This is a genomic window from Aeribacillus sp. FSL W8-0870, from assembly GCF_037963755.1.
GTDB classification, from domain to species: domain Bacteria; phylum Bacillota; class Bacilli; order Bacillales; family Aeribacillaceae; genus Aeribacillus; species Aeribacillus composti.
Genome location: NZ_CP150165.1, coordinates 2,676,689 through 2,734,359, shown reverse-complemented (window position 1 = coordinate 2,734,359; position 57,671 = coordinate 2,676,689). Strand labels below are relative to the sequence as shown.

At 39.2% G+C, this 57,671-nt stretch carries 50 protein-coding genes and 1 pseudogene (1 of these 51 cut by a window edge); 40 read left to right on the top strand and 11 right to left on the bottom strand.

Annotation, left to right across the window (positions count from 1 at the left end):
* The first annotated feature begins 15 nt into the window (after positions 1–15).
* From NSU02_RS13265 to NSU02_RS13245, 5 genes are all read left to right on the top strand, one after another.
* Positions 16–1,008, top strand: a complete 993-nt coding sequence (locus NSU02_RS13265; RefSeq protein WP_311066311.1) for a thiamine pyrophosphate-dependent dehydrogenase E1 component subunit alpha — start codon at positions 16–18, stop codon at positions 1,006–1,008.
* A gap of 13 nt (positions 1,009–1,021) precedes the next feature.
* Positions 1,022–2,005, top strand: coding sequence for an alpha-ketoacid dehydrogenase subunit beta (locus NSU02_RS13260; protein ID WP_063388139.1), 984 nt, complete (start codon positions 1,022–1,024; stop codon positions 2,003–2,005).
* Between the two features lie 31 nt (positions 2,006–2,036).
* Positions 2,037–3,272, top strand: a complete 1,236-nt coding sequence (locus tag NSU02_RS13255; RefSeq protein WP_339193035.1) for a dihydrolipoamide acetyltransferase family protein — start codon at positions 2,037–2,039, stop codon at positions 3,270–3,272.
* A gap of 117 nt (positions 3,273–3,389) precedes the next feature.
* Complete coding sequence (locus tag NSU02_RS13250; protein WP_339193034.1) at positions 3,390–3,827, top strand: BrxA/BrxB family bacilliredoxin; 438 nt, start codon at positions 3,390–3,392, stop codon at positions 3,825–3,827.
* Positions 3,828–3,904: 77 nt separating this feature from the next.
* Entirely contained in the window at positions 3,905–4,882 is a 978-nt protein-coding gene (locus NSU02_RS13245) for an aromatic acid exporter family protein (protein ID WP_339193032.1), read from the top strand.
* A gap of 425 nt (positions 4,883–5,307) precedes the next feature.
* Here NSU02_RS13245 and prli42 read toward each other — a convergent pair whose 3' ends face one another.
* Positions 5,308–5,406: a stressosome-associated protein Prli42 gene (prli42, locus tag NSU02_RS13240; RefSeq protein ID WP_232515568.1), complete on the bottom strand. Its 99-nt coding sequence runs from the start codon at positions 5,404–5,406 to the stop codon at positions 5,308–5,310.
* A 147-nt stretch (positions 5,407–5,553) separates the two neighbouring features.
* On the opposite strand from prli42, the gene NSU02_RS13235 reads away from it, so the two are divergent.
* Positions 5,554–6,675 (top strand): tripeptidase T, encoded by a 1,122-nt coding sequence (locus NSU02_RS13235; protein ID WP_063388143.1) that lies wholly within the window; start codon positions 5,554–5,556, stop codon positions 6,673–6,675.
* 190 nt (positions 6,676–6,865) lie between these two features.
* Here the strand turns inward: NSU02_RS13235 and NSU02_RS13230 are convergent, their stop codons facing one another.
* Complete coding sequence (locus tag NSU02_RS13230; RefSeq protein ID WP_063388144.1) at positions 6,866–7,768, bottom strand: LysR family transcriptional regulator; 903 nt, start codon at positions 7,766–7,768, stop codon at positions 6,866–6,868.
* A gap of 128 nt (positions 7,769–7,896) precedes the next feature.
* Here NSU02_RS13230 and gltB point away from each other — a divergent pair, with 128 nt between their 5' ends.
* The 7 genes from gltB (at position 7,897) to NSU02_RS13195 (ending at position 20,406) form a co-directional block, all read left to right on the top strand.
* Positions 7,897–12,456, top strand: coding sequence for a glutamate synthase large subunit (gene gltB, locus NSU02_RS13225; protein WP_339193031.1), 4,560 nt, complete (start codon positions 7,897–7,899; stop codon positions 12,454–12,456).
* A 45-nt stretch (positions 12,457–12,501) separates the two neighbouring features.
* Positions 12,502–13,983: a glutamate synthase subunit beta gene (locus tag NSU02_RS13220; protein WP_339193030.1), complete on the top strand. Its 1,482-nt coding sequence runs from the start codon at positions 12,502–12,504 to the stop codon at positions 13,981–13,983.
* Positions 13,984–14,248: 265 nt separating this feature from the next.
* The gene (locus NSU02_RS13215; RefSeq protein ID WP_261308722.1) at positions 14,249–15,472 is read left to right on the top strand and encodes a DNA polymerase IV; all 1,224 of its coding nucleotides are present in this window, start codon (positions 14,249–14,251) and stop codon (positions 15,470–15,472) included.
* Between the two features lie 110 nt (positions 15,473–15,582).
* A complete protein-coding gene (gene gndA, locus NSU02_RS13210; protein WP_063388147.1) occupies positions 15,583–16,995 on the top strand; it encodes an NADP-dependent phosphogluconate dehydrogenase in 1,413 nt (470 codons plus the stop codon).
* A gap of 226 nt (positions 16,996–17,221) precedes the next feature.
* Positions 17,222–17,773 carry a hypothetical protein gene (locus NSU02_RS13205; protein ID WP_339193029.1) on the top strand — a complete coding sequence of 184 codons (552 nt, stop codon included), beginning with the start codon at positions 17,222–17,224 and terminating at the stop codon, positions 17,771–17,773.
* 161 nt (positions 17,774–17,934) lie between these two features.
* A complete protein-coding gene (locus tag NSU02_RS13200; RefSeq protein ID WP_339193028.1) occupies positions 17,935–19,437 on the top strand; it encodes a hypothetical protein in 1,503 nt (500 codons plus the stop codon).
* Positions 19,438–19,734: 297 nt separating this feature from the next.
* Positions 19,735–20,406: an ABC transporter ATP-binding protein gene (locus NSU02_RS13195; protein ID WP_339193027.1), complete on the top strand. Its 672-nt coding sequence runs from the start codon at positions 19,735–19,737 to the stop codon at positions 20,404–20,406.
* Between the two features lie 194 nt (positions 20,407–20,600).
* On the opposite strand, the gene NSU02_RS13190 is transcribed toward NSU02_RS13195, so the two are convergent.
* Both NSU02_RS13190 and NSU02_RS13185 read right to left on the bottom strand, forming a co-directional pair.
* Positions 20,601–21,068 (bottom strand): CBO0543 family protein, encoded by a 468-nt coding sequence (locus tag NSU02_RS13190; protein WP_339193026.1) that lies wholly within the window; start codon positions 21,066–21,068, stop codon positions 20,601–20,603.
* Positions 20,989–22,140, bottom strand: coding sequence for a DUF2515 family protein (locus NSU02_RS13185; protein ID WP_339193025.1), 1,152 nt, complete (start codon positions 22,138–22,140; stop codon positions 20,989–20,991). The genes NSU02_RS13190 and NSU02_RS13185 overlap by 80 nt, the downstream gene beginning before the upstream one ends.
* 90 nt (positions 22,141–22,230) lie before the next feature.
* Here NSU02_RS13185 and shc point away from each other — a divergent pair, with 90 nt between their 5' ends.
* The 9 genes from shc to NSU02_RS13140 all read left to right on the top strand — a co-directional run bounded on the left by shc (position 22,231) and on the right by NSU02_RS13140 (position 35,234).
* Positions 22,231–24,093 (top strand): squalene--hopene cyclase, encoded by a 1,863-nt coding sequence (shc, locus tag NSU02_RS13180; RefSeq protein ID WP_339193024.1) that lies wholly within the window; start codon positions 22,231–22,233, stop codon positions 24,091–24,093.
* A 215-nt stretch (positions 24,094–24,308) separates the two neighbouring features.
* Positions 24,309–25,424 (top strand): sugar-binding protein, encoded by a 1,116-nt coding sequence (locus NSU02_RS13175; RefSeq protein WP_261308723.1) that lies wholly within the window; start codon positions 24,309–24,311, stop codon positions 25,422–25,424.
* Entirely contained in the window at positions 25,421–26,854 is a 1,434-nt protein-coding gene (locus NSU02_RS13170; RefSeq protein ID WP_144596820.1) for a sensor histidine kinase, read from the top strand. The genes NSU02_RS13175 and NSU02_RS13170 overlap by 4 nt, the downstream gene beginning before the upstream one ends.
* Complete coding sequence (locus NSU02_RS13165; protein ID WP_066247636.1) at positions 26,847–28,121, top strand: response regulator; 1,275 nt, start codon at positions 26,847–26,849, stop codon at positions 28,119–28,121. The genes NSU02_RS13170 and NSU02_RS13165 overlap by 8 nt, the downstream gene beginning before the upstream one ends.
* Positions 28,122–28,342: 221 nt before the next feature.
* On the top strand, positions 28,343–29,431 hold the full coding sequence (gene xylF, locus NSU02_RS13160; RefSeq protein ID WP_063388155.1) for a D-xylose ABC transporter substrate-binding protein: 1,089 nt from the start codon (positions 28,343–28,345) through the stop codon (positions 29,429–29,431).
* Between the two features lie 91 nt (positions 29,432–29,522).
* The gene (locus NSU02_RS13155; RefSeq protein ID WP_066247700.1) at positions 29,523–31,022 is read left to right on the top strand and encodes a xylose ABC transporter ATP-binding protein; all 1,500 of its coding nucleotides are present in this window, start codon (positions 29,523–29,525) and stop codon (positions 31,020–31,022) included.
* A complete protein-coding gene (locus tag NSU02_RS13150; RefSeq protein WP_130157784.1) occupies positions 31,023–32,204 on the top strand; it encodes a sugar ABC transporter permease in 1,182 nt (393 codons plus the stop codon).
* 820 nt (positions 32,205–33,024) lie between these two features.
* A complete protein-coding gene (locus tag NSU02_RS13145) occupies positions 33,025–33,297 on the top strand; it encodes an acylphosphatase (protein WP_094246179.1) in 273 nt (90 codons plus the stop codon).
* 155 nt (positions 33,298–33,452) lie between these two features.
* Positions 33,453–35,234 (top strand): IS1182 family transposase, encoded by a 1,782-nt coding sequence (locus NSU02_RS13140; protein WP_339193022.1) that lies wholly within the window; start codon positions 33,453–33,455, stop codon positions 35,232–35,234.
* 14 nt (positions 35,235–35,248) lie between these two features.
* Here NSU02_RS13140 and zwf read toward each other — a convergent pair whose 3' ends face one another.
* Positions 35,249–36,724: a glucose-6-phosphate dehydrogenase gene (gene zwf / locus NSU02_RS13135; protein ID WP_339193021.1), complete on the bottom strand. Its 1,476-nt coding sequence runs from the start codon at positions 36,722–36,724 to the stop codon at positions 35,249–35,251.
* A 177-nt stretch (positions 36,725–36,901) separates the two neighbouring features.
* On the opposite strand from zwf, the gene rnz reads away from it, so the two are divergent.
* Complete coding sequence (rnz, locus tag NSU02_RS13130) at positions 36,902–37,831, top strand: ribonuclease Z (RefSeq protein WP_130157788.1); 930 nt, start codon at positions 36,902–36,904, stop codon at positions 37,829–37,831.
* Between the two features lie 904 nt (positions 37,832–38,735).
* Here the strand turns inward: rnz and namA are convergent.
* Positions 38,736–39,761 (bottom strand): NADPH dehydrogenase NamA, encoded by a 1,026-nt coding sequence (gene namA, locus NSU02_RS13125; protein WP_130157790.1) that lies wholly within the window; start codon positions 39,759–39,761, stop codon positions 38,736–38,738.
* A gap of 129 nt (positions 39,762–39,890) precedes the next feature.
* Positions 39,891–40,727 (bottom strand): pyrroline-5-carboxylate reductase, encoded by an 837-nt coding sequence (gene proC / locus NSU02_RS13120; RefSeq protein ID WP_094246174.1) that lies wholly within the window; start codon positions 40,725–40,727, stop codon positions 39,891–39,893.
* Between the two features lie 325 nt (positions 40,728–41,052).
* Between proC and NSU02_RS13115 the strand changes: the two genes are divergently transcribed.
* From NSU02_RS13115 to NSU02_RS13100, 4 genes are all read left to right on the top strand, one after another.
* The gene (locus NSU02_RS13115) at positions 41,053–42,021 is read left to right on the top strand and encodes an MBL fold metallo-hydrolase (RefSeq protein WP_339193020.1); all 969 of its coding nucleotides are present in this window, start codon (positions 41,053–41,055) and stop codon (positions 42,019–42,021) included.
* A complete protein-coding gene (locus NSU02_RS13110; RefSeq protein WP_094246172.1) occupies positions 42,022–42,816 on the top strand; it encodes an SDR family oxidoreductase in 795 nt (264 codons plus the stop codon). It begins immediately after the preceding gene.
* 339 nt (positions 42,817–43,155) lie between these two features.
* Positions 43,156–44,412: a UV damage repair protein UvrX gene (locus tag NSU02_RS13105; RefSeq protein WP_063388352.1), complete on the top strand. Its 1,257-nt coding sequence runs from the start codon at positions 43,156–43,158 to the stop codon at positions 44,410–44,412.
* A 38-nt stretch (positions 44,413–44,450) separates the two neighbouring features.
* The gene (locus tag NSU02_RS13100; protein WP_339193019.1) at positions 44,451–44,780 is read left to right on the top strand and encodes a YolD-like family protein; all 330 of its coding nucleotides are present in this window, start codon (positions 44,451–44,453) and stop codon (positions 44,778–44,780) included.
* A gap of 495 nt (positions 44,781–45,275) precedes the next feature.
* Here the strand turns inward: NSU02_RS13100 and NSU02_RS13095 are convergent, their stop codons facing one another.
* Entirely contained in the window at positions 45,276–45,647 is a 372-nt protein-coding gene (locus NSU02_RS13095; RefSeq protein ID WP_130157796.1) for an iron chaperone, read from the bottom strand.
* A gap of 403 nt (positions 45,648–46,050) precedes the next feature.
* Between NSU02_RS13095 and NSU02_RS13090 the strand changes: the two are divergent.
* The 4 genes and pseudogenes from NSU02_RS13090 (at position 46,051) to NSU02_RS13075 (ending at position 47,862) form a co-directional block, all read left to right on the top strand.
* Positions 46,051–46,831, top strand: a pseudogene (locus tag NSU02_RS13090) (class I SAM-dependent methyltransferase).
* Between the two features lie 209 nt (positions 46,832–47,040).
* Positions 47,041–47,364, top strand: a complete 324-nt coding sequence (locus NSU02_RS13085; protein ID WP_066247658.1) for an iron-sulfur cluster biosynthesis family protein — start codon at positions 47,041–47,043, stop codon at positions 47,362–47,364.
* A 10-nt stretch (positions 47,365–47,374) separates the two neighbouring features.
* Positions 47,375–47,617 carry a DUF2552 family protein gene (locus tag NSU02_RS13080; RefSeq protein WP_063388346.1) on the top strand — a complete coding sequence of 81 codons (243 nt, stop codon included), beginning with the start codon at positions 47,375–47,377 and terminating at the stop codon, positions 47,615–47,617.
* 35 nt (positions 47,618–47,652) lie between these two features.
* Positions 47,653–47,862, top strand: a complete 210-nt coding sequence (locus tag NSU02_RS13075; protein WP_130157802.1) for a DUF3886 domain-containing protein — start codon at positions 47,653–47,655, stop codon at positions 47,860–47,862.
* 358 nt (positions 47,863–48,220) lie between these two features.
* Here NSU02_RS13075 and cyoE read toward each other — a convergent pair whose 3' ends face one another.
* Positions 48,221–49,138 carry a heme o synthase gene (gene cyoE / locus NSU02_RS13070; protein WP_063388344.1) on the bottom strand — a complete coding sequence of 306 codons (918 nt, stop codon included), beginning with the start codon at positions 49,136–49,138 and terminating at the stop codon, positions 48,221–48,223.
* A gap of 170 nt (positions 49,139–49,308) precedes the next feature.
* Between cyoE and NSU02_RS13065 the strand changes: the two genes are divergently transcribed.
* Positions 49,309–49,914, top strand: a complete 606-nt coding sequence (locus NSU02_RS13065; RefSeq protein ID WP_066247661.1) for a TetR/AcrR family transcriptional regulator — start codon at positions 49,309–49,311, stop codon at positions 49,912–49,914.
* A 264-nt stretch (positions 49,915–50,178) separates the two neighbouring features.
* On the opposite strand, the gene NSU02_RS13060 is transcribed toward NSU02_RS13065, so the two are convergent.
* Together NSU02_RS13060 and mciZ are read right to left on the bottom strand one after the other, a co-directional pair.
* Positions 50,179–51,099 carry an aldo/keto reductase gene (locus NSU02_RS13060; RefSeq protein ID WP_094246527.1) on the bottom strand — a complete coding sequence of 307 codons (921 nt, stop codon included), beginning with the start codon at positions 51,097–51,099 and terminating at the stop codon, positions 50,179–50,181.
* 5 nt (positions 51,100–51,104) lie between these two features.
* The gene (gene mciZ, locus NSU02_RS13055) at positions 51,105–51,284 is read right to left on the bottom strand and encodes a Z-ring formation inhibitor MciZ (RefSeq protein ID WP_145976098.1); all 180 of its coding nucleotides are present in this window, start codon (positions 51,282–51,284) and stop codon (positions 51,105–51,107) included.
* Between the two features lie 78 nt (positions 51,285–51,362).
* Here mciZ and NSU02_RS13050 point away from each other — a divergent pair, with 78 nt between their 5' ends.
* The 8 genes from NSU02_RS13050 to NSU02_RS13015 form a co-directional block, all read left to right on the top strand.
* A complete protein-coding gene (locus NSU02_RS13050; protein WP_063388341.1) occupies positions 51,363–51,917 on the top strand; it encodes an NUDIX hydrolase in 555 nt (184 codons plus the stop codon).
* Positions 51,914–53,083: a TIGR00375 family protein gene (locus NSU02_RS13045; RefSeq protein ID WP_094246167.1), complete on the top strand. Its 1,170-nt coding sequence runs from the start codon at positions 51,914–51,916 to the stop codon at positions 53,081–53,083. Before NSU02_RS13050 ends, NSU02_RS13045 begins: the two co-directional genes overlap by 4 nt.
* A 96-nt stretch (positions 53,084–53,179) precedes the next feature.
* Positions 53,180–53,818, top strand: coding sequence for a stage II sporulation protein M (gene spoIIM / locus NSU02_RS13040; RefSeq protein ID WP_066247667.1), 639 nt, complete (start codon positions 53,180–53,182; stop codon positions 53,816–53,818).
* A 111-nt stretch (positions 53,819–53,929) separates the two neighbouring features.
* Positions 53,930–54,394 (top strand): Fur family transcriptional regulator, encoded by a 465-nt coding sequence (locus tag NSU02_RS13035; protein ID WP_063388338.1) that lies wholly within the window; start codon positions 53,930–53,932, stop codon positions 54,392–54,394.
* Between the two features lie 107 nt (positions 54,395–54,501).
* On the top strand, positions 54,502–54,729 hold the full coding sequence (locus tag NSU02_RS13030; RefSeq protein WP_063388337.1) for a YqzK family protein: 228 nt from the start codon (positions 54,502–54,504) through the stop codon (positions 54,727–54,729).
* A 6-nt stretch (positions 54,730–54,735) separates the two neighbouring features.
* Positions 54,736–55,629, top strand: a complete 894-nt coding sequence (xerD, locus tag NSU02_RS13025) for a site-specific tyrosine recombinase XerD (protein ID WP_063388336.1) — start codon at positions 54,736–54,738, stop codon at positions 55,627–55,629.
* A gap of 99 nt (positions 55,630–55,728) precedes the next feature.
* On the top strand, positions 55,729–56,919 hold the full coding sequence (gene deoB, locus NSU02_RS13020; protein ID WP_063388335.1) for a phosphopentomutase: 1,191 nt from the start codon (positions 55,729–55,731) through the stop codon (positions 56,917–56,919).
* 3 nt (positions 56,920–56,922) lie between these two features.
* On the top strand, positions 56,923–57,671 hold the 5' portion of the coding sequence (locus tag NSU02_RS13015; protein ID WP_094246165.1) for a purine-nucleoside phosphorylase. 70 nt of this gene lie beyond the right edge of the window; 749 of the gene's 819 nt are visible here — the first part of the coding sequence; its start codon is at positions 56,923–56,925; the stop codon falls past the right edge of the window.

The following is a 57,671-nucleotide window of genomic DNA, read 5'->3' as shown; positions in this document are numbered from 1 at the left end:
TAGGGAGGTCTTGTCATGCCCAAAAATCGTCATCAGTCTTTAGGTTTAACGGATCAGGACGTATTAAACATGTATGAAACGATGCTTCTTGCAAGAAAAGTGGACGAACGGATGTGGCTTTTAAACCGAGCAGGAAAAATCCCATTTGTCATCTCATGTCAAGGGCATGAAGGCGCTCAAGTTGGTGCAGCATTTGCCTTGGACAAAACAAAGGATTATATCTTGCCTTACTACCGTGATGTAGGCGTTGTCCTGCACTTTGGAATGACCGTGAAAGAATTAATGCTATCAGCATTTGCAAAAGCGGAAGACCCGAATTCCGGGGGCAGGCAAATGCCAGGACATTTCGGCCAAAAGAAAAATCGGATTGTAACTGGTTCATCCCCTGTTACAACTCAAGTTCCTCATGCAGCTGGAATCGCCTTAGCAGGAAAAATCGATAAAAAGGATTTTGTCACATTTGTTTCCTTTGGGGAAGGATCTTCGAACCAAGGAGATTTTCATGAAGGGGCGAATTTTGCTGGAGTACATAAATTACCTGTCATTTTGATGTGTGAAAATAACCAATACGCCATCAGCGTTCCGATTCAAAAGCAATTAGCTTGCGAAAAAGTGTCAGACAGAGCAGCAGGGTACGGCATGCACGGGGTGACTGTAGATGGAAACGATCCTCTTGAGGTGTACAAAGTGGTGAAGGAAGCGAGAGAAAGAGCTGTCCGAGGAGAGGGACCGACATTGGTTGAAACGCTTGTGCACCGCCTTACACCCCATTCGAGCGATGATGATGATCGGAGCTACCGGACAAAAGAAGAAATCGAAGAAGCTAAGAAAAAAGATCCGATTTATACGTTTGCATCCTATTTAAAAGAAATTGGATTGTTAACAGAGGAATTGGAACAAAATATGCAGACGAAAATTGCAAGCGTAATCGATGAAGCAACTGATTATGCAGAAAATGCGCCTTATGCGGCTCCGGAACATGCACTGAAACATGTGTATGGAAACTGAAGGAGGAAAAAAGATGCCAATTATGTCATATATCGAAGCAGTTACAGCTGCACTTCGTGAGGAAATGGAGCGAGATGAAAAAGTATTTCTACTAGGAGAAGATGTCGGGAAAAAAGGAGGAGTTTTTAAAGCGACTCAAGGGTTATATGAACAGTTTGGAGAAGAGAGGGTAATCGATGCTCCCCTTGCTGAATCTGCTATCGCTGGCGTTGGAATAGGAGCGGCCATGTACGGAATGCGCCCTGTTTGTGAAATACAATTTGCTGATTTTATTATGCCGGCTGTCAATCAAATTATTTCAGAAGCAGCGAAAATACGGTATCGCTCCAACAATGACTGGAACTGTCCGATTACGATTCGGGCGCCGTTTGGCGGAGGAGTGCACGGTGCTTTATACCATTCTCAGTCTGTTGAAGCGGTATTTGCCAACCAGCCCGGTTTGAAAATTGTCATACCTTCTACGCCGTATGACGTAAAAGGATTATTAAAAGCAGCGATACGCGATGATGATCCTGTCTTATTTTTTGAACATAAGCGGGCATACAGGCTCATTAAAGGGGAAGTTCCGGCAGATGATTATGTTTTGCCGATTGGAAAGGCGGATGTCAAGCTGGAGGGGGATGACATTACCGTTATTACATATGGATTGTGCGTTCATTTTGCTCTGCAGGCAGCTGAACGATTAGAAAAAGATGGAATTTCTGTCCACCTTTTAGATTTAAGAACGGTATATCCGCTTGATCAGGAGGCTATTATTGAGGCCGCTTCAAAAACCGGCAAGGTGCTTCTCGTGACTGAGGATAATAAAGAAGGCAGTGTAATGAGCGAGGTATCCGCCATTATTGCAGAGCATTGTTTGTTTGATCTTGATGCACCAATTAAACGGCTTGCAGGCCCGGATGTACCTGCGATGCCATTTGCACCGACAATGGAAAAATTTTTTATGATGAATGCAGAAAAAATTGAAAAAGCGATGAGAGAATTGGCAGAGTTTTAAAAGTTGACCCTAATCTCAAGGAGGAATCAACGTGCTAATCGAAGAAATGAAAATGCCTCAATTAGGAGAAAGCGTGACAGAAGGAACAATCAGCAAGTGGCTCGTCTCCATCGGCGATAAGGTCAACAAATATGATCCCATTGCAGAAGTTATGACGGATAAAGTGAATGCAGAAGTTCCTTCATCATATACAGGTGTAATTAAAGAGCTTTTAGCTGAGGAGGGAGATACTCTCCAAGTTGGCGAAGTTATTTGCAGAATTGAAGTGGAGGCTGTGGCGGTTGAACAAGAAAAAAACATTCAGCCAAAAGACAGTCTTTATGATAATGACCATCAGCCGGCTGAAAAAGAAGAAACGGAAAAGAAGACTATGAAAAACAGGTATTCTCCGGCAGTGCTCCGGCTAGCTCAAGAACATGATATTGATTTAGAAAAAGTCAACGGAACGGGAGCTTTCGGAAGAATTACCCGAAAAGATGTGTTGAAGCTGATTGAAGCAGGTAATATACCGAAGAAGGGCTCCTTGATCCAAGAAACGAAATCCTATAAATCACCTAAAACAGCCGGTGATACTGAAATTCCTGTTTCTGGGGTGCGCAAAGCCATTGCTCAAAATATGGCGCGAAGCAAAACAGAAATTCCCCATGCTTGGATGATGATTGAGGTCGATGTAACTGGGTTAGTTGAATTAAGAAATTCGATCAAGGAAGAATTTAAAGCAAAAGAAGGTTTTCCTTTAACATTTTTCCCGTTTTTTGTGAAAAGCGTTGCAGAAGCGTTGAAAGAATATCCGCAAATGAATTCGACTTGGGCGGGGGATAAAATTATTCAAAAGAAAGACATTAATATTTCGATCGCTGTTGCAACAGATGATGCGCTTTATGTACCAGTTATTAAACATGCTGATGAAAAATCCATTAAAGGAATTGCTCGAGAAATTAACGAGCTTGCTTTAAAGGTTAGAACGGGAACGATTGAAGCGAAGGAAATGGAAGGCGGTACATTTACCGTTAACAACACAGGTTCATTCGGCTCTATTCAATCAATGGGAATTATTAACTATCCACAAGCGGCTTTGCTGCAAGTAGAAACGATTGTGAAAAGATTAGTTGTCATGAAAAACGGAATGATCGCCGTGCGCGATATGGTGAATCTCTGCCTTTCTCTCGATCATAGAGTATTAGATGGGGTTGTATGCGGAAGATTTTTGCAAAGAGTAAAACAAATATTAGAAGGTATTTCGAAAGAAACGACATCCGTATATTAGTCCTTTGAGTTATTAGAAATAATGCTTAAGCAAAATTGGTTAACATTTGCTTCAAAGATTGCTGTTATTGTAAGATAACAATATAATGGTGAAAAAAAGGGAAAGGGGTGCGAATGAATGAGCATCGATTTTAATTTCTTCATGAACGACATAGTTCGCCAAGCGCGTGAGGAAATCGTTGCCGCTGGCTATACGGAATTGAAAACACCGGAAGAAGTGGATGAAGCTTTAACGAAAAAAGGAACCACTTTAGTAATGATTAATTCTGTTTGCGGCTGTGCAGGAGGAATCGCAAGACCGGCTGCATATCATGCGCTTCATTATGATAAACGTCCTGATCAATTAGTGACTGTATTTGCAGGTCAAGATAAAGAAGCTACGGAACGAGCTAGATCTTATTTTACCGGTTATCCGCCGTCTTCTCCATCTTTTGCGCTGCTCAAGGATGGAAAGCTCGTTACCATGATTGAACGCCATGAAATCGAAGGACATGAGCCGATGTCTGTTGTCCAAAAATTGCAAGAGGCATTCGAGCAATATTGTGACGAAGTATAAAAAGAAAAGGCTGCCATTTTTAGATGTGGCGCCTTTTTTATTTCGAAAAGAGAATAGGCAAATGATGGTGATGAGTAATGAGAAAATTTAAAATCGGTTATCGTACGTTAAAAACAGCGATAGGTGCTCCTCTAGCGATATTTTTAGCACAGCTGATGGATTTAAACCATTTTGTTTCCACCGGCATCATCGCGATTCTTTGTATTCAAGTAACAAAAAAGAAATCATTGAAAAGCGCTTGGTCCAGGTTTTTTGCTTGTATAACGGGAATGATGTTTTCTTTTCTTTTTTTTGAAATTTTTGGTTACCATCCAATTGTCATTGGATTTCTGTTGCTTTTTTTCATACCGACAATGGTGCTTTTTAAAACGACAGAAGGCATTGTAACGAGCGCTGTTATTATTTTGCACTTATATGAAGCAGGTCAAATAACGCTGGATATTGTTCAAAACGAACTTTTGATTATTGTGACAGGGATCGGAGTAGCGCTCTTAATGAATCTGTATATGCCGAGCCTGGAAAATGACCTTAATATTTATCGAAAAGAAGTAGAAAAAAACTTTGCGGTTATTTTTGAAAAAATTGTAGCTTTTTTAAGAGAAGGCGACTATACGTGGGATGGAAAAGAAATTCCTGAGACAGCCGATCTCATTGAAAAAGGGAAAGGATTGGCGCTCCGAAATGTAGAAAATCGTTTGCTAAGACATGAAGACCAATATTATGCATATTTTAAAATGAGAGAAAAACAATTTGAAATCATTGAACGAGTGCTGCCGACGTTCACGATGATCACCGCAAACGTAGAACAAGCGCACCTTATTGCACAGTTTATTGAAGAGTTAAAAGACAACATTCATTCCGGAAATACTGCAAAGAAATTTTTAAAAAAGCTAGATGACATCAAAAAAGAGATGGAAAGGACGCCGCTTCCGAAAACAAGAAAGGAATTTGAAACGAGAGCAAGGCTTTATCATTTTTTATATGAAATGGAGCAATATTTAATTATTAAAAGCCAGTTTAAAGGTCTTGCCGACGCCAAAAAAGGAAAAGGATGAAGCGCTTGTCATTGAGCACAATAAAACGAGAGATCGTGTCAATGCTTTTTTCGTACATATGTTTAGAAGAAACGCCTTTACGAGCTGCACTTTTCAAAATACAAACAGAAGAATGGACCGTGTCTGCTGAAAAAAATCGGCTAAGAATGTTCACCATATCGGTTCGCATGATCTGAAAATATTCGTGAACAGCTATGGAATAAATCAGCGTGATCTGTAAAAAAATTCGCGGCAACGATGCCAAAAGTCCGCATCGGACGAGATTGATTTTGCGAAAATGAATGTGCGGAATTCATGGACTTTATCGGAAAATATGTAACAAAAGGTAGTATGAGGACGAGCAATCGAGAGGAGGAAGCACCGATTTGAAAGAAATTGTTTTTTACCAAACAGCCTATGTGGTGTAAAAAGTGCATGTTGAATTTTTAAAGCCACATAGTGATGCCTGTTAAAATTGAGGTGATCAGCAATGAACCTAACATAATATAAACAACCCACTTTTGCATTTTTTTGCTTGTCATCATGATTCCCTCCACATACATGATTTATAAAACATTGTACAACGATTTTTTAGAGGGGACAACCTTCATAGACAGCTTCTTTTTGATTTCACAAGCGGAATCAAAATCGGTTACACTAAACATGAATACATAATTAGGAGGAAAGACAAAATGGTTCAGGAAAACCGGCTAGTGAATGAATTTTTAGAACTCGTGAAAATTGATTCAGAAACAAAATTTGAACGGGAAATAGCAAATGTATTAAAGCAAAAATTTACCGAGCTTGGACTACAAGTAATAGAAGACGAATCAATTGAAAAAACAGGACATGGAGCAGGAAATTTAATTTGTACGCTAGAGGCGACGAAAGAAGGCGTTGATACGATTTATTTTACCTCTCATATGGATACGGTCGTACCTGGAAAAGGGGTAAAACCTTCTATACAAAACGGATATATTGTGACGGACGGAACAACGATTTTAGGCGCTGATGATAAAGCGGGCCTTGCCGCAATGCTGGAAGCGGTGCGTGTATTAAAAGAAAATAACATTCCTCACGGGAAAATCGAGTTTGTCATTACGGTTGGAGAAGAATCAGGTTTAATTGGGGCAAAAGCGCTTGATTCAAAACTGATTACCGCGCAATACGGGTATGCATTGGACAGTGACGGAAAAGTTGGAGACATTATTGTTTCGGCGCCGACACATGCAAAAATTAAAGCGACGATTCACGGAAAAACCGCTCATGCCGGGGTTGCGCCAGAAAAAGGAATTTCCGCTATTACGGTTGCAGCAAAAGCAGTTGCCAATATGCCTTTAGGCCGAATCGATGAAGAAACAACGGCAAATATCGGCCGTTTTGAAGGGGGAACGCAAACAAATATCGTATGCGACCGCGTTGATATTTTAGCTGAAGCGCGTTCACTTGTACCTGAAAAATTGGAGCAGCAAGTACAAAAAATGAAGGAAGCTTTTGAAACAGCAGCTGCCGAAATGGGAGCAAAAGCAGAAGTGGATATTAACGTAATGTATCCCGGATTTACGTTTACCGATGAAGATAAGGTCGTTCAAATTGCTAAAAAAGCTATCAAAACAATCGGCAGAGAGAGCAGATTGTTAAAAAGCGGGGGCGGAAGCGATGCGAATATTATCGCTGGCTTCGGCATTCCGACTGTTAATCTTGCTGTTGGTTATGAGGAAATTCATACAACAAATGAAAAAATGCCGATTGAGGAGCTTGTCAAAACAGCAGAATTAGTTGTCGCCATTATAAAAGAGGTAGCAAACCAATAGAGCTTTGAAAATTTGAAGCCGGAAGCTCGTCACTCAGCAAACGATCCGATGTGCCAGGCCTTAGGCTTCATAATAAGAATTGACAGCTCCAAAACATCTGCAAGACCTCTGATAGTTTTTACAACCTCCGGCTTCTATAATATTGACAGCCGTTCCGCTCTTCCAGCGTCGTGTTGGAAGAGCATCTTTTTTATTGATATTTTTCTAGTACTGAGAAAAACTCTTTAGCAAATTGATAAAACACTTTAACGGACGGGGCCAGCTCGTAATTTTTCGATATAATAATGCCGACATTTCTGCTTACACGAGGCATTTCAATCGGAATTTTTACCGTAAAACGAGGCATTGTTTCATAAAAAGTGCTTTCAGGCAGCAATGTTACGCCAATTTCTGCCGATACGAGCCCTTTGATGGCATCTAAATCTTCCCCTTCCGATGAAATAATTGGGGAAAATCCAGCCTGTTGACACGCTTCATGCACGATTTTATGCAGAATATAACCTTCTGGAAACGTCACAAACGGTTCATTACGCAATTCAGTCAGCACTAAGCTTTTTTTGTGCGCAAGCGGATGATTGTGCGGCAAAAGGGCTGCAAAGGATTCCGTAAATAAAATATCCCCTTTCACATCGTTGTCATCCGTCGGAATAGGACCGAGAAAAGCTAAATCGATTTCTCTTTTTTTGACGGCTTCAATTAAATATTTATAAGAACCTTGTCGCAAATGAAAGGAAACGTTCGGGTGTTTTGCTTTAAAAGCGGAAATAACAGTCGGCATTGTATGGCTTGCCAAGCTGGTCGGAAAGCCGATTTTAACTGTTCCTCTTTCCGGATCCAAAAATTCTTCAATTTGCTGTTTGGCGTGTTCGATCGCTTTTAAAGCCGTCTCGACATGGGGCAAAAAATGACGTCCAATTGGAGTAAGCTTAACATTCCTTCCTTCCCTTTCAAAAAGCTCCACTCCGAGCTCCGCCTCTAAATTTGCTATTTGCCTGCTGATAGCCGACTGTGCGACATGAAGGGCTTCAGCAGCTTCTGAAACATGCTCCCGCTTTGCAACCTCCCAAAAATATATAAGCTGTCTCAGTTCCATTTGACTCACCCCCAAGCAATTTATATCAAAATGAGATTATTATTATCTAAATTATATATTGTTAATATTATTTTTGAAAACTACAATTATACATACAGACTTATCGGCATGAGAATGGGGGAGAAGAGATGAAACAGATAGGATTACCAAAGGCACAAGGTCTCTATCGTCCTGAATTTGAACATGATGCATGTGGGATCGGTTTATATGCTCATCTGAAGGGGAAACCTTCTCATGATATTGTCAAAAAAGGCCTTCACATGCTTTGTCAATTGGAGCACCGCGGCGGACAAGGAAGCGATCCGAAAACTGGAGACGGTGCAGGCATTATGGTTCAAATTCCGCACAATTATTTTAAAGTTGCTTGCGGACGAATGAACCTTCCAGAAAAAGGACGATATGGAGTCGGAATGGTCTTTTTGCCGAGTCGTGAACATGATCGGATACATTATGAAACAGAAATCAATAAAATCATTGAAAAAGAAGGACAAATATTATTAGGTTGGAGAACTGTGCCGGTAAATTCTGAAAAGATCGGTTGGCTTGCAAAAGAGAGCAAACCTTTCATCAGACAAGTATTTATTGGGGCGAGCGATGATATTCAAGACGAGCTTACTTTTGAGAGAAAGCTGTATGTTATTCGGAAACAAGCAGAACGTCTTGTTCAAAATAATGAATTTTATTTTGCAAGTTTATCAAGCCGGACAATTGTTTATAAAGGTCTCTTGACGCCTGAACAATTAGATGAATTTTATGTAGACTTGCAGGACGAGAGATTTCAATCAGCTTTTGCTCTAGTCCACTCCCGATTCAGCACCAATACGTTCCCAAGCTGGGAAAGAGCGCATCCAAACAGATATTTAATCCATAATGGCGAGATCAACACATTGCGCGGCAATGTGAATTGGATGGCTGCAAGGGAAAAGCTGTTTGTTTCAGACGTTTTCGGGGATGATTTGACAAAAATCACACCTATTTTAGATATGAACGGAAGCGATTCATCCATTTTAGACAACGCTTTTGAATTTTTTGTGCTGGCAGGGAAAAAGCTGGCGCATGCGGCGATGATGCTTATTCCTGAACCGTGGTTTTGGGATGATGAAATGGATGATGATAAGAAAGCATTTTATGAATTTCACAGCTGTTTTATGGAGCCGTGGGACGGTCCAACGGCCATCTCGTTTACAGACGGAAAGCAGATCGGAGCTATTTTGGACCGCAATGGACTTAGACCAGCCCGCTACTATGTGACGAAAGATGATTACATTATTTTCTCATCAGAAGTCGGTGTGATTGATGTTGAACCGGAAAATGTGCTTTATAAAGACCGGCTGAGTCCAGGAAAAATGCTGTTGATTGACTTGGAAGAAGGAAGAATCATTTCTGATCAGGAAATCAAAGAAGAAATCGCCAAAGAAAAACCGTATCGCCAGTGGATCAATGATCAGATGATTTCTATTTTCGACATCAATGTTCCTAAAGATGTTGAAAAGGTTGACGATCTAACCAAACTCCAAAAAGCGTTTGGTTATACGTATGAAGATGTTGAAAAAACAATTGCAGCAATGGTGATCGATGGAAAAGATCCGATCGGCGCAATGGGAAATGATACTCCTCTTGCAGTGCTGTCAGATCGCCCGCAAAGCTTGTTTAATTATTTTAAACAATTGTTTGCCCAAGTAACGAATCCTCCGATTGATGCGATTCGTGAATCGATCGTCACTTCTACGATGACACTGTTAGGAAAAGAAGGAAATATTCTCGATCCTGATCCATCAGCAGCACGACGCATTCGCTTAGAATCTCCAATTCTTTCGAATGAAGAACTCGCTGCTTTGAAAAATAATCCGTATCCTGAATTTAAATGCGTCACTTTGCCGGCTTTGTTTAAAGATGATTTGAAAAATGCATTGGATCAGCTCTTTCAAGCTGCAGATGAAGCGGTGGAAAACGGCGCTACACTTCTAGTTTTATCAGATCGCGGAGTAAACGAAGAATATGCAGCAATTCCAACACTGCTTGCCGGAAGCGCTCTGCATCAATATATGGTGAAAAAAGGAACCCGCACGAAAGCAAGCATTATTGTTGAATGCGGAGAAGTGAGAGAAGTGCACCATTTTGCGGCTCTAATAGGATATGGTGTAGATGCGGTCAATCCTTATTTAGCTTTAGAAACAGTGCGAAATGCTGTTCAAAAGGGAACGATTCCATATTCATATAAAGAAGCAGTAAAAAGATTTAAAAAAGCGGTGACAGACGGGGTCGTCAAAGTCATGTCAAAAATGGGAATTTCTACGATTCAAAGCTACCGCGGAGCCCAAATTTTTGAAGCGGTCGGCATTGGAGAAGAAGTTATCGAGGAATACTTCACTGGAACAGCCTCGCAAATTGGAGGAATCGGATTAAAAGAAATTGAAAAAGAAGCGAAAATGCGTCATGCTCAAGGATTTAAAACAACTTATCGAGATGAAACGCTCGATCCAGGCAGCGAATTTCAATGGAGAAGAAACGGAGAACACCATGCATTCAATCCAAAAACGATCCATACGCTGCAATGGGCATGCCGGAAAAACGATTATAAGTTATTTAAAGAATACTCGAAGATGGCCAATGAAGAGCAAGTGACGTTTTTGCGCAACTTGTTTGAATTCAATGAATCTAGAAAACCGATTCCTATTGAAGAAGTTGAGCCGGTGGAATCAATCGTACGCCGCTTTAAAACAGGAGCAATGTCCTTCGGTTCCTTAAGCAAGGAAGCGCATGAAGCATTGGCGGTTGCGATGAACCGCATCGGTGGAAAAAGCAACAGCGGTGAAGGTGGAGAAGATCCGAACCGCTATGTTCCAGATGAAAATGGAGATTTGAAGCGAAGCGCCATAAAACAAGTAGCTTCCGGCCGCTTCGGTGTGAAAATCCATTATTTAGTCAATGCTGACGAGCTGCAAATTAAAATGGCTCAAGGAGCAAAGCCAGGTGAGGGCGGACAGCTGCCAAGCAAAAAGGTGTATCCTTGGATCGGAAAAGTTCGCGGCTCTACACCGGGTGTGGAATTGATTTCACCGCCTCCGCACCATGACATTTATTCAATTGAAGACTTGGCGCAGCTTATTCATGATTTGAAAAACGCGAATAGAGATGCCCGAATCAGCGTCAAGCTTGTTTCAAAAGCTGGAGTAGGAACGATTGCTGCTGGAGTTGCAAAAGGTGCAGCGGACGTTATTACAATCAGCGGCTATGACGGCGGTACCGGGGCATCTCCAAAGACGAGCATTAAGCATGCTGGACTTCCATGGGAGCTCGGCCTTAGTGAAACACATCAAACGCTTATGCTCAACGGATTGCGTGACCGAGTCGTTCTTGAAACAGACGGCAAGCTGATGACAGGCCGTGATGTTGTGATGGCGGCATTGTTCGGGGCAGAAGAATTTGGTTTTGCAACCGCTCCTCTAGTTGTTCTAGGATGTGTCATGATGCGTGTATGTCATCTTGATACATGTCCAGTCGGAGTGGCAACGCAAAATCCTGAACTTCGTGAAAAATTTATGGGCAAGCCGGAGCATGTTGTTAATTTCATGTATTTCATCGCGCAGGAAGTTCGCGAAATCATGGCAAGCCTCGGATTCCGAACAATTGATGAAATGGTTGGAAGAGTAGATGTATTGAAGGTTAGCGACCGTGCAAAAAAACATTGGAAAGCAAAGCATCTTGACCTATCCCGCTTGCTTTATCAAGTGGAGGGTCCGCGAACATTTGCACGTCCGCAAAACCATAAAATCGACCAGTCATTAGACGTGAATGAAGTATTGCCGAAAGTTGAAGAGGCAATTAAACGGAAAGAAAAAGTTGAACTTCATTTGAACATTAAAAATGTGAACCGCGTCGTTGGAACCATTACAGGCAGCGAAATTGCAAAACGATATGGCGAAGAGGGGCTGCCGGAAGATACAATCAATCTTCATTTCAACGGCTCAGCAGGTCAAAGCTTTGCAGCGTTTGTACCGAAAGGAATGACGATGACGCTTACCGGCGACGCCAATGATTACATTGGAAAAGGCTTATCCGGCGGAAAAGTAATTGTCCGTCACCCGAAAGAAGCATCTTTTGCATCAAGTGACAATGTCATTATTGGAAATGTGGCGTTCTACGGTGCAACGAGCGGTGAAGCATATATTCAAGGGCGAGCCGGCGAAAGATTTTGTGTAAGAAACAGCGGTGTGAATGCTGTTGTTGAAGGTGTCGGCGATCACGGTTGTGAATATATGACCGGAGGACGTGTTGTCATTCTCGGATCTGTCGGCAAAAACTTTGCAGCTGGTATGTCCGGAGGCATTGCTTACGTATTGGCGGATGATCAGGAGAAATTCAAACGAACAGCCAATAAGGAATTAGTGTTGTTTGAATCTCTTGAAGATGAAGAAGAAATCCGCACTGTATATGACATGATTTCGAAGCATTTCCAATATACAGAAAGTCCAAAGGCCCGGCATATATTAGATCACTGGGAAGAGTATGTCGGAAGATTTATTAAAGTGATACCTAGAAACTACAAACTAATGATCAGCACGATTGAAAAAATGGAAAATTCAGGTCTTACGAAAGAAGAAGCTGTACTTGCAGCATTTGAAGCGGTTGCGAATGAGAAAACAACCGCCGGTGAACCATTCGCTTTACAGGCTGTTGCAAATTAACCTCATTGCACACCTAGTGAATGGATGAAAAGGAGGGGGAGACTCGTGGGAAAAGCAACAGGTTTTATGGAGTATGTACGCGAAGAAGAGAAAAAACGTAATCCGCTTTCCCGCCTTGATGATTGGAAGGAATATTCATTCCCGTTTTCAAATGAAACACTTGCCAGACAAGGTGCCCGCTGCATGGACTGCGGGACTCCTTTCTGTCATATGGGAATGGAGATCAACGGCTTAACATCAGGTTGTCCGATTCATAATTTAATCCCTGAATGGAATGATCTTGTTTATAGAGGTAGATGGAAGGAAGCGCTGGACCGTCTTTTAAAAACAAATAATTTTCCTGAATTTACCGGAAGGGTTTGTCCTGCACCGTGTGAAGGATCTTGTACGGTTGCGATTTCAGATCCTGCTGTTGCCATTAAAGGCATCGAGCGCGCAATAATCGATAAAGGCTTTGACGAAGGATGGGTTCAGCCGAGAATTCCTGAAAAGCGCACAGGTAAAAAAGTCGCTATTGTTGGGTCAGGTCCTGCCGGTCTGGCATGTGCGGATCAATTGAACCAAGCGGGACATTCCGTTACGGTTTATGAGCGGGCTGATCGAATCGGCGGGTTATTAATGTACGGTATTCCGAATATGAAGCTTGAGAAGGAAATTGTTGAAAGAAGAGTGCGTCTTTTAGAAGAAGAAGGAATTACGTTTATAACTAATACGGAAGTAGGCAAAGACATCACCGCTGATGAGCTTCGCTCCCAATATGATGCTGTTGTTTTATGCACAGGAGCGCAAAAGCAGCGTGATCTTGTGATTGAAGGAAGAGAATTAAACGGCGTGCACTTTGCGATGGATTATTTAACAGAAACGACGAAAAGCCTGCTCAATTCTAATTTTGCAGACAAAAAGTTTATTGATGCAAAAGATAAGCATGTCATCGTCATTGGCGGCGGTGATACAGGTGCTGACTGTGTAGCGACAGCATTGCGGCAAAAGTGTAAAAGCGTTGTGCAATTTGGTAAACATCCAGCCTTGCCGAAGGAGCGGGCGGAAGGCAATCCATGGCCTCAAGCTCCGCTGGTCTTTACGTTAGATTATGCATATGAGGAAGCTAAAAGCAAATTCGGACAGGATCCTCGTCAATTTTGCATCCAAACAAAGAAAATTGTCGGCGATGAAAATGGCAATGTAAAAGAATTGCATACGATTCAAATGGAAAAATCATTTGATGAAAACGGCAATGCGGTGTTTAAAGAAATACCCGGCACAGAAAAAGTATGGCCGTGCGATTTAGTCTTTATCGCAATCGGTTTTGAAGGGCCGGAACAGCCTGTTCTGAAGCAATTTGGCGTTGAAACGGTAAACCGGAAAGTGAACGCTCCGTACGGCAAATTTACAACAAATGTAGAAGGCGTATTTGCTGCAGGTGACGCAAGAAGAGGACAGAGCTTGATTGTCTGGGCGATTCATGAGGGAAGAGGTGCCGCAAGGGAAGTGGATCGCTTCTTAATGGGAGCGACGAATTTACCTTAAAATTATATTTTGAAATCCCGGGGCTGTCTAGAAAGTCCAATCGCCATTGAAAATAAAAATCATAAACACCGATATATCAACGTTTCTAAAACATTAATGGGGGCGTCAATAAGCCGTAAAAACGACTTATTAGACACCCCCTTTCCTTTATTTTTAAAGCATTTGCATAGCAGGCAGCAAGAAATGCCAGCTTCATTCAGCTCTGTCCGCCCATTCAAAAGAACAAGGGAGCCTCTTTTATTTATGTATGGTACAATGATATTGGGTGATGTGTATGAGCCGCGTTATTTTGCATATTGATATGAATAGTTTTTACGCATCTGTTGAGGCTGCCTTTGATCCGTCGTTAAAAGGGCTGCCGCTTGCGATAGCCGGCAACCCGGAGGAGAGGAAAGGAATTGTTGTGACTTGCAGCTATGAAGCTAGAGCGTTTGGGGTAAAGACGACCATGCCAGTATGGGAGGCAAAGAAGCTTTGCCCGAATTTAATTGTCAAAAAGCCCCGTTTTGATCGTTATCGAAAAGCATCGAAAGCAATGTTTGCGATTTTATGTTCATACACACCGATTGTAGAGCCGGTTTCTATAGACGAAGGATATATGGATGTCACAGACGTCGCAAGACATCCGCTCGATCTGGCAAAAGAAATTCAACAGCGGCTTCTTGATGAGTTGGAGCTGCCGTCCAGCATCGGAATTGCCCCGAATAAATTTTTGGCTAAAACAGCTTCTGATATGAAAAAGCCTTTAGGCATAACGGTTTTAAGGAAGAGGGATATTAAAGAGAAATTGTGGCCTCTTGATGTAGAAGAGATGCATGGCGTAGGGGCGAAAACAGCTGAAAAATTAAAGAAGATCGGAATTCGGACAATCGGTGACCTTGCAAGAGGAAACGACGTTCAACTAGAAAAAATAATTGGCATTAATGGATTAAGGTTAAAAGAAAAAGCAAACGGCATTGACCATCGCCCGGTTGATCCATCGTCCGTTTATGATTTTAAAAGCGTCGGAAATCAGATGACGCTGCCCGAAGATGCAACAAATGAAGAAGAGTTAAAGAATGCCCTGAAAAGTTTGGCGAAATCGGTAAGTCTCCGATTGAAGAAAAAAGAGGCGGTAGCGACAAAAGTTGCAGTGATGCTTCGCTATAAAGACCGGACGACTGTAACAAAAAGTATGAAATTAGAAAACCCAACCGATGATGAAAGAACAATTTTCCAGCATGCTTTGATTGTTTTTCAAAAGCTGTGGAAAAACGAGCCTGTGCGCCTGCTCGGCATAACAGGGCAGGATGTGATGCACAAAAAAAATGCTTTTAAACAGCTTGATCTATTTACTTTTGAAGAAGAAGCGAAAAATGAACCGCTCCATCAGGCGATAGAAAAATTGTCTGAAAAATATGGAGAAGGAATTATCAAAAAAGGACTGAGCATGCATAAAGAGATTGATTCTTTCGGCTCGAGCTTCGGGAAAGATTTTTTCTTTAAATAAGTTTTTTAAACCTGTACTTTGTATATGGCTTTGACTTGAAAACAATCTATTAATTATGGTATTTTCAGTTCTGTAGAATAGTTATTCGAAATAGAAAGGGACGTATTCATATGTCAAAACAGCAAATAGGTGTTATCGGATTAGCAGTAATGGGAAAAAATTTAGCATTGAATATTGAAAGCAGAGGCTACAGCGTTTCTGTCTACAACCGTTCTTCAGAAAAAACAGACGAAATGCTAAAAGAAGCAGCAGGAAAAAAAATCGTCGGAACGTATAGTATAGAGGAATTTGTCAATTCTCTTGAAAAGCCTCGAAAAATTTTACTAATGGTTAAAGCGGGTGCTGCGACTGATGCAACTATTGAACAGCTTCTTCCATATCTCGATGAAGGAGATATTTTAATTGACGGCGGAAATACATATTATAAAGATACTCAACGCCGCAGCAAACAGCTCGCTGAACGCGGCATCCATTTCATTGGCACAGGGGTTTCCGGCGGGGAAGAAGGAGCTTTAAAAGGCCCTTCCATCATGCCGGGAGGACAAAAAGAGGCTCATGAGCTTGTGCGTCCAATTTTTGAAGCGATCGCCGCTAAGGTAAATGGTGAGCCGTGCACCACCTACATTGGTCCAGATGGAGCAGGACATTACGTAAAAATGGTGCATAACGGCATTGAATACGGAGATATGCAATTAATTTCCGAAGCTTACTTCATTTTAAAACATGTTCTAGGGTTAAATGCTCAAGAGCTTCATGAAGTGTTTGCTGAATGGAATAAAGGAGAGCTTGACAGCTATTTAATTGAAATTACAGCAGATATTTTCACAAAAATCGATGAAGAAACAGGAAAACCGCTTGTCGATGTCATTCTTGACACCGCCGGGCAAAAAGGAACAGGAAAATGGACAAGCCAAGACGCGCTCGATTTAGGAATCCCTCTTCCGATCATTACTGAATCAGTATTTGCCCGTTTTATTTCCGCCATGAAGGAAGAGCGTGTTAAAGCAAGCAAACTGTTGAGCGGACCGAATGTACGGCCTTATGAAGGAAGCAAGGAAGAACTCATTGAAGCCGTTCGCAAAGCGCTGTACATGAGCAAAATTTGTTCTTATGCTCAAGGGTTTGCGCAAATGAAAGCAGCAAGCGAAGAATATAATTGGAATTTAAAATACGGCGATATTGCCATGATCTTCCGCGGCGGCTGCATCATCCGCGCAGCGTTTTTGCAAAAAATCAAAGACGCTTACGATCGCGACCCTGATCTTCCAAACCTACTGTTGGACCCTTATTTTAAAGAAATTGTTGAAAGCTATCAGGGAGCTTTACGACAAGTTATTGCGATTGCCATCGAAAGAGGAATTCCAGTGCCGTGCTTCTCTGCCGCTCTTGCTTATTATGACAGCTACCGCACTGAAACATTGCCGGCAAACTTAATTCAAGCACAGCGCGATTATTTCGGCGCTCATACGTATCAGCGCGTTGACAAAGAAGGCATCTTCCATACAGATTGGCTGAATAAATAACGATAAAAAGCATCGGTTTTAACCGATGCTTTTTCATTTCGCCATGATTCCTTTCTCGTGAGCACCGTTCTGCTATTTTTCATTTTGAAAAAGGAAAATACAAAATTTTTCTTGATAAAAATTTCAATATAAATTACTATAAATTCAAATAAAGGTTATATATTCCATTAAGATATAAAACTAGACTTATAATTCATTTGCTAAAAAGCGAGATGAGTGATAAAAAATGATCCAATGGATAAAGGATAATAAATTTTCCAGCTATGTATTGTTTTTTATTGCTTTTACATTGTCGTTCATTTCGATCATTCTGTCCATCTATATATCGATGGGCTCAGAGGTGGAAAATATTCCAATCATGCTGAAAAAAGAAGGGGCGCCGGCTTATGCAGTTTTCGGAATTGTCCTCGTGTTTATTATATTATCAGTCATAACGCAATTATTTGTAGGAGCTTCCATTACTCATTTTTTCGTAAAATTTCTATTTAGAATTCCTTTGCAATTTTCTTTATTTTATAGAGTTTATCTTATTTTCACTTCTTTTTTAGCGCTATCGATTATTTGGCAATTGTTTATGTTCCGAGATACTTCGAATATTTTTTTCATTGTAGCCAATCCGTTTTTACTCTCAGGTCTTTTTGCTCTTTTTATTCTATTGAAAAGAATGGCGAATTTAAGCTGGAAAAAGCCGCTCCTTTTCACCATTTTTTCTTTATTCGTCTATTTGGCTTTTACATTTTTAGGAGGTTGCGTATTTGATGAAGAATACATTATGTGACGTGATCTTTTCTAATATGGCATCAGGATGAAGTTATGCAGTTTATTATAAAGGGTGCACTAAAAGCGGCTTTTAAAATTTAGTACTCTTAAAATATCACATGATTCATCCTTATTCACGAGAAAACCGATCTAAACTTGTGTAAGCGAGTATGATAAGACATGTATTTAAAATTATGCTATTTATTAACGAATAAAATCATCAAAGTATTTATAAACAGGCTTTTTTATTTAAGCGATGGAATTGGATTGAAGTCTAATATTTTTAATCCGATCCTTCAAATACTGAAAAGATATGCTGTTTTTGTATGTTTGGCTGCTTATATATTCTGGTTTGTACTTGCGGTCTTATTCCAAATCTTGTTTCACCATATTTCCTTGCCCATAAAAACATTGAATTTATTGATTATCTTATATATTTTGCAGCTGTGTATAATTCAGGCTGGAAGCGGTGTCAGCGATGAAATTCGCAATTTTGCAATTGAAAGCAGATTTTCTGCAGACATAAAGAAGAAATTGATCATTACTAATGAATTTTTAGGCTTCTTTTTAATATGGCTGTTTCTTTTGCTCATGTCATTGCCTTTTTTTATCGTACAGACATATTACAACTCCTATGCAGGCTTTGTTTTTCTTCTGCAAATCTTTTCATTTTTGTTCTTCTATGGGTTTGTGCTGGCATTTATAAAATTTTTATTATTTGTGTTCAAGCGAAGCTACCCCTTTGGAAGCAATCGGTTCATTATTTCTTTCATTTATTTGCTTCTCTGTTTATTCATCAATGGAAAAAAAGACGATCTTGAATTTTTTGTTGGTTCTGCCGTTCGTTATTTTATTCACGGAGATTTTGCGGATTTTGTAATAAAATTTGTCCCTACCGAAGTCAATTTATATGAGTTGAGAATACATGGATGGCTGTTTTGGCTGGGCATTGTTTTAATAGGAATTTGCTTGTTTTTCTTTCATAAAGCCTGCGATTATTTATTCATTGAAAAGCAAATAATACGATCTTTTTCTAAATACCATTTGCCTAAAAAGAAGTCATTATATATTTTTTTCAATTATATAAGATCAAACGGGATCATCAACAGCCATTTTTTCGTGACGTATACATTAACTGTTCTGCTGTTTCTATTTGTCGAATCTCTTCCTATAAAGGTGAATGATATATCCCTTTTTACAGTTTTTCTATTTATTTCTCTATTCATGAATCATAATCATTCGAATATCATTTTGCTTTGTCAAAGACATAAACTTTCGATCATTCAAACGTCTGTTATGTTTTCGTATATTTTATGGGTTCAATACTTCATTGTGGTGATTTTACTAATTTTTGCGAAGTTGATATCTGCTGATCTGGCAGCATTATCCTTTATTTTATTAGGATTTGCCTTTATATTTTCCAGTCTAATCATTTATTGTACGTTTATTTATCAATTTGAAAAATATTTTATTGACGAAAAAGCGTTTGAAAAATTAGGCGGGATTTTAATCGTTCTCTTTTTTGCCTTCGTTGCTGCTATAAAATCCTTGCTGCGTCTAATAGGTTTAAACAATTTATTTTTAGGAGAAATGCTAAGTCTCATTTGTGTTTGTACAATTTTATTTTTAATTTTTCATAAAATCAATCGAATAAGGGTCTTCTTTTATGAGCGATTTCATTGATTTTTGAATGATGGCGTGCTTGGAATTTACCTAAACAATTTGCTTCTACGAAAATCTATTTGATGAACGCACCATTTTTGTCGCATTATTCACTATGCTAATTTTTGCTGCTTGTTCAACAGCGATCGGTCATGGACAGCTTATCAACATTTCGCTTCATTTTATATAGGCTGGGAAGACAGCGGTCGCGTTGGCTTGCAGTCAGCTTCAATTAAGAATCAACAATGGGATTATGTTGTCTCCTCTTTAAATATAGAGGGGAATGTTAAAAATTAACATAAAGTAGGGTTGAAAAAGATGATTCAAGTTGCGGATTTAAAAAAGTCGTATCGGGCGAAAATGGAAATATTAAAAGGAGTTCAATTTACATTAGAACCAAATAATATCTATTGTCTATTAGGGAGGAATGGTGCGGGAAAAACGACATTGATGAAAATTTTGTCCGGCATTCTAGCTTATGATTCCGGCACGATTATAGTAAAAGATAACAAAAAGCTTAATGAGCTTGTTCATTATGTTTCAGAGAAGCCAATTTTTCTAGATTTTTTATCTGGCTTTGACAACTTAGATTTTATTCAAAAAATCTATCATTTGAATATGTCGAAAGATGAATTGGAAAGGTTTTGTGAAGAACAAGGAATTCAGTCGTTTATCCACGAACTGGTCATCAATTATTCGCATGGAATGAAGCACCAGCTGGCTTTAGCCGTTGCTTTTTTAATAAAACCGAAGGTATTGCTGTTGGATGAGCCGCTAGTATCTTTAGACCCGATTAACATTGCTGAAACTTATAAGAAGCTCGTTTCTTATGCCAGAAGGGGAAATATTGTTCTTCTTTCCACGCATATGATCCCGATCGCCCATAAATTGGCCGATGAAATATTATTGCTGAAAAACGGGAAAATTCATCAAGTTGCCAATCAATACAGCGAAAGCGAACTGGAACATTATGTGTTAAATCAAATATAAAAATATTTTTGCTGGATGCTTCAGCCATTTCAAAATCGATGCCGTTAATTATGCTGTCGGGCATAAAACAGCAATTATTGTCAAGACCGAAAAAATCACCGATTTATCATTCTCCAGAAAGATCTCATTGATCCTTTTATTGGGAGCCTCTTTTCCCGTAATCGACAGCTTCAAAAGGGCTGAACGTTGCAGCCCTAATTGTTTTCGGGAGAATTCACCAGTATGCTGTAAAATCTCCATATAATTATAAAGAAAAGGATATATCCAAAAAAAGAATAGAAATGATTCCAATTAGAAGAATGGATAAACACGCCCGCTCGTTCAGCCGCTTGTTCAAAAATGCAGGCTAAAATACCAATCAAGCAAAGCAGGATTGGGCGAACAAAAGGACGGATTTTATGCATGACGATTAAAAATGAGGCGGTGATAATAGGTAGAATGACGAGCGTAAACAAGATGTTAATAGAGAAGATTTTCGGGAACAATCGTTTTGGAAAGGCGTAAAATCTGCATTCAACAAAAATCAAATCTAAGTATGTTCCAAGTAAAGAGGCAAAAAGTGTTGCAGCAAGTAAAGCAATGTTATTCCTTTCTAAGAAAAATTGCTTTTTTCGCCATGATGGTAAGTTCAATTTTTTCGATTGTTTTACAATAATCTTCATAAATATCCCCGCCTGAAAATGTTTCTTCTTTTAAATAGTGGATGACCTTCCAATCATGGAACCAATCTCCACTGTCCGCGTCTTCGTGTTTGATATTTCCCCAAGCGAATTTTAATTGAGGGCTGTAAATGCGCGGCTCTCCTTTTTTCAACTCGCACTTTTTTGTCCTTCGTTTATAGATTGTGCCTGGCAATGATTCTTTCACATGATGAAAGAGGTGCCCCCAGTAATCTGCTCTCGAACCTGTATGCTTATTTTTTTTTGCCCAACGCAGCACTCCTTGTAAAACGTTCTCTTGGTGAAAAAGCAAAGAATATAAACGTTTACCTAACATAATTCGTTCATGAAGCGATGCAAAATGCTGCAGCGTCGCTCCGATTAAAGCAGGCTTTGTTTCATTTTCGACATACGGAAAGATGATGTGATTAAATCGCAAAAAATCATAAAGCTTGAAACCAATCGTGTTTAATACGGTCTTTTGAAAATGATGATTTTGAATAACATGTTTTTCTAAATAGTTTTGTTCATTGATGACCGTTGCGATTGCCAGTAGATAATAGTTTCTGTTTTCCCAATAGTGATTCCAGATTGTTTCCATAAATGTTGATACGTTTAAATAGGGGAGGAGGTAAAATAAGTTTCGTTTCATGCGCAAGCTGTGGTGATAAAGTAAAAATTGCGGGAATACATCTTGAAAGATTAACCAATTTCCACGTTCTAAAAATAAAAAGTAGTTTTTTTGCTCCTTTTCTGATATTAGCCTTGTTAACAAGTCTCCTTTTAAATCTGTCATATGCCATCCTCCATTCCGGGAAACCATATGTCCTAAGAGCGCCCAATGGATGTCTGGATGCCTGATATAAAAATTTAAATATGCAGCTGTTCTAGTTACGTTGTTAGTGTTGAGTGTATTTGTCACGTTCACAATGGAATCAATGATGTTTTGTTCCCATGTTTGTAATGGAGGCATAGGCTGATTTACGTTACTTTTCATTTTTTCGACGAGATCTTCCTTAATTTTCAAAAGCTGTTGATCGATCAATTTATTGTTGTTCAACCATGGAAAGACCATCCTATTCCTCCCTCATCGAATAGCTTCCATAAAAGCTGAATATGTATAGGAATAAGCTAAAACTTACTACATGAAGTGGTGGTGAATAGGATGAAACAACGAATTGAAGCTGAAATCAATCGATTGGCGGAATTAATCCTAAAGAGGCAAAATTTTGACGGAGCTTGGGATTTCCCATTTGAAACGGGTATTGCCACAGATTGTTATATGATTATCTTATTACGAACATTGGAAATTCATGATGAACAATTCATTCAATCACTCGTTGACAGGATATTAAGTAAACAGGAGAGAAACGGAGCATGGAAGCTGTTTTACGATGAAGAGAAGGGAAATCTATCCACAACAGTTGAAGCATACTATGCTTTACTTTATTCGGGATTCATCGATCAAAACAATACAAACATGCGACTAGCTAGGAAGTTTATCATAAACTATGGTGGCATTGGAAAAGTAAATATGTTTACGAAAGTCATGCTTGCTTTAACGGGCCAAATCAAATGGCCTAAATCCTTTCATCTGCCGATCGAATTCATTTTATTTCCGACTACTTTTCCTGTAAATTTTTTTGACTTTTCCGTTTATGCAAGAGCCAATTTAACACCGATATTGATTGCTGCTGATCGCAAGTTTAGTATAAAGACAAAGCATACTCCTGACTTATCAGACTTATATGTTCATAGAATTGAAGACCTTTGGGACTTGGACTCTTCTGAATGGCGTTCTTTTTTTTCGTTTATATATGACGGCATGAAACAATTAGTAGGTATTCCTTTTGAGCTTCATCGATTGGCATTACATCGAGCAGAACAATATATGTTAAATCGAATTGAACAAGATGGTACCTTTTATAGCTACTTTAGTTCAACATTTTTAATGATTTTTGCTCTGATGGCTCTAGGATATTCGAAAAAGCATCCAGTTATTGTTCGGGCTGTTCAAGGGCTAAAGTCAATGAAGACAACAATAGATGGACATACTCATATTCAATACACGACGGCAACTGTTTGGAATACGGCATTATTAAGCTATTCATTACAAGAAGCTGGTGTGCCATCTGCGTCAGCTTCTATTCAAAGAGCAAATCAATATTTGCTTTCTCGCCAGCACTATCTATATGGTGATTGGGCTGTTCATAATCCGTATCAAATACCGGGGGGATGGGGATTTTCAAATATTAATACGATGAATCCGGATATTGATGATACAACAGCGGCTTTACGCGCGTTGCGAAAAGAAGCATTAAATAATCGCTCCTTTTGGGATCGAGGAATGAAATGGCTCCTGTCTATGCAAAACGATGATGGAGGCTGGGGATCGTTCGAAAAAAATGTCAATAAGTCATCGCTATCTTGGCTTCCGATAGAAGGCGGGGAAAAAATGCTTCTTGACCCATCAACGCCTGATTTAACGGGAAGAACGTTGGAGTTTTTAGGTAATTTTACACGATCAAGCTACAATCAAACGTTTATAAAGCAAGGGGTAAAGTGGCTTTTAAAAAATCAACGAAGCGATGGTTCTTGGTATGGACGATGGGGAATTTGTTATATTTATGGATCATGGTGTGCATTAACAGGCTTAATCGCAGTAAAGATGAGAAGAGATCACCCTGCCGTACGAAAGGCTGTGAAATGGTTATACTCCATTCAAAATGACGATGGGGGCTGGGGAGAGTCTTGTAAAAGTGATATACAGAAAAAATTTATCCCTTTACCAGCTAGCACTAGAGTGCATACCGCGTGGGCATTAGACGCTTTGGCAGCGGCAGAAGAAACGGTTACACCACAAATGAATCAAGCAGTGAACTATTTATTAAATTCAAAAGATGAAAATTCATGGACAATCACATACCCAAAAGGTCAAGGCTTACCTGGCGGATTTTACATTCATTATCCAAGCTATGAATATATTTTTCCTTTGCTGGCATTGGCTCATTTTGTAAAGAAATGGTGATTAGAGGATGGAAATTTGTATGCAAAAAGCTACGGCCGCAACATTTTTGATAATTAATTTTTAACCTTTCTACCGAAAAATAGTAGAACGATGTTTCAATCGAAAGCTATCCTCATTTAAAGTGAAATTCGCGAGACTCCTAAAGGGAAAAAGCGATCAGTGTAAGACAAAAGCTATGAATTATTTCCCTATGAGGAGTCATACATGAGAAATTTATGAAAAATAAAAAGGAAATCGCACTAGTTTATAATAATATTAATAGATATAAGGCTTGTAGATTATCAAAATATTTAATCGGATTAACTGTAAACGGTTACAATTTATTTGAGCTAAAGGTGAAATATATGTCAAACAAAAGATGGACATTAACTTTTTTATTCTTAATTATTTTGTTTCTATATGTTTTTATTCAATTTATATGGACGTCAAAGCAGATGGAAGAGACAGTGGAAGCTCTTGACAAAAGGGTTTCCCTACATGAAGAACCTCCGCATTTTATTCTTATTGCTCAAGAATTCGATAATCCATACTGGCGGAAAGTAGAAAAAGGTGCTCAGGATGCTGCAAAAAAGTTTCAAGTAGAAGTTGAATATGTCGCTCCGTTACGAACAAGTATTGAAGAACAGATTAAGCTATTAGAAAAAGCAATTGCTTCTAAAGTAGATGGAATCATTGTTCAAAGTTTGGATGAAGAAGCATTTACTCCAATCATTAATAAAGCAATATCCAAAAATATTCCAATTATCACAATTGATACAGATGCTAAAGCGAGCCGTCGTCTTTCCTATGTAGGGACAGACAATTTTGCAGCTGGTCAATTGCTTGGGAAAACCGTGGTAGATATGACAACAGGGCAGCATAAAATTGGGGTTATTATTGGGAGTGAATCATCTGACAATCAACAGGAGCGGCTAGATGGTTTTTTGTCAGTTATTAAACAACATCCAAGGTTAGAAGTAGTGGAAGTCCAAGCATCCAATATTTCAAGAATACAAGCGTCCATTCAAGCTGATATTATGTTAAGAAAATATCCCGATATTTCAGTGATGGTTGGGACAAGTGCTTTAGATGCAATTGGTATGACAGTGGCTGTGAAAAATTTGCAACGATCCGATATTCAAATTTTTGGATTTGATGACGTCGAAGAAACATTATTGGCAATAAAAAAAGGAGAGATTACAGCAACCATCATTCAAAAACCATATGAAATGGGTTTTATTGCTGTTCAATTAATGTCCAAGCATTTGCAAGGACAACCTATACCAAACGTATATTTTACTTCAAGCAAAAAAGTAGATGCATCAAACGTACAAATGGAGGTAACACCGTGAATATACGGACAAAATTGTTTATCTTTATTCCATTGCTCGTCATTTTACTCAATACTATAGCATTTTTTATTTTTGATAGTGGAAAAAAAGTTCAAAAGAGCTATGACTTCATGGTCCATCGTATTTACTTATACAAACAAATTTCCAATGAAACTCAAGAAAATCTTCGCTATTTAAGCAGCTATCTCATATATCAAGACAAAGAAAATCTTAACTTGCTAATTAAACATAAAGCTAATTTAGAAGCTCTGCAAAATAATTTAAGCAACAATTCGGCCAGTAATGCTTTAGTAGTTGATAATTACAAAAATATGATCAATACTTTTCTCCAACTGGAAGAAGCTATTTTAACAAACTTAAAAGAAAAAAAATTTCTGGATCAAGCTGATCAATTCAAAGAAATAGAAAGAGTTGCTTCTTTCATTCGGGAGGATAGCCAACAACTAGTAGACATGGAATTGAGTGAATACCAGCCTGTGTATAATAGTATGTTGGCAATTAACGAAAATATGAATAAATGGGGAGGAAGTTTGTTTATTGTAACCACAGCATTAAGTATCGTATTTGCTATCTGGCTGTCTCGAAGTATCGTCATTCCCATTCAGCAGCTTGTTCAAACAGCTAAACAAGTCGCTGCGGGAGACTTAAATACGAACGTGCCGATATACCAGCCAAATGATGAGGTTGGGGTACTAGGAAAAGTGTTTAATCAGATGATTGAAAATTTACGAAAATTAATCTCTAAAAATATGGAAATACTAGAAAAAGAAAAATTAATGAGAGAATTAGAGTTAAAAGCACTTCAAAGTCAAATTAACCCGCACTTTTTATTTAACACATTAAATGTGATCTCAAAGCTTGCATATATTGAAGGAGCTGAAAAAACGAGTGAACTAACCATTTCTACTTCCAATTTATTACGATATAATTTGCGGAAATTAAACGAACCTGTCATGCTGCGTGAAGAAATTGAAAATGCAAAAGAGTATTTTGCCATACAAAAAGCACGATTTCGTGACCGTATTTCATTTCAAATGGAGATTGATAATCATTGTTTAGACCAATCAATACCTGCACTTACGATTCAGCCTTTGCTTGAAAATGCTTTTGTCCACGGGATCGAATCAATGGAATCAGGAGCTGTTATTGAGTTAAGCGTCAAAGAAAAAGAAGGAAGAGTGTTGGTGAAAATTTCGGATAATGGTGTAGGGATGGATGAAAAGATTGTGAAAACAATACTCGAGTCACCATCTTTTTCAATTAAAAAATCAACAGGACATTCAACAGGATTAGGAATGGAAAATGTGTTTCGACGTTTGCGATTATTTTACCAAGTACATGATATCGTGGATATTAAAAGCAAGCAAGGTCGCGGCACCACGATTTTGTTGTCATTACCAAGAGTAAGGGGGGAAAAGATGCATGTATAAACTTCTCATTGCAGATGATGAACCTCTAGAGCGTGAAGGGTTAGAATTGATGATTCAAAAATGTTTGCCCAATCAATTTCAAATTTTTCATGCTGAAAATGGCCGATTGGCGATACAACAGATGGAAAAGCATCAGCCGGAAATTATATTTATGGATTTAAAAATGCCTGGTATTCAAGGACTGGAGGCGATTGAAGAAATAAAAAAACAAAATCCTAAGATTAAAATCATTATATTAACTGCATTTGATTATTTTTCCTATGCAAAAGAAGCCATTGAACTCGGTGTGAATGATTATATTTTAAAACCAGCTAAAAAAGAGAAAATTGTCTCTGTGTTGAAAAAATGTATATCAGAATTAGAAGAAGAATTGTTAAATCGTGAGAAGGAACTGAAAATGAAAGAAAAGCTGGGACACCTTTTTTCAATTAGTGAATCCGAATGTGCCCTAATGATTATGATGGATGCAGTATCAGAAACAGACGTGGATGAATTGCTTTCTCTGTTAAAAATCCCTCACCGAACTAGCGTAGCCTTTGTCATTGAATTTTCCGATATAAAGATGGAAGAGAAACAAGATTTATACCAAATTGTCAAAAGGTATATGAAAAATAAACAAGAGTGTATATGCAGTCCTTTAATCGATCATCGTATGACGATATTTTCTTTTCCTTCCGATCAGGACATGACGAGAAATCAATGGATTACTCTTTCCATGAAATGGTTGAAGGAAATCGAAAAACGAACAAACAAAAAAATTAAAATAGGAATTGGTACTTTGCAAAAGGATATTCAAGGCTTTAAAAAGTCATATCAAGAAGCTCTTCTGGCTGTAACATCTCAACCGTATTTTGGACGGGTAAAACATATTTCAGAAGTAGAGGCTGCACACGATTCAGACAAGAAAGAAAAGAATCGAGCTTTACTAAATTCAGAGAATACGAAGGGACTAGATATAGCACTTCAATTTATTTCTGATCATTTTCACGAAGATATTACACTAGAGGAAGTCGCTCAATTGATGAATTTTCATCCACACTATTTTAGTAAACGATTTAAACAGGAAACGGGCCAAACGTTCTCTGATTTTTTAACACATATGCGTATTGAAAAAGCGAAAGAACTGATGAAACAATACCATCTTAACGTAAAAGAAATCTCTTATTATGTTGGTTATAACGATCCTAACTATTTTAGTCGAGTTTTTAAAAAAGTTACGAAAATGACGCCAAAAGAGTATCGAAACCAACTGCAGAAAAATAAATGATAAATTCGATCACTTCTCCTATACGTGCAGGAGGGGTGATCTTTTTTTAGCACTTTTTTGACAAATATTAAAAGAGTCCTATTTTGGTAGTCAGTAAAATTTTTACAGGTGAAAAATGTCCCTTTATAAGTCGAAAAAGTGAAGGAAATAAGAAAGAAATCGTTTTCATATGCGTGATAGGCTTAAAAATGAAAGCGTAAACATTACGAGGGGGGTTTCAAATGAAGAAATGGTGGAAAACTTTATCGATGGCAGCTGCATCACTTGTTTTAGCTTCTGCTTTAACAGGATGCGGCGTTGTTTCATCGGGAGGCGAGGACAAAAGCAGTCAAGCAAAAGAAGATGGCGACAAAATTGTGGTTGGTTTCTCAATGGATACGTTAAAGGAGGAGCGCTGGCAGCGCGATAAAGACCTGTTTGAAGCAAAGGTAAAAGAATTAGGAGCAGAAGTAAAAACGCTTGCGGCTAATGGCGATGATGCCGCTCAATTGAATCAAGCAGAACAATTAATTTCCGAAGGGGTAGATGTGTTAGTTGTTGTACCACATAATGCAGAAGCTACAGCAGCTATTGTTGACAAAGCGCATAAAGAAGGAATTAAGGTTATTTCGTATGACCGCCTGATTAAAAATGCAGATGTAGACTACTATGTATCTTTTGACAATGTTCGAGTTGGGGAAATGCAGGCGAAAGAGATTGTTAAGCAAGCACCGACTGGAAACTATGTATACATCGGTGGTGCCGATACAGATAATAATGCTCACCTATTCCGTGAAGGAGCTATGAATGTGTTAAAACCGCTTGAAGAAAAAGGGGATATTAAGATTGTTTATGATCAGTTCTCAAAGGACTGGAAGCCTGAAGAAGCATTGAAAAATATGGAAAACGCTTTAACAGCAAATAAAAATAATATTCAAGCAGTTATAGCAGCAAATGATGGCACAGCTGGCGGCGCCATTCAAGCATTAGCGGCTCAAGGACTGGCAGGGAAAATCCCTGTGTCTGGTCAAGATGCAGAGCTGGCTGCGCTGCAACGCATCGTGGAAGGAACGCAAACAATGACGGTTTATAAACCAATTCATGCTATTGCCACGAAAGCGGCTGAAATAGCTGTAGCTGTTGCAAAAGGAGAAAAAATCGAAACAGATCAAAAAATACCGAACGGTAAAATCGATGTTCCATCTGTCCTTCTCGATCCTATTGCTGTAACGAAAGAAAATGTTCTAGATACTGTCATTAAAGATGGATTTCACAAATTAGAAGATGTCTATCAAAATGTTCCAAAAGATCAATGGCCAAAACAGAATTAAATGTTATAAAGGCTGACTCTTACAAAAGAGTCAGACCTTTCTCATTCTATCATGCTGCGAATGGGAGGGAAGATGGTTGTATTCGTTAGAGATGGATCAAATAACAAAAGAGTTTCCCGGAGTGAAAGCATTAGACCGTGTAACATTTAAAGTGAAAAAAGGTGAAATTCATGCGCTCTGTGGTGAAAATGGAGCGGGTAAATCGACGTTAATGAAAGTATTAAGTGGATTATATCCAACTGGAACATATTCAGGAGAGATTCGTATAAACGGAACCCCTGTACATTTCCGCAATATTAAAGATGCAGAAAAGGCAGGGATTGCAATTATTCACCAAGAACTTGCACTCGTTAAAGATTTGACAGTTGGAGAGAACATTTTTCTAGGAGCAGAACCGAAAAAATATGGCGTCATCCAATGGGATCAATTGTTTTATGAGTCATCCGAATGGTTAAATGCAGTAGGTTTAAATGTGGCCCCTCAAACGAAAATCTATTCACTTGGCATCGGGCAGCAACAACTTGTGGAAATTGCCAAAGCTTTGTCTAAAAATACGAAGATATTGATTTTAGATGAACCGACAGCTGCCTTAACAGAGAGTGAAGTCGAAATATTAATGGGAATTTTAGAGGAATTAAGAAAAAAAGGGGTAACATGTATTTACATTTCTCACAAAATGCCTGAAGTTTTTCGTTTAGCTGATTCCATAACCGTCTTACGTGATGGAAAATCCATTGCAACTCTATCCAAAGATGAAACAAGTGAGGATGAAATTATTTCTTTAATGGTCGGCAGAGAATTAACGGAACGATATCCGCAAGCTAAACGAACTCCAAAAGAAACGATTCTTGAAGTGAAAAACTATTCTGTCTGGCATCCAGACATGCCAAAAATGAAGGTAAATGATAATATTTCCTTTTCACTTAGAAAAGGAGAAATCCTTGGAATAGCTGGATTAATGGGGTCTGGTAGATCAGAGCTTGCCACAAGTCTTTTTGGAGCATATGAGGGAAAACGGGAAGGCGAGGTATGGATAGAAGGTAAAAAGGTTCACATTCGCAACGTTCAAGATGCTATTAATGAAGGGATAGCATTAGTGACAGAGGATCGAAAACGCTTTGGTCTTGTTTTAAGTATGGATGTGAAAACAAATACCACTCTTGCCAGTTTGAAAAAAATTAGCAAATGGGGCGTTATGAACCATAATGAAGAAATGAAATCAAGCCAACAGTTTGTCCAGAAGTTAAAAACTAAAACGGCATCTCTTGAAACGAAAGTTGGAGCATTATCGGGAGGGAATCAGCAAAAAGTCGTTATTGCCAAATGGTTGATGTCTAAGCCGAAAATTTTAATTTTAGATGAACCTACACGGGGAATTGATGTAGGGGCAAAATATGAGATTTATCAATTAATGAATCAGCTGGTTAATGAAGGAGTCGCAATCATTATGATCTCATCAGAGTTGCCTGAAATACTTGGTATGAGCGATCGAATTCTGGTCATGAACGAAGGCAGATTTGTGAAAGAGCTGACGAAAGAAGAAGCCACACAAGAAAAAATTATGTCAGCAGCAACGGGAGGAGGGAAATAAATGGAATTAAAAGTGACGGCTCAACAAAAGACAAATGTCAAAAAAAAGTCGTTGAAAGATATAATCGGAAAAATTGACGTACGGGCTTATACGATGATTGGTGCCATAGTTGCGATTTGGCTGTTCTTTGGAATTTTGAACGATACATTCTTAACAGCGCGTAACCTTTCAAATTTATTCACTCAAATGTCTGTTACTTCTATTTTAGCGATTGGAATGGTTCTCGTTATTGTTGCCGGACACATTGACTTATCTGTCGGATCCATTGTAGGTCTTACAGGAGGTATTGCTGCCATATTTAGTAACTGGATGGGAATGCCAACGATTGTTGTCATTGTTGTCACGTTAGTTGCTGGTGCAATTGTTGGCCTACTTCAGGGTTGGCTAGTTGCCTATCAGGCAATTCCTGCATTTATTGTCACTTTAGGCGGTATGATGGCATTTCGCGGCATCTTAATGGGAATAACGAAATCAACAACCATTCCTATTTTTGATGCGAATTTTATTGCCCTTGGAAGTGCCTATTTTACAAATATGTTTGGGATTGTGTTGGCCATACTAGCAGTAGTCATTTTGGTTATTTTAACAATAAGAAAACGAAAAACCCGCTTAAATTATGGATTTGAAGTAATGCCGCTTTCATTGGAAATCATGAAAATACTTTTTCTTAGCTCACTCATTGTTTTATTCGTCATCACGATGAACAGCTATAAAGGAATTCCGTTTCCCATTATATTTGTTATCGGTTTGGCCGTCATTTTTTCATTTATTGCGAATAACACAACATTTGGCCGTCATATTTATGCAATTGGCGGAAATTCAGAAGCTGCGCGTTTATCAGGAATTAATATTAAAAGTCGCACGATGCTGCTGTTTGTATTTAGCGGATTGTTATCAGCCGTTGCAGCAATTGTGTTAACAGCTCGTCTTTCTTCTGCTACCATTTCGGCTGGTCAGATGTATGAATTAGATGCTATCGCTGCATGTGTCATTGGCGGAACCTCTTTAATGGGCGGATCTGGAACGATTATTGGTGCGATTATAGGGGCCATGGTCATGACATCGCTCGATAATGGAATGTCCCTTATGGGGCTGGACACCTATTGGCAGTACATTGTGAAAGGAAGTATTCTTGTACTAGCAGTCTGGATAGATATTGCAAGCCGTAAAAAAAATAAGTAGTTAAAAATCTGCGGCAAAAGGGCTGAACTTTGGATATCATTCATAGTTTCAGCCCTATTTGTATTGGTAAAAAAATGTACCAGTATGCTGTAAAATTTCCATATAATTATGAAGACTATATCAAACTATGGAAAGCTTGGAATAAACCTCATTTCATTTCCTATCCTTGTGGTCATTTAGGCATCGTGTTTCAACGAAGGAAAATCACTAAGGACGGAATGTGATTTATTAAATGTAAAATCACATAAATAAAAAAGCCTATAGGTAACTCCAGAAACAATTAAGAAGTTCGATAACTAAACTTACCTCTTAAATAAGCCTAATTTTTTTTGCTGCTTTTTTCTTCCATTTTTTAAAATGTTGTTGACATGGTTTTTGACCGTTCGGATGGAAATGAACATTTCATCTGCAATTTCACGTATTATCTATGAACTCTAATATTTTTCATTCGGTTGGCGTTAGTTGTGATTGGATTTTTTCCATCTTATATTGATTTTCTATCTTTTTAACTTGCAAAATTCTTTGGTCAAGTCCAAATTATTGTGTAAATTCCCCCCTATGAACTTTACTTTCTATAATTTGGATGGGGATGTTTAATAAGTCGTTTTTCGGCTTATAGACGCTCTTTTAATGTTTTAGAAATGTTGATAGATTGATATTTTTCAATGAGGATTTGACTTTTTAGACAGCCTCTATTGGATATATTTTTTAACTATCACTTTTTTGATTAATTCTTTCACAAACCGTTTCGTTTATATCTAAATTCGGTAAAAAATAAATTAAGATAGAAATGAAGAATATTTATGAAAGGAGTGAAAAAATGAAGCAATACCATATCATTGTTTCAGGACGTGTGCAAGGAGTGGGGTTTCGATATTTTACGCAATCAAAAGCGGTCGAGCACCAAATTTCCGGTTGGGTTCGAAACAAGATGGACGGAACGGTTGAAATCGTTGCAGAAGGAGAGGAGCAAAATTTACAGAACTTTCTTGCCTCTATTCAAAAAGGTAGTCCTTTTTCAAAAGTTGAAAATATACAATTAACGGAACATGATGAAGTGGAAGGCTTTCAAAAGTTTGATATTCGTTATTAATCATTAAAGCATCAATATGATAAGGGGCTGTCCGAAAAGTCGATTGAATCGACCTTGGGCTCAGCCCTTTTTTCTGTTTTTAGGGTACAAAAAAATCGTCCTTTTTTATAGAATGAAATTGACCAAAAAACATTCTACAGAAAGGACGATTTCTTATGAATAATCAAATGACTATTCAAGAAAATTATAACACGCAATTAGAAATGACTCTAGAGGGTATTCAAAAAATAGAGGTTCAAAAGAATAAGAAACGCAAAAAACTAGTTTTCCAACCTTATTGCAATCGTCAAGTCATGAGCATTTTAGATATCGAAATGTATATTCCTGAAAATCATGTCGCCCGTTTAGTGGATGAAATGGTGGAATCGATTCCGGATGAAGTGTTGTATACTCATTATGTTGGTGGGGGTCGTGCACCCTATCACCCTAAAATGTTATTGAAAGTGATTTTATATGCGTACACTCAAAATGTTTATTCAAGTCGGAAAATAGCGCAAATGGTGAAAGAAAATCTTCCGATGATGTGGTTGGCGGGATTGCAAACCCCTGACCATCGCACAATAAATGATTTTCGTAGTGTTCGTATGTCAAACATGATGGATTCTGTATTTGAACAATTTGTCCTTCAACTAGTAGAACAAGGACTTATCGACCTCGACCATATTTTTGTGGATGGTACGAAAATAGAAGCGAATGCCAACAAATATACGTTTGTATGGCGAAAATCCGTAGAAAAATATGATCAGAAACTACGAGCCAAAATTCAATCGTTTCTACAAGAAGCGCACCAAATCGCCTTGGAGGAATTAAAAGAAGAACAATTAGAAGAAGAATTAGAAAAATCATCGGCACAACTTTCTGAGAGAATAGAAGCTTTGGAAAAAGATTATAAACAGGAAGAAGACAAAGAAAGAAAAAAAGAACTTCGCTCTAAAAAATCCCAACTCACCAAACAACTGAAAACGATTCAAACGGATTATCTTCCACGATTACGAAAATACAAAGTACAAAAACAGATTCTAGGTGAACGAAATAGCTACTCGAAAACCGACCATGAGGCCACTTTTATGCGAATGAAAGAGGACCATATGAAAAACGGCCAACTCAAGGCGGGTTATAATGTTCAACTCGCCACACAACATCAATTTATCGTGGGATTTGAAATTTATCAAAATCCAGGAGATACTCGCTGTTTCCAACCATTTATGGAAAAGTTATTGGAATCGATGCCGAAGGAAAAGAAACTCAAGTATGTCATTGCCGATGCAGGATATGCGAGTGAAGAAAACTATTTATATGCGATTGGCGAAGAAAAAGAACCTCGTTTTGAATTATTAGCCCCATACCAAACCTATTTGAAGGAACAAAGTAAAAAGTTTAAAAAGGATTTATCAAAAGTACAAAACTGGAAATACATCGAAGAAGACGATTGCTTTATCTGTCCGAACAATCGGAAAGTCGTATTCAAGTATTATCAAAAAAGAAAAAATGCATCTGGATACATACAAGATTTGAAAGTGTACGAGTGTGAAGATTGTACGGATTGCCCGTTGAAGAATGGGTGTACGAAAGCCAAAGGAAATCGTCGAGTATATTGGAACACGATTTATGAAGAAATGAAAGCGAAAGCCAAAGCAGCTCTTGGTGACGAACAAAAGGCAGCTCTTTATGCGAAGCGTAAAGTGGATGTCGAAAGTGTGTTCGGTAACATCAAGGGCAATTTGCGTTTCACTCGATTTCTGTTACGGGGGCTTCATAAAGTCCGAACAGAATTCGGGATTGTGGCAATGGCCCACAACATACTGAAATGGGCCGCAAATTCCCAAACCAATTTCAAAAATAAGGAAACAGAGCGAATGGAAAAACTCATTGTTTTCTCCATTCGCTCTGTTTTTATGGACTTTTTAGACAAGCCCTTAATAAGGCAACACTTTTAAATTGAAAAATGTCATTAGATCGGCCACCAATGGAAGCCGTCTTTGGCAAGAAGTTCATCCGCTTCTTTAGGACCCATCGAGCCTGCCTCATAGTTAGGGAAGGCCGCTTTTTTACGGGACCATGCATTTGAAATCGGATCAACATATGCCCATGATAAGGCGACTTCATCCCAGTGGGTAAAATTCGTGGCATCGCCTTGCATGCAATCATATAGCAATCTTTCATATGCCTCCGGAGTGTTCATGCCGTCGATGCCGTTATTGTTGTAAGAAAGCTTAATTGGTGTAGCCTCTGAGCTTACTCCCGCTTTTTTGGCATTGAGATGAAGCGTAATCCCTTCATCAGGCTGGATATGGATGACAAGCAAGTTTGGAACGCGGTCGCTTTCCTTTTTAAAGTAAAGGTTCATTGGAATATCTTTAAATTCGACAACAATTTTTGTTGATTTTTCTTTCATCCGCTTTCCTGTGCGAATGTAAAAAGGAACGCCTGCCCAACGGTAATTGTCAATCAAAATCTTTCCGGCCACAAATGTTTCTGTATTGGAATCGGGATCTACATTTGCTTCTTCTCGGTAGCCGATAACCTCTTTTCCATTAATTATTCCCTTTGTATATTGGCCTCTTACAAAATAGCTATCGACTTCATTTTCCTGAATTGGCCGTAAAGCACGAAGCACTTTAATTTTTTCGGAACGAATTTCGTCAGTCGTTAATTTAATTGGCGGTTCCATCGCAAGCAAGGCCACCATCTGCAGCATATGGTTTTGCACCATATCTCTGAGCGCACCGGATGTTTCATAATAGTTGCCCCGGTCTTCCACGCCGAGTGATTCGCTTGAAGTAATTTGAATATTGGAAATAAAACGGTTATTCCATAAATGTTCAAAAAGCGCATTGGCAAATCGAATGACTTCAATATTTTGCACCATTTCTTTTCCTAAATAGTGGTCGATTCGGTAAATTTGCTCTTCATCGAATGCGGTGCGGATTTCATCGTTTAATTTTTGGGCGGAAGCTAGGTCATGGCCGAACGGCTTTTCAATGACAAGTCTTGTCCATCCGTTTGTATCTTTTAAACCGTGCTCTTTTAAATTGTTAGCGATGATTCCGAAAAATTCAGGCGCCATCGCCAAGTAAAAGACTCGGTTCCCTTCCGTTTGATATTTTTCATCCAAGTCGGAAAGTAAGCTTTTTAAGCTGTGATACGAAGACTGGTTCGATACATCAAACGGATGATAATAAAAATGCGAAGTAAAGGATGTTAGATCGCTGTTGACGGAAACTGCATTTTCAACGGAATCTTTAACATTTTCTCTGAACGTTTCGTTCGTCCATGGTCTTCTTGCCACGCCAACGACCGCGAATTCTTCGCTGATCTTACCGCTTTGATATAAACGGTAAATGGATGGGAATAATTTCCGTTTTGCTAAATCTCCTGTTGCTCCGAATATAATGATGATTGCTTTTGGTAACTGGATTGTATTCACTGAACGTACCTCACTTTATCGTTTTGCTATAAATTTTGCTAAAAATATGTACCCGTTCAAATATTTAATTTTAAAGGTAAACGTACTGTAACGCAAATAATATTTGCTGATTTTTCTGCTAAATATTGAATGAATGTATTATAATAACAGATAAAAAGACATTTGGAGGAGCGAACGTTGAATCTTTATTTTTTAGGAACAGGTGCTGGTCTGCCGGCCAAACATCGAAATGTGTCTTCCATTGCGCTTGAATTGCTTGAAGAACGCGGTTCTATTTGGCTGTTTGATTGCGGCGAGGCGACACAGCACCGGATTTTATATACGAACATCAAACCGGCAAAAATTGAAAAAATTTTTATTACGCATTTGCATGGTGATCATATATACGGACTTCCCGGTTTGTTAGGAACAAGATCCTTTCATGGCGCCGAGAGCCCGCTCGTAATTTACGGTCCTCCCGGCATTAAAGAATTTGTGGAACAAACTTTGAAGTTAAGCTTTACTCATCTTAAATATCCGCTTATTACAAAAGAAATATTTGACGATGAAACCGTTTTTGAGGATGATCAATTCATCGTTAAGGTAAAGAAATTGGAGCACGGCATCCCTTCATTCGGTTATCGGATTATAGAGAAGGATCTGCCCGGAACACTTTTAGCGGATCGATTAAAAGAAATTGGAGTAAAACCTGGACCTATATACAAAAAATTAAAAAATGGCGAAACAGTCCAACTTGCTGATGGAAGAGTTTTGAATGGAAAAGATTTTTTAGGTCCTGTCAAAAAAGGACGGATTGTTTCGATTTTGGGTGATACAAGATATTGCAAGCAAAGCGTCGAATTATCAAAGGATGCGGATGTTTTAGTGCATGAGGCGACATTTGCAAAGGATGAAGAGCTTTTGGCCTACAATTATTTTCATTCGACAACAGTTCAAGCAGCGCAAATTGCTTTAGAGGCAAACGCAAAAACGTTATGGCTGACGCATATTAGCTCGCGATATCAAGGCGAAGAGGATTGTCAAATGCTTCTTGCTGAAGCAAGGGCTGTATTTCCAGAAGCAAGCCTTGCCCATGATTTTTTATGTGTCCCAATTCCTAAAAAGTAGAAAATGGTATGGGGATGCCAAAAATGAAACTTTCGCCGCCTTTTTTACATAGAATAAAAGAATCGTCTACAGGCATATTTAGTCCTATAATCGGGCAAAAAAATCGTCGACATGATTCTTGCAGAATCTCTGAACTTTCAAAATTTTTTCGGTTGCGGCAATGAAAGAATTATATGTTGATTCAACACTCACAGTATGCTTTGGAAAATGCAATATGCAAACAAAAGCTGCCTCAAAAGGCTTTTTTGAGACAGCTTCTTCTTGTGCGCCCGGCATGGGTGTAATCTATAGGGTGAAAGTCCCGAGCTGCGAAGGCAGAAGTAGCAGTTAGCTTAACGCAAGGGTGTCCGTGGTGACGCGGAATCTGAAGGAAGCGAGCGGCAAACTTTGGGTCTCTCGGAACACGAACTTCATATGAGGCTAGGTATCACTGGGTGAGTTTGCAAGACAAAACAAAGCCCTTTCTGCCGAAGGTGATACAGAGTAAATGAAGCAGATGGATGGAAGGAAAGATTACACTCTTACCCGGGGAGGTCTGGCTGGCACGCCAAGTAACCTTGGTAACCTATCTAGTGATAGATAGCTGAACCGTCAGAAGTCAGCAGAGGTCATAGTATTAGTTGGTCTAGAACAACTAAGAAGGACCGAACAATTAAGAGAGAATAGCCCTTGGCATTCAGTGAGTCATGATGAACACAGAAAACGTAGTACCTCACTTGAGGGAGGAAGCGGTGAATCCCGTGGGAGATCTCTTGGAGGGTGGAGTGACCACTGGCATAAAGAGAACAGCTATTCACGGAAGTTATAAAGACTTGCGTCAATTATCTTAATTGAACCGCCGTATACGGAACCGTACGTACGGTGGTGTGAGAGGACGGGAGTTAATCGCTCCCTCCTACTCGATTTATACGCGCCATCCGCGTTCATATTGTGTCGGCGATTCAATTTTTGCGTTTAGTTCATTAGCTGCATGGTAAGGCCAATATGGATTTCTCAATAATTCGCGGGCGACAAAAATAAGATCCGCCCGGTTGTTTTTTAAAATCTCTTCCGCCTGCAAAGGTGAAGTAATTAAGCCGACTGCCCCTGTTTTGATGTTTGCTTCCTGTCTGATTTTTTCGCTAAATGGCACTTGGTACCCGGGATAAACATCTATATTTGCCGGGACAAGCCCTCCTGAGCTGACATCAATCAAATCGACACCATCCTCTTTCAGCCATTTAGCAATTTGTACGTAATCATTTATCGTCGATCCGCCTTCAACATAGTCACTGGCGGAAACACGAACAAACAACGGGCCTTCCCACACTTTCCTTACGGCTTGGATAACCTCTTTTAAAAACCGGTAGCGGTTCTCTAAGCTTCCTCCGTACTCATCATTGCGCTTGTTTGATAGCGGAGATAAAAATTCGTTAATGAGATAACCGTGGGCAGCATGGATTTCGATGATATCAAAGCCTGCGTCCTTAGCTCGTTTTGCTCCTAATTGAAATTTTTCAACCGTTTCTTTTATTTGTTCTTTTGTCAGTTCTTTCGGTGTACGGCTGTTTTGATCAAAAGGAATTGAAGATGGGGCGAATATGTCTCCGCTCACATTTGACTTTCTTCCTGCATGAGCAAGCTGGATACCTGTTTTCGCTCCGTATGATTTGATTTGCTGCACAAGTTCAGCCAATTTTATAATATGGTCATCTTCCCATATACCGAGGTCCAATTCAGAAATTCTGCCTTCCGGCGTAACAGCTGTTGCTTCAAGAATGATGAGGCCCACCTGTCCCACCGCTCTTGAAATGTAATGTGTGAAATGAAAATCTTCAAGAAATCCTTTTTTATTTGCGGCTGAGTACATGCACATCGGCGACATGACAATTCGATTTTTCAATGTGACATCTTTAATCGTAAATGGAGAAAATAATAATCGGTCTTTCATCTTTTATTCGCCTCCCTAAATATTTCCTTTGAAATTTTAGCAATTATGATTATTTTTGTCATATGATCTGCTTGGTAAATATAAAAAAGGGGTTCAGTATTGCTCGCTGAACCCGAATCCGATTTCAGATTATTGTTCGTTCACCAGTTTTTCCTCCAAAGCGCTGTTTAATTCTTTTGACCGTTCGACTGCCCGTTTCACACAGCTTATAATAGCTTCATCTACGTGATGATCGTTTAAGACGCTTAAGCCGGCTTCAGTTGTGCCGCCTGGGCTCATTATTTCTTTTCTTAGAGTAGACGGCTCTTTGTCAGACGTTTTTAACATTAATGCTGCCCCATAAAGTGTTTGAACAATGAGGGAGCGCGCCATGGACTTTTCTAACCCGATTTCTTCTGCTGCTTTTTCCATTGCTTCTACTATGTAATAAATATAGGCTGGTCCGCTTCCTGCCAGTCCTGTGACGGCATCGAGCTTGTCTTCTTCAACAATTTCAACTGTTCCGATCAATTGAAACAGTTCAACAGCTGCTGACAGGTCACCATCCGTTGCATATTGTCCTTGTGCCAAGGCGGTTGCTGATTGTCTGATGGTAGCGGACGTATTCGGCATTGCTCGAATGACGGGAATACGTTTGTTGAATAATGTTTCAATTGCTTTCGTTGAAACGCCTGCGAGCATGGAAATAACAAGATGGTTTTCTGTTGCGTATTCGCGGACTGTTTTTACTGCCTCGTCAACGTCCTTCGGCTTCATCGCGAAAAAAATCGTTTTTGTGTTGTCAAACAAATGCTTTTTATCTTTTGTCATCGTGACGCCGTATGTTTTTTGCAGCTCCTCGAGCCGCTTTTCATTGGAACGGTTTGTCACAACGATCTCTTCTCTCCGGCACTTGTTCCCGTTGATCAATCCGGATATAATAGCTTCCGCCATAGATCCGGCTCCGATAAATCCAAACTTGTACATAAAAAGAGACTCCTTCCTGATTGTTTTATATGTTTCTTTTGAACTTCTTCCCTATAAACTTAGTTTAAAAGAGAAGAGATTCAGTTGGAAAGGTAGCGAGAAAACGTTTTACTATTCATCTGTTAAGCAACAGAAGCGCATGCTTTGGATAGGCTTGTATGATGAAATGTTTCCCTGCCTTAAATTCTAAAAGCGTTGTAGAATTAATTTTTTATCAGTTCCTACGGCTTGTCAAGTATACTTATGAATTATTTGAATAAAATGACAAATTGATTTATCATGTGTAAAATAAGTTATATTAAAAAATTAAAGGCGGTTTGCAAAAATGTTCAGCAAAGATGCAATTTATAAAATAACGATCCCTATACCTTATCCGATTAAAGATGTGAACGTGTATGTTGTAAAAGGGGACGCATTGACATTAGTGGATGCAGGGATGAAAACGGAGGAAGCGTGGAGAGTTTTTGAACATAAGCTGAAGGAAATAGGGCTTGTGCCTGAGGATATTGAGCAAGTCATTCTTACCCACCATCATCCTGACCATATCGGTTTGCTCGATTTTTTTGATGGCGATCTTCGTGTTTTGGGCCATCGTTTGCTTGCTCCTTGGCTTTCTCATGATGTGCGTTTTTTTGATCGGCAAAAGGAATTTTTTTTAGAATTGTTGAAGCAGTTTGCCGTCCCAGAGTCGTTTAAGTCACACTTAGATCATCTTGATCTTTCCTTATATCCACGCAATCATCCGCTGACCTCCTCCATTCAAGAAGGAGATGAAATAGACGGGATGCCTGGGTTTACAGTCATTGAGACTCCTGGACATGCCCAAAGCCATATCGTTTTGTACAATGAGGAAGACTGCCGAATGATCGGCGGCGATCATTTGCTGAAAACCATTTCCTCCAATCCTGTTCTTGAAATGCCGTATGAAGGAAAAGAGCGTCCAAAACCTCAGCTGCAATATAATGAATCTTTGAAAAAGCTTTTGCATATTCCGATTTCTGTTGTCTTTCCGGGTCATAAAGATGAATTTTTCGATCCTCACCTGTTGATTCGGAACCGTTTAGACAAACAGCATGAACGCGCGCTCACCGTATTAAAGCATTTAGAAAAACAGGAAATGACGGTGTTTGCTCTTTGCAAGCTTCTTTTTCCGTCTGCTTATCAACAAGAGCTTTTATTTGCTATATCAGAAACTGTTGCTCAGCTTGATTATTTAGAACAATATGGAAAAATTAACAAAAGAATAGAAAATGGCGTTTTACTTTTTTCCGCGCAACGAAGAGGTGACAAATAAATGAATTCGCGGCTTAAAGATCGATTGGTAGTTATTACGGGGGCATCGAGCGGGATCGGGGAAAAAATCGCAAGGATCGTTGCAGAAAGCGGTGGACATTTAGTTTTGCTGGCTAGGAGGAAGGATCGTCTCAAGAAACTTTCGGATGAGCTTCAAGCCTCTCACTCTATTTCTTGTACATATTACGAACTGGATGTCAGTGACCTTGACGCAGTTTCCGAAGTATTTACGGACATCACAGAGAATTTTGACCGAGTGGATGTTTTAGTCAATAATGCTGGTTTTGGTATTTTTCGAAATGCAGAGGAAGCAACATTCGAAGAGATGCAGCAAATGTTTAAAGTAAATGTGTTCGGATTAATTGCTGCGACAAAGCTGGTTCTTCCGAAGATGCTGGCCCAACGGGAAGGGCATATTATTAATGTCGCCTCTCAGGCTGGCAAAATAGCTACTCCGAAATCAAGCATCTATTCTGCTACAAAACATGCTGTTTTAGGCTTTACGAACAGCTTGCGGATGGAAGTGGCGGACCGCGGGATTTTTGTAACATCTGTCAATCCGGGTCCAATTGAAACGGATTTTTTCAATCTTGCCGATACGTCAGGGGATTATGTGAAAAACGTCCAACGCTGGATGCTTAATCCGGAAGCTGTTGCACAAAAAATCGTGAGCGTGATGCTGACAAATAAACGGGAAATTAATATGCCTGTTTGGATGGAGCTTGGCGGGCTTGTTTATCGTCTTATGCCCTCCCTATTTGAAAAAGTTGCCGGAAATTTGTTTCGGCAAAAATGACCGGGAGCATGATGCAGGAAATGAACAGAAAGCTGAAGGCGGACTTTTCGCTAAAATCTCCGCTCTCACTTCTGAAAAGGCGCGTCAAGCGTCTTTTTATTTTGACAAAAAATTCAGCTCTTTCACCGATTTGTCTCCAACTTAAATCTTCTAAAAAACGCGGCTGTATTTTGAATAAGCTTTCCAAGCTTAATATCTGTTTTTCGATGCCGTACTTCGTTGTTATGCTTCTTTTGTACCGCGAAAAATGGCGCAAATTCCCATTGAAATCGAACGTATATTCCCATACAATAAAAATAAAATAAAACCGAACATACATTCTCATGAGGGGATGATGGAATGAATTATGAATCGTTTCCAAACCGGCATATATTATGCATCGATATGAAAAGCTTTTATGCGAGCTGTGCGGCGGTCATACTTGGGCTTGATCCTTTAACAGCCCACATTGCTATCGTTGGGGACAAAGAGCGGACAGGAAGCATTGTATTGGCCGCTTCACCAAAACTGAAGGAAGATTTCGGAATTCAAACCGGATCCCGCTTATTTCAAATTCCAAACGACCCCCGCATCCGCCTCATCACTCCGAAAATGGCGACGTATTTACGGATTTCTGCTGAAATTACTCGGCTGCTGAACCGCTATGTTCCGAAAGAAAACATCCATGTTTACAGCGTAGATGAATGTTTTATTACTGCGGATGGAACAGAAAGACTTTGGGGGGATGCGCATAGTCTGGCCGAAAAAATTGTGGAAGATTTACGAAATGAATTTTCTCTCCCATGCGCGGTTGGGATCGGTCCAAACATATTGATGGCGAAGCTTTGTCTAGATTTGGAGGCGAAAAAGAAAGGTATAGCGGAATGGACGTATGATGATGTCAAAACGAAGCTGTGGAGCATCAAGCCGTTGCGTAAGATGTGGGGGATTGGGGCAAGACTTGAAAAAACGTTAAATCGAATGGGAATTTTTACAGTCGGTCAGCTCGCAAATTATCCGTTAGAGCTCCTTGAAAAGAAGTTCGGCGTCATGGGGAATCAGCTTTATTACCACGCATGGGGAATAGATCTTTCCGACATAGGCTCTCCGATTATGCTGGGGCAAATCAGTTTTGGAAAAAATCAAATATTGCTTCGCGACTATCCGGACCCCGAAGAGGTGAAATGCGTCATCTTAGAAATGTGCGAGGAAGTGGCAAAAAGAGCGAGGGAACACCGGATGGCGGGGAGAACAATCAGCCTTGGAATCGGCTACAGCCAAAAGGAAGGCGGAGGAGGATTTTACCGTTCAAAAACGATGGATGTCTCAACAAATATTACGATGGATCTTTATCGAGCCTGCCTTTTGCTGTTTGATCGTTTTTATGAGGGGAAGACAGTCAGAAAAATTTCCATCTCTCTTTCCAACGTGGAAAAAGACAGCGGCATGCAGCTTGATTTGTTTAGGCCGAACCGCATAAAAGAGCATCGTTTAGGATATGTAATGGATGCGATTCGGAACAAGCACGGCTCCAATGCACTGCTGCGCGCTGTTTCGTATACGAAGGCAGGAACGAGTCTTCACCGCAACAAGCTGATCGGCGGGCATTATGCGTAACGAATATGAAGAAAAGAAAGCAAAGGATGGGATAAACAATGATTCAGGATCGTGGAAGCATAAAATGGACAGCTATGATGCTGCCCGAGCATGTGAAATTACTAAGGGAATACAATGAAAGTTTAGATAAAGTCGAAAAACCGGTTTTAGATGAACAAAAATATGAAGAATTTAATGAAGTTATCTGTGAGGCTATGGAAGAGGACATTACTCTACAATTCACCTATTATCAAAAAGGTGAAATAAAGAAGCTTGTCGGCAATATTCATTATATCGATCAGCTAAAAAGAGAATTACGAATTGTTGATTACTTGACTAAAAAACATGTTTTAAAATTAGGAGATATTATTGAAATTGAGCAATACTAAGAAAACAGCATTAGAAATACAAATTTAATAGGGGTAGCGTAAGGTCAGGAAAATGCAGATTTACAACGCTTAGAAAATGACGATAATTAACAGCCCAATTTCTAAAAATTTGAGAAATTGGGCTTTTTGCTACTCTACCATCGGCGTCCTATAATGGAATAACTAAAACATGATCTCAATCTTAAAATCAATTAATTTTTCTTTCACTAAAAAAGCACCCGTTAGTGAATAAGTGACATTCACGGTTAACTAAAAACAATTAAGTTTCACTCTGCCACTATAGGGTCATTTTCTGGAATAAGTAAGAGAATTATTTTCTTAGCTCCTGTAATAATTTACACTTATTAAAAAAGGACGCACCCCAAACTTTGACATTAGCTGTGTCAGGGCGTCCACAACAAGAGTGTTGGGGCATGAAGAAAAAGCGTTTTTGTAGCTATCAACTTCTTAAAGCCTCTCAGAAGCCCTCACAGGCTTTCTAAGGGCTATCCTATTCTATTTCCGCCAAAAAGTTGAACAGTCTGCTTTATCCTGAATATTAAATTCAATCATTTTCTCCAGCAACTCGTAATTTACCGGCTCATTCCACGGAATTCGAAACAAGCCTTTGGTAGCGCTGTAGCCAGCTTGGGCGATTTCATCGGCAAAATGCATCATTGTCTTTTCTTCAGGTGAAACGCTCAAATGATGCTTCGCTGTGGAAAAGCCGATGATAAATGTGCCGTGATCGGTAAACATTGGCGTATTCCACTTGATTTGCGGTTTCAAATTTGGAAATTTATTAGCAACCCACGCCAAAATTTCCTCTGTTCGGTCGCGGTGGTCGGGGTTATCGATACCTGCTAAATATTTTGCAAAAACTTCCATGTTATTTCCTCCTAAAATAAAAATCGTTCAGAGAAGTTCCTCAAACCCATTCGTCGTTAAAACTCCTCACAGAACCGCTCAGAACACGACACCTATTTCCACTATATATTTTACAACCTGAATAGTCAAAATGGCTTAAAATGCAAATTAGTTTTGAAATTTTCCATCCGAATGTAGAGTTAAAAAAAGGTTCGACCATTTAAAGCAAAACTTGATTATTTATAATAAAGATTGATAAAACCATGATATTGTGAAACAATTTACTTAAACTGAAGGAAAGGATACAGCACCAAATTAAATGAATATTAGTTTAATTTATGCTGTATCTTTTCGCTAGTCAACTACACGAGCCGTAGCAATTCAATGACCGAATTGCTACGGTAATCAGTTTAATGATTTAAGGATGGCTGATAACTTGAAAACAAATGCTAGGTATCAAACTTGGATTCGAATGAATAAACTACTAATTTTTTTGCTTTTTTCACTTTTATTCATTTTGTTGACATTCTTACCTATTAATTTATATCTGCGAGTTTTGTCAGGTATTATAGCGTTACCATTAATTTATATTACATTTATCCTTTCTTATTCTTATTACCAATTCGCAGCATTTGGGGGAAATTATCAGTCAAAAATACATGACTTAATTGTTGCCAAGGTGAATTGGGATGGGCAAGGAAAAATACTGGATATAGGAAGGCAGCGGTTCACTGATTATAAAACTTGCAAAGGCTTTTCCTGAGTCCCTATTAACTGGAATTGATTATTGGGGCGACGATTGGGAATATTCGAAAGATCAATGCCAACGAAACGCTGAAATTGAAGGGGTTTCTGATCGAATAAATTTTCTGAAAGCAAGTGCCACAAAACTGCCTTTTAAAAATGATGAATTCGATATAATTGTAAGTTGTCTAACATTTCATGAAGTTAAAGATGAAAGAAATAAAATAAAAGTAATGAAAGAGGCATTAAGAGTGTTAAAACCTGGTGGTGGATTTGTCTTTTTAGATTTGTTTATGGATGAAAAAATATTTGGGGATGAAAAAGAGCTCTTAAATTCCTTAAAGAAACATGGTGTATCTGAATTGAAAAGCTACAAACTCGCTAAAGTAATGAAACTGCCAAAGCTTTTATTGAACAAAAAAGTATTAGGGAATGCAATGATATTGATTAGAAGAAAATAGACGTGTCATCATTTGCTTGTGAAAATAACACTGATTTCTCACAAATAAAAACAACAGCTTTATTCAACTAACCCGGCTAATAGTTTGTCAATATTTCTCTATAAATGTTTAAAAAACGTTAATCGGTTATGTTCATTCTGCTTCAATAAGCGGAGAGAGCTAAAATATGATAGAATGGAGGCAAAATTAAAAAAGGATGATTTTAGCCTATGAACATTTCGTTTACAAACGCAGCGAAAGCAAAACTTAAAGAGATATTGGAAATGAACGAAAACCGCTATATAAAGCTGAAATATGATACAGATGGCTGCGGCTGTGTCATGAGCGGTGTTACTGTTCTTTGGCTTGTGAAAGATCTTGATGAGGATGATATGAAAATTGATACAAATTTTGTCCCGGTGTACGTGGAGCGATCAAAGCTTGTTTTTTTAGATGATGAATTGCAAATCGATTATCACGGGCAAAAACAAATATTCATGCTCAAAAGTCCAATGCAAATTTACAATCCAAGAATGAGCTGCATTGTGAAATGAGGGAACAAAATTGAAGGAACGTCTAGCTTCTTTAAAGAACATTGCTTTAAATAAAACATGGGTGTCCTTTCTCCATGACAATCATCCGTACACCCTTCTGCATTGGTCTGTAGGAGGAATGGGATATGAAAAAAAGGATGTGTGGCTGATTCAAGATGAAATGACGTTTGAAGCGGAAGAGTTTGCCACGATCGATGAAGCAATTGCATGGATGGAAAAAAACATGCAGAATATTCACGATGTATTAGGATAAAAAAGAGCATGCATTGGTCAAAGGAAGGGAAAAACATGAAAGATGCATGGAATCTCAAAGATCAGATCGGCGAAGAAAAAGCGAAAAAGCTTATAGATATGAAGAAGCAAATTGAAGAAGAAAAGGAGAAATTAAAAAAACTGGAATTGGAGCGTAAAAGAAAAGAGGAACAAAAGCGGGAAAAACAGAAAAGCTTTGCTGAATTGCTCGCAGAAAGCGACTTGAAATGGGAAGATTTTAAATAAAAAGCTGGAAAGGAGGCTGTCCAAAAAGTCAGGGTTCACTGACTTTTTGGAGCCCCTTCATTTTAGGGACTTATCGGATAGACCATTTTTCCTGTCTTGTTTATATCCTCCAGAAGTCTTATGAAGGACTTTTCTTCATTAGGTTCTTCAAAAGTTGTATGACGGACATTCAGCATATACAATTGCTTCTTGTTGGACTTCATTGCCTCTATGAAGGACATTTACAAATTTTATTCGATTATTTTTGTCCTTCACAGTAGTATTTTTCCCCGATCCTTCATTTTAGGAACTCATCGGACAGCCCCTTAATTCCCAACATTTATTATGCCGCCATGAATTTGTTTAGAAACACTTTCTTTTATAAATGAAAAAGAATTCCCACAAGAGAATAGATAATGACAGTTGAAAATAAGATTGTCATATGAAACAGAGAATAAAGAAACATTGATTTTGCCCATTTCTCTGAATCCATTTTTTTATAGCCGAAAATGCTTAACATAAGCCACAGAACGCTTAAAAGAAGGGCTACTAGCATAAGACCGAGGCTTAAAGGCCCAAAAAGAAAGCTTGCTGCAATTAAAATAATTAAATAAATATTCGTTTGTATATATGCTCTTTTAACACCTTTGACAACTGGGAGCATAGGAACCTTCGCAGCCTTATACTCATCGTGCTTGCGAATAGCTATAGCATAAAAATGAGGCATTTGCCAAATAATTGAAATCACAAACAAACCAAGAATGGCTGGATGTGTCACGTCCGGATGAACAGCAGCCCATCCGATGAGAGGGGGCATTGCTCCAGAAATACTGCCAATTTCCGTATTATAAATTGTTCTTCTCTTGCTCCACATCGTATATGGGACAACATAAAAAAACAAACCTAGAAACCCTAGGAATGCTGCTAGAGGAGTTGTTAATGCAAGAGCTGCAATTCCTAAAATAGACATACAGATTCCAAGCCATAATACTGTTTTAGGCTTTATTGCTCCTGTCACAGTCGGTCTGTTTTTCGTCCTTTCCATGATAGAATCTATATCTCGGTCATATAAGTTGTTAAAAGCTCCAGCTGCACCCATTACGAAAATCGATCCAATCAAAGCAAATAACATTTCCGGCAATTTCTCAAACAGGCTGATCTGATACGTATACAATGCCAATGTCAATCCAGCCAACATCGGAACGAGATTTGATTGAATAATTCCAATTTTACAAGTTTCAGCCAAAATTTGGGGCAAAGTTGGTTTCTGTGTAGTAAGGCTTTCTTCTTTTCGCATTCTTCCCCTCTTCCTTTTTCACTCATGATCTATAAATCTAGGAGGACATTGTTGATAGTTGCGTCCAGCATAATGAGAAATTATAATTTGTATACTGATTAGAATTTATATACTATCTGGTATGTTAATGCTATATGGTATGATTGTCAAGAGAGAGGGAGGATAGCAAATTGGTCAGACGAAGATTAACCCAAGAGGAGCGAAAAAAAGAAACGCGGCAATTACTTTTAGAGTCAGCTGTTGAAATCTTTGCTCGATTCGGCTTTCACGGCGCTTCTGTTGATAAAATTGCAGAACATGCCGGATTTAGCAAAGGGGCGGTATATGCCCATTTTCGTTCCAAAGAAGAGCTCTTTTTAGCTATTTTGGAGCAACAAATGCAATTGCATGTGGACAACATTCTTCAAGTCATAGACGGACAGCATTCGCTTTCACATTTTATCGAAACGATGGATGAATATTTCCTGTCAGTTAGGCAGAAAAATCGAACGTGGAGCATGCTTAACATGGAATTTTTTCTTTATGCGATGCGTGAAGAATCGGTACGCCGAAAATGGTCTGACATGATAACGGAAGCGGTACAACAAATTTCCAAGGCGATTGAAAAATTGAAGTCGAAAGAGAATAACGATTCTGCTCTATCTGCGGATGAAATAGCATGGACTATTCTTTCGTTAGAAAACGGTTTAGCGATATTTTATTATATTAGCGAAGACCGTGTGCCTCTTCATTTATATGGAAAAGCACTGCAAAATTTGCTTCGATCCCCTCATTAGAAAATATTCAAGCTTAAACGGATTTCAAAATATATTAGTCCAAAATTTTTCAAGATAGGAATGGACGGCGCTGTTCAATGAACCGATACATATAGTTGTAAATCCGGTTTATGTGCTATGAACAATCGTTTAGCCATTGAGATTGCAACATGATCATGCGAATCCCATCCGTTTCGGCAGGAACATCAACTGGATAGCTAAATTGAATTTTCAACAGTCATGTGAATTCCGAAAATAAATAAGCGGGGATCGTCCCCGCCTGTTTTAATCGCGATGGATTGTATAAAGAGACTGTTTTGTTGCGTTTATAAGCGCTTCGTACTCTTCTTCCAGCAGATCTTTTGCTTTCGCTGCTTGGACATTTTCAAGCAGCTGCTCTTGCTTGCTCGCTCCGGCAATGCAGGAGGCTACAACACGCTGATGAAGAACATATTTTACGGCTGTTTCCGTCCGAGTGCGATCCGGGCATGCTGAATCGATGCTGTGCAAAGCTTCTTTTAATTCATCGAACGTGTAGTCTAAATATCCATTGTTCTTGACGCGCTCAGAGGCTTTTTCGAGCGGGCGCTCTGTCAAGAGGCCTTGAGCCAACGGCCCTCTGGCAATAACAGAAACGTTATGCTCCTGAATCAAAGGAAACCATTCTTCTGGGCGCCGGTCAAGAAGGCTGTATTGCATCATGATTGAAACGATATTGGAGCGTTTCAACCATTCTTTCATAACGTTCGGCCGAATCGAAGAAATGCCGTAGTAGCGGATGACGCCTTCCTGCTTTAACTCTTCGAACGCTTCAATCGTTTCATCGATCGGGTCGTCGATTGTTCCTCCGTGAAGCTGATATAAGTCGATATAATCTGTACCCAGCCGTCTGAGGCTTTCTTTCACTTCTTCCTTTATGTATTTCTTGGATGGATCCCACCACCATCCGTCTTTGCCAACTTCAAACCGGTTTCCTACTTTTGTTGCTAAAATGATATCGTTTCGACGCGATTTAAGAGCCCTTCCGACAAATTCTTCATTCAGGCCTTGATCATAAAGATCTGCTGTATCAAAAAAATTAATCCCCAATTCAAGCGCTTGGTCAATCAGCGAACGCGCATGCTTTTCGTCGCGGCCAAGCGACATGCATCCAAGACCGATTTCGCTCACATACAGCTCGGATGTTCCTAATCTGCGCTTTTTCAAAAAGATCACCTCTCTTTTTCTCTTCTAATTTGAAAGTAGTATAAACTTTTTGAAAAAGCAAATGTTTCATATTCATGATGAAGCCATTCATAGACTGTTTTATATCGTTTTGCGGCTTCCTTTAAGCTGTAAGCAATTTCCTTCGGCTTTCCAATCATCACGACCCGGTTATAATTCCGATACATGAGCAATCGCTCCGCCTCCTTTTTAATTATGGTAGAATGTATGAAGAATGATTGGATAATAGAACAGGAGTTGAATATATGAACCGTTTAAACGAGGAAACGATTGCGAAGGAAAAAATTTTTTCAGGGAAGATTATTGATGTATATGTGGAAGATGTCCGTCTCCCAAACGGGGAAAATGCGAAACGTGAAGTCGTGAAGCATCCTGGTGCAGTTGCCGTGATCCCTATTACAAATGAAGGGAAAATTGTCATGGTGAGACAATATCGCAAAGCTTTAGAACGCCAGCTTGTGGAAATTCCTGCCGGCAAGCTTGAAAAAGGGGAGTCACCTGAAATCACAGCAAGAAGAGAGTTGGAAGAAGAAACGGGCTATGGATGTGAATCATTAAAACATGTCATTTCGTTTTATACTTCACCGGGCTTTGCTGATGAACTCGTTCATCTTTATTTAGCTGAAGGATTGATAAAGCTGGAAAATAAAGCGAGTTTGGATGAAGACGAGTTTGTCGAGGTGCTGGAAGTAACCCTTGAGGAAGCGAGAAAATTGATAGAAGAAAAAGAAATTTACGATGCAAAAACAGCTTATGCAGTTCAATATTTAACATTAAAACAATTGAGTGAGGAGATATGAACGCTTTTTTCGCAGATTTGCACATTCATATCGGCAGAACAAATACAGGAAAACCGGTAAAGATTACGGGGGCCAAGTCGCTGACGCTTGAAAATATTTTTATTGAAGCAGTTGAGAGCAAAGGTATGGATATAATTGGCATCATTGATTGCCATGTTCCCGAAGTAATCAAGGAAATTGAAGATGGCATCAGAAGAGGAAAGTATGAGGAATTAATGGAAGGGGGAGTCCGCTATCAAAATTCGACACTTATTTTAGGTACGGAGCTTGAAATATTTGATGAACATTGCAATGGGCCGATTCATGTTCTATGCTTTATGCCGACTTTAGAAAAGATGAAGGAATTTTCCCATTGGCTCAGCTCCCATTTAAAAAATATTCATTTAAGCTCTCAACGGGTATATGTTGAAGGGAAAAGACTTCAGCATAAAGTGAAGAGCTTGGGCGGATTGTTCATTCCGGCGCATATTTTTACTCCTTTTAAAAGCTTGTACGGAAAAGGGGTTCAGCGAAGCTTGACAGAAGTTTTTGATCAAACACTCATCGATGCGGTCGAGCTCGGTTTGAGCAGCGATACTAACATGGCAAGCCGTATTCGTGAACTAGCTTCCTATCCATTTTTAACGAACTCAGACGCCCATTCATTGCCAAAAATCGGGCGGGAATATCAGAAGTTGTTGTTAAAAGCGCCGACGTTTCAGGAATTGGTGATGGCGATCAAAAAAGAAAACGACAGAAAAATTGAGGCGAATTACGGATTAAACCCGAAACTTGGAAAGTATTACGAAACGTTTTGTGAAGCGTGCCAAAAAACAGTAGGCTTGACAGATGAGGGATGCTGTCAAATATGCGGAGGAGTAAAAATTACAAAAGGTGTAAAACAGCGGGTTGAAGAACTGGGGGATAAAACAAATCATGCGCCGAAAAGGCCCCCTTATATTCATCAAGTCCCGCTAGCTTTTCTGCCTGGCATTGGCCCTAAAACATTAAAAAAATTAAAGCATTATTTTGGAACGGAAATGAATATTTTACACAAAGTTCCGTACGCCGATCTTGTCGAAGTGGTTCCGGAAAAAATCGCCGCTTCCATCATCTCGGCAAGAGAAGGCACCCTTTATGTGCAATCAGGGGGAGGAGGAAAATACGGAAAAGTGGAAGGTGCGTAAATTTTCGCGCCTTTTCTTTTTTTCTAGTAAAAATACGAATATGTACCATCCGTTCTCTCATACAATCTAGTAAAGAAAGACAGGAGAGGATAGGATATGCAGAATATTCAGCGTTTTTTACTAAAACAATTGAAAGATCAATCAACCGTCTATTTATTTGTGCTTATATTGTTCATAATGGGAGTAATTTTTGGCGCAATCATCGTAAACAGCATGAGCATTACGCAAAAAGAAGATCTGTATTATTATTTAAACCTGTTTTTTGGACAAGTATCGGACGGAAAACTTGCCAGCTCGTTTGAAATGTTCAAGCAAAGTTTTTTCCACAATACAAAATATGTAGGGCTTATGTGGCTTCTAGGCATTTCGATCATTGGTCTGCCGATTATTTTTATCATGTTATTTTTAAAAGGAATGGTCGTTGGATTTACAGTCGGATTTTTAGTAAATCAAATGAAATGGGGCGGATTTTTGCTGTCATTCGTTTCCGTTTTGCCGCAAAATTTGCTGCTGATACCTGTGTTTCTTATTATGAGCGCATCGGCAATTTCTTTTTCCTTCAAGCTCATTAGACAGCTTTTTGTAAAAAAGTTCCACGATCAGCCGTTTAGAATGTTTGCAGGCTATGCAGTCACATTTTCTTGCTTGATCGCCGTTATATTGCTCGCTGCAATGTTAGAAGCATATGTTTCCCCGATCCTGATGAGAGGGACGATCGATTTTATTTATAAATAATAATTATTATTTAATATAAATTTTATTTTTTAATTTAAAATTATTTCAGTTGGACACTTTCTTTTATTTTGTTATAATATATGAGGAATGCGGCGAGGGAGGGAAAGTGTCATGGAAAACCGCATAGAGCGTATAAAAAAGCAGTTGCATTCTTCAAGCTATAAATTAACCCCGCAAAGGGAAGCAACCGTTCGTGTTTTGCTTGAACATGAAGAGGATCATTTAAGTGCCGAAGATGTTTACCTCCTCGTTAAGGAAAAATCGCCTGAGATCGGGCTCGCAACAGTGTACAGAACGCTGGAATTGTTAACTGAGCTGAAAATTGTTGATAAAATAAACTTTGGAGACGGGGTTTCCAGATATGATTTGCGCAGGGAAGGAGCCGCTCATTTTCACCATCATCTCGTATGTATGGAATGCGGTTCCGTTGATGAGATTCAGGAAGATTTATTAGAAGATGTTGAAAAAATTGTCGAACGAGATTGGAAGTTTAAAATTAAAGATCATCGTCTAACTTTTCACGGCATATGCCACCGCTGTCAGGAAAAAGAAAAAGAAGATAACAAGAAAGAATAAAGCCTTTTCCGCGAGGGGAAAGGTTTTTTTATATTATATACGTATAAAGATTGTCCAGACGGTCATATCTTTAAATATAAGAAAATATGGCCTTGTGGAGGACGAACATGGAAAAATGGACGAAAACCGTAAAGAATATGCTTAAAATTTTTATCTTGTTTACAGGATTTACGATTTTGTTCTACTATGCTATTATATGGGTTAACTTGGAATATCAAGATTACCATCGCTATGACGAGCCTGAAGGATCTGCCGTAAAGGTGACAAGCGTTGTGGAAGAACAGAACGATAATTGGCTGAATCGCTTAATATTCTTTTATTTAAACGGGGAGTAGAGAAGATTGAACGATCATATCCAAGATTTTATTCATTATTTGACCGTTGAGAGAGGACTTGCGAACAATACGATCGTTTCATATGAGCGAGACTTGAAATCGTACAAGCAATTTTTGAACGAAAAACTGAATATTCAAGAAGTGCAAAATATTCAACGCTATCATATTTTGCAATATTTGCATTTTTTGAAAGATCAAGGGAAATCCAGCAAGACAATCGCCCGGCATATCGCCTCAATCCGCGCTTTCCATCAATTTTTGTTAAGGGAAAAAGCTGCGGATGAAGACCCGTCCGTCCATATTGAAACACCGCAGATTGAACGGAAGCTTCCGAAAGTGCTGTCTCTTGAGGAAGTGGAGCGGCTTCTTGAAACGCCTGAGCTGACCTCACCGATTGGATATAGAGATAAAGCAATGCTTGAACTTTTATATGCGACAGGTATTCGGGTGAGTGAAATGGTTCATTTGAATCTTTCAGACGTCCATTTGATCATGGGATTTATCCGCTGCTACGGAAAAGGGAAAAAAGAACGGCTCGTTCCGATTGGAGAAAAAGCAACAAAAGCGCTGGAGGAATATTTGGAAAAGGGCCGGCCAAAGCTTGTAAGACAGAAGCATAAAACGGATGCCTTATTTTTAAACCATCATGGAAAAAGAATTTCCCGCCAAGGATTTTGGAAAAATTTAAAATCGATTGCGGTTAAAGCAGGAATACAAAAAGAATTGACTCCTCATACATTGCGACATTCCTTTGCCACCCATCTGCTTGAAAACGGCGCTGATCTAAGAGCGGTGCAAGAAATGCTAGGTCATGCTGATATTTCAACCACGCAAATTTATACTCATGTGACAAAAACACGTTTAAAAGATGTATATAAAATGTACCACCCCCGTGCTTAATGCCATCGTCATGCTAAAAATCAAGTTGCTCGTCTGTTTCGGCAAGCATTAGGAAAAAATATAATCATCACCGCTTTCAAATGGCAGGAGGAATTTAACATGCAGCATACATATAAACGCGTCTTTTTAATTGTAATGGATTCAGTTGGAATCGGCGAAGCACCGGATGCAGAGCTTTATAACGACAAAGGTGCTGACACGCTTGGCCATATCGCTGAACATCTCGGCGGTTTGCATTTGCCGAATTTAGCGAAGCTCGGATTGGGGAATATACGTGAAATAGAAGGTGTTCCAAAGACAGACAAGCCGCTCGCCTTCTATACAAAAATGAAAGAAGCTTCAGCAGGAAAAGATACGATGACTGGTCATTGGGAGCTGATGGGGTTAAAAATCGATTCTCCTTTTCAAGTATTTCCAGACGGCTTCCCAGAAGAACTGATAGAGGAGCTTGAAAAAAGAACCGGGCGAAAAGTGCTTGGCAATAAGCCGGCAAGCGGTACGGCAATTATAGAAGAGCTTGGAAAAGAACATATGAAAACAGGAGCCATCATTGTCTATACGTCGGCAGACTCTGTTTTACAGATTGCTGCACATGAAAAAGTCATTCCTCTGAACGAATTATATCAAATTTGTCAAATTGCCCGCGAACTGACTTTGGATGAAAAGTACATGGTTGGGCGCGTTATAGCTCGTCCGTTTGTCGGGGAGCCGGGGAATTTTGAACGGACTGCCAACCGGCATGACTATGCTTTAAAGCCTTTCGGCCGAACAGTTATGAACGAGTTGAAGGACGGAGGATTTGATGTAATTGCCCTTGGGAAAATTTCCGATATTTATGACGGCGAAGGCATTACAGATGCAATCCGGACAAAGTCGAATATGGATGGAATGGACAAATTGATCCAAACATTCGACCGGGATTTTACAGGTCTTTCCTTTTTGAACCTTGTCGATTTTGATGCAAAATTCGGCCATAGAAGAGATCCTGAAGGGTATGGACAAGCGCTTGAGGAATTCGATGCTCGTCTTCCTGAAGTGTTCGAAAAAATGAAGGAAGAAGACCTGCTCATCATCACAGCAGACCATGGAAACGACCCTCTTCACCACGGTACGGATCATACTAGAGAATATGTTCCGCTGTTAGTTTATAATTCAACCTATACAAAAGGAAAAGAACTGCCAATCAGAGAAACATTTGCAGATGTAGGAGCAACCATTGCAGAAAATTTCGGCGTGCAAATGCCAAATTACGGAACAAGCTTTTTAACAGAATTGAAGCAGGGGGATTGATCAATGTCAATTGTGGAAGAAGTTGAAAAGGCCTCTCAATTTTTAAAAGATAAATGCAAACAAACTCCAGAGATCGGTCTCGTTCTAGGATCAGGTTTAGGAGTTCTCGCTGAAGAAGTGGAGGATGCTGTAACCATTCCATACAGCGACATTCCTTATTTTCCGGTTTCCACTGTTGAAGGGCATAAAGGCCAATTCGTAATTGGGGAGCTAAATGGCAAAACAGTAGCGATCATGCAAGGCAGATTCCATTTTTACGAAGGGTATAGTGTAAAGCAAGTGACATTTCCTGTGCGAGTCATGAAGGCGCTGGGTATTCATTCCTTAATTGTGACAAATGCAGCCGGAGGGATCAATCAGTCATATCAACCAGGTGATTTAATGCTGATTACCGATCATATTAACAACATGGGACAAAACCCTTTAATTGGCGAACATAGCCCTGAGCTTGGCGACCGTTTTCCCGATATGTCGGAAGCGTACGATAGCAGACTAATCCAGCTGGCAAAAGAAGCAGCGAAAGAGCTTGGCATCGAAATAAAAGAGGGGGTTTATGTTGCCAATACTGGACCGTCCTATGAAACGCCGGCTGAAATACGGATGTTAAGAGCGATCGGGGGAGACGCAGTTGGCATGTCAACAGTTCCAGAAGTAATTGTGGCGAATCAAGTCAAAATGAAAGTGCTTGGCATTTCATGTATTACGAACATGGCGGCTGGTATTTTAAAACAGCCTTTGACGCATGAAGAAGT

Coding starts and splice junctions, on each gene's coding strand:
- NSU02_RS13265 (WP_311066311.1), top strand. CDS start 16: ATGCCCAAAAATCGTCATCAGTCTTTAGGTTTAACGGATCAGGACGTA.
- NSU02_RS13260 (WP_063388139.1), top strand. CDS start 1,022: ATGCCAATTATGTCATATATCGAAGCAGTTACAGCTGCACTTCGTGAG.
- NSU02_RS13250 (WP_339193034.1), top strand. CDS start 3,390: ATGAGCATCGATTTTAATTTCTTCATGAACGACATAGTTCGCCAAGCG.
- NSU02_RS13245 (WP_339193032.1), top strand. CDS start 3,905: ATGAGAAAATTTAAAATCGGTTATCGTACGTTAAAAACAGCGATAGGT.
- prli42 (WP_232515568.1), bottom strand. CDS start 5,406: ATGATGACAAGCAAAAAAATGCAAAAGTGGGTTGTTTATATTATGTTA.
- NSU02_RS13235 (WP_063388143.1), top strand. CDS start 5,554: ATGGTTCAGGAAAACCGGCTAGTGAATGAATTTTTAGAACTCGTGAAA.
- NSU02_RS13230 (WP_063388144.1), bottom strand. CDS start 7,768: ATGGAACTGAGACAGCTTATATATTTTTGGGAGGTTGCAAAGCGGGAG.
- gltB (WP_339193031.1), top strand. CDS start 7,897: ATGAAACAGATAGGATTACCAAAGGCACAAGGTCTCTATCGTCCTGAA.
- gndA (WP_063388147.1), top strand. CDS start 15,583: ATGTCAAAACAGCAAATAGGTGTTATCGGATTAGCAGTAATGGGAAAA.
- NSU02_RS13205 (WP_339193029.1), top strand. CDS start 17,222: ATGATCCAATGGATAAAGGATAATAAATTTTCCAGCTATGTATTGTTT.
- NSU02_RS13200 (WP_339193028.1), top strand. CDS start 17,935: ATGTATTTAAAATTATGCTATTTATTAACGAATAAAATCATCAAAGTA.
- NSU02_RS13195 (WP_339193027.1), top strand. CDS start 19,735: ATGATTCAAGTTGCGGATTTAAAAAAGTCGTATCGGGCGAAAATGGAA.
- NSU02_RS13190 (WP_339193026.1), bottom strand. CDS start 21,068: ATGAAGATTATTGTAAAACAATCGAAAAAATTGAACTTACCATCATGG.
- NSU02_RS13185 (WP_339193025.1), bottom strand. CDS start 22,140: ATGGTCTTTCCATGGTTGAACAACAATAAATTGATCGATCAACAGCTT.
- shc (WP_339193024.1), top strand. CDS start 22,231: ATGAAACAACGAATTGAAGCTGAAATCAATCGATTGGCGGAATTAATC.
- NSU02_RS13175 (WP_261308723.1), top strand. CDS start 24,309: ATGAAAAATAAAAAGGAAATCGCACTAGTTTATAATAATATTAATAGA.
- NSU02_RS13165 (WP_066247636.1), top strand. CDS start 26,847: ATGTATAAACTTCTCATTGCAGATGATGAACCTCTAGAGCGTGAAGGG.
- xylF (WP_063388155.1), top strand. CDS start 28,343: ATGAAGAAATGGTGGAAAACTTTATCGATGGCAGCTGCATCACTTGTT.
- NSU02_RS13155 (WP_066247700.1), top strand. CDS start 29,523: ATGGATCAAATAACAAAAGAGTTTCCCGGAGTGAAAGCATTAGACCGT.
- NSU02_RS13150 (WP_130157784.1), top strand. CDS start 31,023: ATGGAATTAAAAGTGACGGCTCAACAAAAGACAAATGTCAAAAAAAAG.
- NSU02_RS13145 (WP_094246179.1), top strand. CDS start 33,025: ATGAAGCAATACCATATCATTGTTTCAGGACGTGTGCAAGGAGTGGGG.
- NSU02_RS13140 (WP_339193022.1), top strand. CDS start 33,453: ATGAATAATCAAATGACTATTCAAGAAAATTATAACACGCAATTAGAA.
- namA (WP_130157790.1), bottom strand. CDS start 39,761: ATGAAAGACCGATTATTATTTTCTCCATTTACGATTAAAGATGTCACA.
- proC (WP_094246174.1), bottom strand. CDS start 40,727: ATGTACAAGTTTGGATTTATCGGAGCCGGATCTATGGCGGAAGCTATT.
- NSU02_RS13115 (WP_339193020.1), top strand. CDS start 41,053: ATGTTCAGCAAAGATGCAATTTATAAAATAACGATCCCTATACCTTAT.
- NSU02_RS13110 (WP_094246172.1), top strand. CDS start 42,022: ATGAATTCGCGGCTTAAAGATCGATTGGTAGTTATTACGGGGGCATCG.
- NSU02_RS13105 (WP_063388352.1), top strand. CDS start 43,156: ATGAATTATGAATCGTTTCCAAACCGGCATATATTATGCATCGATATG.
- NSU02_RS13100 (WP_339193019.1), top strand. CDS start 44,451: ATGATTCAGGATCGTGGAAGCATAAAATGGACAGCTATGATGCTGCCC.
- NSU02_RS13095 (WP_130157796.1), bottom strand. CDS start 45,647: ATGGAAGTTTTTGCAAAATATTTAGCAGGTATCGATAACCCCGACCAC.
- NSU02_RS13085 (WP_066247658.1), top strand. CDS start 47,041: ATGAACATTTCGTTTACAAACGCAGCGAAAGCAAAACTTAAAGAGATA.
- NSU02_RS13075 (WP_130157802.1), top strand. CDS start 47,653: ATGAAAGATGCATGGAATCTCAAAGATCAGATCGGCGAAGAAAAAGCG.
- cyoE (WP_063388344.1), bottom strand. CDS start 49,138: ATGCGAAAAGAAGAAAGCCTTACTACACAGAAACCAACTTTGCCCCAA.
- mciZ (WP_145976098.1), bottom strand. CDS start 51,284: ATGTATCGGAATTATAACCGGGTCGTGATGATTGGAAAGCCGAAGGAA.
- NSU02_RS13050 (WP_063388341.1), top strand. CDS start 51,363: ATGAACCGTTTAAACGAGGAAACGATTGCGAAGGAAAAAATTTTTTCA.
- NSU02_RS13045 (WP_094246167.1), top strand. CDS start 51,914: ATGAACGCTTTTTTCGCAGATTTGCACATTCATATCGGCAGAACAAAT.
- spoIIM (WP_066247667.1), top strand. CDS start 53,180: ATGCAGAATATTCAGCGTTTTTTACTAAAACAATTGAAAGATCAATCA.
- NSU02_RS13035 (WP_063388338.1), top strand. CDS start 53,930: ATGGAAAACCGCATAGAGCGTATAAAAAAGCAGTTGCATTCTTCAAGC.
- NSU02_RS13030 (WP_063388337.1), top strand. CDS start 54,502: ATGGAAAAATGGACGAAAACCGTAAAGAATATGCTTAAAATTTTTATC.
- deoB (WP_063388335.1), top strand. CDS start 55,729: ATGCAGCATACATATAAACGCGTCTTTTTAATTGTAATGGATTCAGTT.